The organism is Vibrio salilacus (genome assembly GCF_002811245.1).
GTDB lineage: Bacteria > Pseudomonadota > Gammaproteobacteria > Enterobacterales > Vibrionaceae > Vibrio > Vibrio salilacus.
In genome coordinates this window covers 56,128-113,798 of the sequence record NZ_NIVQ01000007.1, presented here as the reverse complement: position 1 = coordinate 113,798, position 57,671 = coordinate 56,128, and the positions used below count along the sequence as shown (strand labels likewise).

At 45.5% G+C, this 57,671-nt stretch carries 52 protein-coding genes and 2 pseudogenes (2 of these 54 only partly in view); 44 read left to right on the top strand and 10 right to left on the bottom strand.

The window, feature by feature from the left end; all coding sequences use genetic code 11:
- Together recB and recD are read left to right on the top strand one after the other, a co-directional pair.
- Positions 1-1,529, top strand: partial view of an exodeoxyribonuclease V subunit beta gene (gene recB, locus CDZ87_RS07125; RefSeq protein WP_100752862.1) — the end only. The gene continues 2,086 nt to the left of window position 1, outside the view; 1,529 of the gene's 3,615 nt are visible here — the last part of the coding sequence; the start codon falls outside the window, past its left edge; the stop codon is at positions 1,527-1,529.
- 2 nt (positions 1,530-1,531) lie between these two features.
- Complete coding sequence (gene recD / locus CDZ87_RS07120) at positions 1,532-3,637, top strand: exodeoxyribonuclease V subunit alpha (RefSeq protein WP_100752861.1); 2,106 nt, start codon at positions 1,532-1,534, stop codon at positions 3,635-3,637.
- 26 nt (positions 3,638-3,663) lie between these two features.
- Here the strand turns inward: recD and CDZ87_RS17160 are convergent, their stop codons facing one another.
- Positions 3,664-3,840, bottom strand: a complete 177-nt coding sequence (locus CDZ87_RS17160; RefSeq protein ID WP_172953559.1) for a hypothetical protein — start codon at positions 3,838-3,840, stop codon at positions 3,664-3,666.
- 199 nt (positions 3,841-4,039) lie between these two features.
- Positions 4,040-5,377, bottom strand: a complete 1,338-nt coding sequence (gene argA, locus CDZ87_RS07115) for an amino-acid N-acetyltransferase (RefSeq protein WP_100752860.1) — start codon at positions 5,375-5,377, stop codon at positions 4,040-4,042.
- A 210-nt stretch (positions 5,378-5,587) separates the two neighbouring features.
- Between argA and CDZ87_RS07110 the strand changes: the two genes are divergently transcribed.
- The 11 genes from CDZ87_RS07110 (at position 5,588) to der (ending at position 17,027) form a co-directional block, all read left to right on the top strand.
- Positions 5,588-5,992 carry a DUF2850 domain-containing protein gene (locus tag CDZ87_RS07110; protein ID WP_100752858.1) on the top strand — a complete coding sequence of 135 codons (405 nt, stop codon included), beginning with the start codon at positions 5,588-5,590 and terminating at the stop codon, positions 5,990-5,992.
- 72 nt (positions 5,993-6,064) lie between these two features.
- Positions 6,065-7,168: a murein transglycosylase A gene (mltA, locus tag CDZ87_RS07105; protein WP_100752857.1), complete on the top strand. Its 1,104-nt coding sequence runs from the start codon at positions 6,065-6,067 to the stop codon at positions 7,166-7,168.
- A gap of 77 nt (positions 7,169-7,245) precedes the next feature.
- Positions 7,246-8,052 (top strand): tRNA cyclic N6-threonylcarbamoyladenosine(37) synthase TcdA, encoded by an 807-nt coding sequence (gene tcdA / locus CDZ87_RS07100; RefSeq protein ID WP_100752855.1) that lies wholly within the window; start codon positions 7,246-7,248, stop codon positions 8,050-8,052.
- A gap of 19 nt (positions 8,053-8,071) precedes the next feature.
- Positions 8,072-8,500 carry a cysteine desulfurase sulfur acceptor subunit CsdE gene (gene csdE, locus CDZ87_RS07095; RefSeq protein ID WP_100752854.1) on the top strand — a complete coding sequence of 143 codons (429 nt, stop codon included), beginning with the start codon at positions 8,072-8,074 and terminating at the stop codon, positions 8,498-8,500.
- 170 nt (positions 8,501-8,670) lie between these two features.
- Complete coding sequence (gene rlmN, locus CDZ87_RS07090; RefSeq protein WP_100752853.1) at positions 8,671-9,798, top strand: dual-specificity RNA methyltransferase RlmN; 1,128 nt, start codon at positions 8,671-8,673, stop codon at positions 9,796-9,798.
- A 326-nt stretch (positions 9,799-10,124) separates the two neighbouring features.
- Entirely contained in the window at positions 10,125-11,087 is a 963-nt protein-coding gene (rodZ, locus tag CDZ87_RS07085; protein WP_100752852.1) for a cytoskeleton protein RodZ, read from the top strand.
- A gap of 8 nt (positions 11,088-11,095) precedes the next feature.
- Positions 11,096-12,214, top strand: a complete 1,119-nt coding sequence (gene ispG / locus CDZ87_RS07080; RefSeq protein ID WP_038174916.1) for a flavodoxin-dependent (E)-4-hydroxy-3-methylbut-2-enyl-diphosphate synthase — start codon at positions 11,096-11,098, stop codon at positions 12,212-12,214.
- Positions 12,215-12,259: 45 nt separating this feature from the next.
- Entirely contained in the window at positions 12,260-13,528 is a 1,269-nt protein-coding gene (gene hisS / locus CDZ87_RS07075; RefSeq protein ID WP_100752851.1) for a histidine--tRNA ligase, read from the top strand.
- A 60-nt stretch (positions 13,529-13,588) separates the two neighbouring features.
- On the top strand, positions 13,589-14,203 hold the full coding sequence (locus tag CDZ87_RS07070) for a YfgM family protein (RefSeq protein ID WP_100752850.1): 615 nt from the start codon (positions 13,589-13,591) through the stop codon (positions 14,201-14,203).
- 9 nt (positions 14,204-14,212) lie between these two features.
- The gene (bamB, locus tag CDZ87_RS07065; RefSeq protein WP_100752848.1) at positions 14,213-15,373 is read left to right on the top strand and encodes an outer membrane protein assembly factor BamB; all 1,161 of its coding nucleotides are present in this window, start codon (positions 14,213-14,215) and stop codon (positions 15,371-15,373) included.
- A 166-nt stretch (positions 15,374-15,539) separates the two neighbouring features.
- The gene (gene der, locus CDZ87_RS07060; RefSeq protein ID WP_100752847.1) at positions 15,540-17,027 is read left to right on the top strand and encodes a ribosome biogenesis GTPase Der; all 1,488 of its coding nucleotides are present in this window, start codon (positions 15,540-15,542) and stop codon (positions 17,025-17,027) included.
- A gap of 100 nt (positions 17,028-17,127) precedes the next feature.
- Here the strand turns inward: der and CDZ87_RS17335 are convergent.
- A pseudogene (locus CDZ87_RS17335) lies at positions 17,128-17,277 on the bottom strand (anion permease); the annotation flags it as partial.
- 37 nt (positions 17,278-17,314) lie between these two features.
- Between CDZ87_RS17335 and CDZ87_RS17330 the strand changes: the two are divergent.
- The 3 genes and pseudogenes from CDZ87_RS17330 to CDZ87_RS07040 all read left to right on the top strand — a co-directional run.
- Positions 17,315-17,419, top strand: a pseudogene (locus tag CDZ87_RS17330) (response regulator); the annotation flags it as partial.
- 411 nt (positions 17,420-17,830) lie between these two features.
- A complete protein-coding gene (locus tag CDZ87_RS07045; protein WP_245834660.1) occupies positions 17,831-18,085 on the top strand; it encodes a hypothetical protein in 255 nt (84 codons plus the stop codon).
- A gap of 177 nt (positions 18,086-18,262) precedes the next feature.
- Entirely contained in the window at positions 18,263-18,487 is a 225-nt protein-coding gene (locus CDZ87_RS07040; RefSeq protein ID WP_100752845.1) for a zinc ribbon domain-containing protein, read from the top strand.
- Here CDZ87_RS07040 and xseA read toward each other — a convergent pair.
- A complete protein-coding gene (gene xseA, locus CDZ87_RS07035) occupies positions 18,484-19,815 on the bottom strand; it encodes an exodeoxyribonuclease VII large subunit (protein ID WP_100752844.1) in 1,332 nt (443 codons plus the stop codon). The two genes, CDZ87_RS07040 and xseA, sit on opposite strands and share 4 nt — an antisense overlap.
- Positions 19,816-20,047: 232 nt before the next feature.
- On the opposite strand from xseA, the gene guaB reads away from it, so the two are divergent.
- The 3 genes from guaB (at position 20,048) to CDZ87_RS07020 (ending at position 24,685) form a co-directional block, all read left to right on the top strand.
- The gene (gene guaB / locus CDZ87_RS07030) at positions 20,048-21,511 is read left to right on the top strand and encodes an IMP dehydrogenase (protein ID WP_038174900.1); all 1,464 of its coding nucleotides are present in this window, start codon (positions 20,048-20,050) and stop codon (positions 21,509-21,511) included.
- Positions 21,512-21,636: 125 nt separating this feature from the next.
- Positions 21,637-23,190: a glutamine-hydrolyzing GMP synthase gene (gene guaA / locus CDZ87_RS07025; protein WP_100752843.1), complete on the top strand. Its 1,554-nt coding sequence runs from the start codon at positions 21,637-21,639 to the stop codon at positions 23,188-23,190.
- 307 nt (positions 23,191-23,497) lie between these two features.
- On the top strand, positions 23,498-24,685 hold the full coding sequence (locus CDZ87_RS07020) for a tyrosine-type recombinase/integrase (RefSeq protein ID WP_100752842.1): 1,188 nt from the start codon (positions 23,498-23,500) through the stop codon (positions 24,683-24,685).
- Positions 24,686-24,724: 39 nt separating this feature from the next.
- Here CDZ87_RS07020 and CDZ87_RS07015 read toward each other — a convergent pair whose 3' ends face one another.
- Both CDZ87_RS07015 and CDZ87_RS07010 read right to left on the bottom strand, forming a co-directional pair.
- The gene (locus tag CDZ87_RS07015) at positions 24,725-27,235 is read right to left on the bottom strand and encodes an N-6 DNA methylase (protein ID WP_100752840.1); all 2,511 of its coding nucleotides are present in this window, start codon (positions 27,233-27,235) and stop codon (positions 24,725-24,727) included.
- A 148-nt stretch (positions 27,236-27,383) separates the two neighbouring features.
- Entirely contained in the window at positions 27,384-28,445 is a 1,062-nt protein-coding gene (locus CDZ87_RS07010; protein WP_100752839.1) for a transcriptional regulator, read from the bottom strand.
- Between the two features lie 85 nt (positions 28,446-28,530).
- Between CDZ87_RS07010 and CDZ87_RS07005 the strand changes: the two genes are divergently transcribed.
- The 11 genes from CDZ87_RS07005 to darG all read left to right on the top strand — a co-directional run bounded on the left by CDZ87_RS07005 (position 28,531) and on the right by darG (position 38,490).
- The gene (locus tag CDZ87_RS07005; RefSeq protein ID WP_001069954.1) at positions 28,531-28,758 is read left to right on the top strand and encodes a helix-turn-helix transcriptional regulator; all 228 of its coding nucleotides are present in this window, start codon (positions 28,531-28,533) and stop codon (positions 28,756-28,758) included.
- A 12-nt stretch (positions 28,759-28,770) separates the two neighbouring features.
- A complete protein-coding gene (locus CDZ87_RS07000; RefSeq protein ID WP_100752837.1) occupies positions 28,771-29,766 on the top strand; it encodes a replication protein RepA in 996 nt (331 codons plus the stop codon).
- 715 nt (positions 29,767-30,481) lie between these two features.
- A complete protein-coding gene (traJ, locus tag CDZ87_RS06995; protein ID WP_001149534.1) occupies positions 30,482-30,952 on the top strand; it encodes a conjugal transfer transcriptional regulator TraJ in 471 nt (156 codons plus the stop codon).
- Complete coding sequence (gene traI / locus CDZ87_RS06990; RefSeq protein ID WP_000560767.1) at positions 30,949-32,709, top strand: TraI/MobA(P) family conjugative relaxase; 1,761 nt, start codon at positions 30,949-30,951, stop codon at positions 32,707-32,709. Before traJ ends, traI begins: the two co-directional genes overlap by 4 nt.
- A 236-nt stretch (positions 32,710-32,945) precedes the next feature.
- The gene (gene trbJ, locus CDZ87_RS06985; protein ID WP_100752940.1) at positions 32,946-33,719 is read left to right on the top strand and encodes a P-type conjugative transfer protein TrbJ; all 774 of its coding nucleotides are present in this window, start codon (positions 32,946-32,948) and stop codon (positions 33,717-33,719) included.
- A 2-nt stretch (positions 33,720-33,721) separates the two neighbouring features.
- Positions 33,722-33,919: a hypothetical protein gene (locus tag CDZ87_RS06980; protein WP_089071806.1), complete on the top strand. Its 198-nt coding sequence runs from the start codon at positions 33,722-33,724 to the stop codon at positions 33,917-33,919.
- A gap of 2 nt (positions 33,920-33,921) precedes the next feature.
- Positions 33,922-35,211, top strand: coding sequence for a P-type conjugative transfer protein TrbL (gene trbL, locus CDZ87_RS06975; RefSeq protein WP_100752835.1), 1,290 nt, complete (start codon positions 33,922-33,924; stop codon positions 35,209-35,211).
- Positions 35,212-35,266: 55 nt separating this feature from the next.
- A complete protein-coding gene (locus CDZ87_RS17325) occupies positions 35,267-35,464 on the top strand; it encodes a hypothetical protein (protein WP_027696796.1) in 198 nt (65 codons plus the stop codon).
- 20 nt (positions 35,465-35,484) lie between these two features.
- On the top strand, positions 35,485-35,739 hold the full coding sequence (locus tag CDZ87_RS06965; RefSeq protein ID WP_027696797.1) for a hypothetical protein: 255 nt from the start codon (positions 35,485-35,487) through the stop codon (positions 35,737-35,739).
- 265 nt (positions 35,740-36,004) lie between these two features.
- Positions 36,005-37,351 carry a DarT ssDNA thymidine ADP-ribosyltransferase family protein gene (locus CDZ87_RS06960; protein WP_069503140.1) on the top strand — a complete coding sequence of 449 codons (1,347 nt, stop codon included), beginning with the start codon at positions 36,005-36,007 and terminating at the stop codon, positions 37,349-37,351.
- Entirely contained in the window at positions 37,348-38,490 is a 1,143-nt protein-coding gene (gene darG / locus CDZ87_RS06955; RefSeq protein ID WP_069503141.1) for a type II toxin-antitoxin system antitoxin DNA ADP-ribosyl glycohydrolase DarG, read from the top strand. Before CDZ87_RS06960 ends, darG begins: the two co-directional genes overlap by 4 nt.
- Positions 38,491-38,651: 161 nt before the next feature.
- Here the strand turns inward: darG and CDZ87_RS06950 are convergent, their stop codons facing one another.
- Both CDZ87_RS06950 and CDZ87_RS06945 read right to left on the bottom strand, forming a co-directional pair.
- Positions 38,652-39,125: a hypothetical protein gene (locus CDZ87_RS06950; RefSeq protein WP_069503143.1), complete on the bottom strand. Its 474-nt coding sequence runs from the start codon at positions 39,123-39,125 to the stop codon at positions 38,652-38,654.
- 236 nt (positions 39,126-39,361) lie between these two features.
- Positions 39,362-39,907 (bottom strand): PolC-type DNA polymerase III domain-containing protein, encoded by a 546-nt coding sequence (locus tag CDZ87_RS06945; RefSeq protein ID WP_069503145.1) that lies wholly within the window; start codon positions 39,905-39,907, stop codon positions 39,362-39,364.
- A gap of 479 nt (positions 39,908-40,386) precedes the next feature.
- Here CDZ87_RS06945 and CDZ87_RS06940 point away from each other — a divergent pair, with 479 nt between their 5' ends.
- The 3 genes from CDZ87_RS06940 (at position 40,387) to CDZ87_RS06930 (ending at position 43,400) form a co-directional block, all read left to right on the top strand.
- Positions 40,387-40,572 (top strand): hypothetical protein, encoded by a 186-nt coding sequence (locus CDZ87_RS06940; RefSeq protein ID WP_069503147.1) that lies wholly within the window; start codon positions 40,387-40,389, stop codon positions 40,570-40,572.
- Positions 40,573-40,943: 371 nt separating this feature from the next.
- A complete protein-coding gene (locus tag CDZ87_RS06935; RefSeq protein WP_100752834.1) occupies positions 40,944-42,623 on the top strand; it encodes a glycoside hydrolase family 19 protein in 1,680 nt (559 codons plus the stop codon).
- A 180-nt stretch (positions 42,624-42,803) separates the two neighbouring features.
- A complete protein-coding gene (locus tag CDZ87_RS06930; protein ID WP_100752833.1) occupies positions 42,804-43,400 on the top strand; it encodes an acetate uptake transporter in 597 nt (198 codons plus the stop codon).
- Between the two features lie 147 nt (positions 43,401-43,547).
- On the opposite strand, the gene CDZ87_RS06925 is transcribed toward CDZ87_RS06930, so the two are convergent.
- On the bottom strand, positions 43,548-45,089 hold the full coding sequence (locus CDZ87_RS06925; protein ID WP_100752832.1) for an alanine/glycine:cation symporter family protein: 1,542 nt from the start codon (positions 45,087-45,089) through the stop codon (positions 43,548-43,550).
- Positions 45,090-45,412: 323 nt separating this feature from the next.
- Positions 45,413-46,663, bottom strand: a complete 1,251-nt coding sequence (locus CDZ87_RS06920) for a D-amino acid dehydrogenase (RefSeq protein WP_100752830.1) — start codon at positions 46,661-46,663, stop codon at positions 45,413-45,415.
- 104 nt (positions 46,664-46,767) lie between these two features.
- Here CDZ87_RS06920 and CDZ87_RS06915 point away from each other — a divergent pair, with 104 nt between their 5' ends.
- From CDZ87_RS06915 to CDZ87_RS06865, 11 genes are all read left to right on the top strand, one after another.
- A complete protein-coding gene (locus CDZ87_RS06915) occupies positions 46,768-47,658 on the top strand; it encodes a LysR substrate-binding domain-containing protein (RefSeq protein WP_100752829.1) in 891 nt (296 codons plus the stop codon).
- 97 nt (positions 47,659-47,755) lie between these two features.
- Positions 47,756-48,733: an ion channel gene (locus CDZ87_RS06910; protein ID WP_100752828.1), complete on the top strand. Its 978-nt coding sequence runs from the start codon at positions 47,756-47,758 to the stop codon at positions 48,731-48,733.
- 304 nt (positions 48,734-49,037) lie between these two features.
- Positions 49,038-49,703 (top strand): response regulator transcription factor, encoded by a 666-nt coding sequence (locus CDZ87_RS06905; RefSeq protein WP_100752827.1) that lies wholly within the window; start codon positions 49,038-49,040, stop codon positions 49,701-49,703.
- Positions 49,703-51,076, top strand: a complete 1,374-nt coding sequence (locus tag CDZ87_RS06900; RefSeq protein ID WP_100752826.1) for a sensor histidine kinase — start codon at positions 49,703-49,705, stop codon at positions 51,074-51,076. Before CDZ87_RS06905 ends, CDZ87_RS06900 begins: the two co-directional genes overlap by 1 nt.
- A gap of 224 nt (positions 51,077-51,300) precedes the next feature.
- On the top strand, positions 51,301-53,388 hold the full coding sequence (locus CDZ87_RS06895; protein WP_100752824.1) for a TonB-dependent siderophore receptor: 2,088 nt from the start codon (positions 51,301-51,303) through the stop codon (positions 53,386-53,388).
- Between the two features lie 74 nt (positions 53,389-53,462).
- Complete coding sequence (locus CDZ87_RS06890) at positions 53,463-54,230, top strand: DUF3450 domain-containing protein (protein WP_172953558.1); 768 nt, start codon at positions 53,463-53,465, stop codon at positions 54,228-54,230.
- Complete coding sequence (locus tag CDZ87_RS06885; RefSeq protein WP_100752823.1) at positions 54,231-55,598, top strand: MotA/TolQ/ExbB proton channel family protein; 1,368 nt, start codon at positions 54,231-54,233, stop codon at positions 55,596-55,598. It begins immediately after the preceding gene.
- Entirely contained in the window at positions 55,598-56,152 is a 555-nt protein-coding gene (locus tag CDZ87_RS06880) for a MotA/TolQ/ExbB proton channel family protein (protein ID WP_100752822.1), read from the top strand. Before CDZ87_RS06885 ends, CDZ87_RS06880 begins: the two co-directional genes overlap by 1 nt.
- Positions 56,149-56,553 (top strand): ExbD/TolR family protein, encoded by a 405-nt coding sequence (locus CDZ87_RS06875; protein WP_100752821.1) that lies wholly within the window; start codon positions 56,149-56,151, stop codon positions 56,551-56,553. The genes CDZ87_RS06880 and CDZ87_RS06875 overlap by 4 nt, the downstream gene beginning before the upstream one ends.
- A complete protein-coding gene (locus CDZ87_RS06870) occupies positions 56,553-57,173 on the top strand; it encodes an energy transducer TonB (protein ID WP_100752819.1) in 621 nt (206 codons plus the stop codon). The genes CDZ87_RS06875 and CDZ87_RS06870 overlap by 1 nt, the downstream gene beginning before the upstream one ends.
- A protein-coding gene (locus CDZ87_RS06865; RefSeq protein ID WP_100752818.1) for a tetratricopeptide repeat protein crosses the window boundary here: on the top strand, positions 57,170-57,671 show its 5' portion. The gene runs 671 nt beyond the window's last position; only the first 502 of its 1,173 coding nucleotides appear in the window; its start codon is at positions 57,170-57,172; the stop codon falls past the right edge of the window. Before CDZ87_RS06870 ends, CDZ87_RS06865 begins: the two co-directional genes overlap by 4 nt.

Genomic DNA, 57,671 nt, shown 5'->3' with positions numbered 1-57,671 from the left:
AGTTATTACAGCAAGCCAGTATTGACCTTGATAGTGACCATGGCTTATTGCGCTGGTTGGCTCAGGCGATCAGCGACGCTGAAAATGGCCTTGGTGGCAGCGATGACGAAATCCAACGTTTGGAGTCTGAGCGCAATCTGGTGCAAATCGTCACTATTCATAAATCTAAAGGGCTTGAGTATGATCTAGTCTTGCTGCCATTTGTGTTGAGTTACCGTCAAGCGAGCGAGGCGAAGTACTATGATGCAGAGCAAGACCGAACCATTCTCGATATAACCAGGCAAGATGCTGCGCTCGCGGCGGCCGACAAAGAGCGCTTGGCGGAAGATTTACGTCTTATCTACGTGGCACTCACCCGCGCCGTGTATGGCTGTTTTATTGGTGCGGCGCCGCTACGAAATGGTCGCTCAACCAAAGAGCCCACCGGAGTTCATCACAGTGCGATGGGCTATCTGTTACAAGATGGACAGCCTGGTGGCATTGACGATCTCATCCTTGCCATCGAACAACAAGTGAAGCGGCTTGAGTGCGTGCAACTGACCGCTCTCCCTGAGTCCTACGAGACGCCGCTTATTACTGAGACAGGCGAACAACAAGTGCTAAGCGCCAGTGAGTTAAGCCAAACCATTGATCGCAACTGGCGGATCACCAGTTACTCTGGACTGGTTAAACAAGGCGCTCACCACGGTGATGATTTTACCGACTTAATGCACCTTGATATTGACTCTTCGCAAGAGCATGACGAGCAACAAGAAAATGAGCCGCAAGCTTCAATTTTTACGTTTCCGCGCGGTGCTCGGCCAGGTACTTTTCTGCACAGCTTGTTTGAAGAAGTCGAGTTTACTGAGCCAGCCACCAGTGAAGAGAATACAGCCATCATTACGCGCTTGCTTGAAAGTGAACAATTAGACCTAAGTTGGCTGGCTATTTTACAGCAGTTGATTGATACCGTGCTTGATACCCCGCTCGACGGAAAGCAGCTGCGACTCAATCAGAAAAGTCCAAGCCAGCGCTTGGTCGAAATTGAATTTATGTTGCCGATTGAAGTGCTTTCTGCTGCCGCCTTAAACCGAGTTATTCAGCGGCATGATCCCTTGTCGGCAAAAGCAGGCGATCTCGGCTTTTATACGGTGCAAGGGATGTTGAAGGGGTTCATCGATTTAGTGTTTGAACATCAAGGCAAATACTATGTCCTCGATTGGAAATCCAACCATCTTGGCGATGAGGTTAGCTTTTATCACGGCGATGCACTCAAGGCGGCGATGGCCGAGCATCGCTACGATCTGCAATATCAAATTTATGCACTCGCCCTGCACCGATTCTTACGCAGTCGTTTAGCCAACTATAACTACAATACTCATTTTGGTGGGGTCTATTACCTGTTTTTACGCGGAATGGACGGCGCCAGCGAACACGGTATTTTTTCTGCTAAACCAAGTCTAGAGTTGCTCAGCGATATGGATAAATTGATTGATGGACAAGCCATCGATGTGAAACAAAACAGTGCCGGTCAGATGGAGTTATTGTAGCGATGAACACGCTTATTTCGACACTCAAACAACTGGCGAGCAAAGGTCAAGTTAGACAGCTTGATTATCAGTTCGCGCGTTTTATCGAAAGCCAATCTCAAAACAGTGAATTGGCCTTTATTGCTGGTGTGGTGAGCCATGAGTTAGCTAAGGGCCATATTTGTTTACCCCTGCTCGACGCTCAGGGACAACCAGTAGATTTAGCGGCTAAATTAGGTTTGTTTGGTGAGGAGGCCAGCGAGTTAACGCAACAACTACTCAGTATTGATTGGTTAGCACTGCTCAGCACCAGTGATTTAGTTAGCCGCAATGGTGAATCTGTACCATTAATTTTCGATGGTGAGCGATTATATCTACATCGTTACTGGCACTACGAAGTGGTGGTGGCTGAACGCTTAAACAGCTTTGGGTCACCAATGATCCTAAAGCTCGATCAGCAACAGAAATTGGCCCAGTTACTCGATCATCTTTTTGCAAGAAACTACCGCTATCTATTTGAAGACATAGAAAAATCAATCAGTGATGGCGTTAGCACAGCGGTGCTTCGTCAGCGCATGGTTTGTGATCATTTGGATGTCGTGGCAGACGATCATCTCGATTGGCCTACCATAGACCAAACGCTTCTCAAGGCCAAAAGCATTGAGCAATTAGCCCCACTTGATGAGCAGGTCCCACTGGCGGCGTGTATCAATTGGCAGAAAGTCGCGGCTGCGGTAGCACTGAGTCGCCGTTTTGCGGTGATCTCAGGTGGTCCTGGTACCGGCAAAACCACCACAGTGACTAAATTGCTCGCCGCTTTAATCGAACAAGCGCAAGCCAATGATCAACAACCGACGATTAAACTGGTCGCTCCGACCGGAAAAGCCGCGGCACGCTTAACGGAATCAATCGGCAAAGCGGTGTCTGCGCTGCCAGTCAGCCCAGAACTGAAACAATCGATACCAACCGATGCCAGTACGTTGCATCGTCTGCTTGGTGCGATTCCTAACAGTGCCGAGTTTCGGCACAATCATGATAACCCGCTTCACGTTGATATTTTGGTGGTTGATGAGGCTTCCATGGTTGATTTGCCGATGATGTATAAATTGATTGATGCGCTGCCGAAGAAGGCGCGCTTGATTTTACTCGGTGATAAAGATCAATTGGCCTCGGTTGAAGCGGGGGCGGTGCTTGGTGATATCTGTTCTTTCAATGCGCAAGGTTTTAGTCAGGCACATGCAGGGCAGATTGCGCGTTTGACTGGTTTTACGAGTCTGACTCACAGTGCCAATGCCCACCCTTCGATTGCAGATAGTTTGTGCATGCTGAAAAAGAGTTACCGTTTTGATGCGCGCTCAGGGATAGGTCAGCTGTCGCAAGCGGTTAACTCGGGAGACGGGCTCCGAGTCGACGCGGTTTGGAAGCGAGATTTTCCTGATATCGCTAAGTATCCAATTGACAGCCAAACTTACAACCAGATGATCCAGACGTTAGTCTCGGAATATCAGCATTATCTGCAGCGACTTCGTCAGCCACAGCAGCACCAAGGGCAACCTGAAAGCTTGTCACAACGAGCCAAAGCCGCCCTCGACCTGTTTGCCCAATGTCGATTGTTATGTGCGATTCGAGAAGGCGATTTTGGCGTTAAAGGGCTAAATCAGCGAATTGAACGGGCGCTGGCGTCACGTAAACTGATTAAAACTCAAGACGAACTTTGGTATCACGGCCGCCCTGTTATGGTGACGCGTAATGATCACGGGTTAGGGCTGTATAACGGCGATATTGGTCTGTGTGTACGTGATGATTCACATCAGGAATCTAAGCTTAAAGTGTTTTTTGAACTGCCTGATGGTAGCGTCAAAGCGGTTTTACCTAGTCGTGTACCAGAGCATGAAACGGCTTATGCCATGACCATTCATAAATCGCAGGGCAGCGAGTTTGAACATACCTTGATGATCCTGCCACCAGACTTTACGCCAATTTTAACCCGAGAGCTGATTTACACCGGAATTACTCGCGCCAAAAAGCATTTGACCTTGTTTGCCGATGAGCGAGGGTTGAAACGAGCGATTAAGATTCGCACTCAGCGGGCGAGTGGATTAATTCAGCGTTTGACCAGTAGCAGGTGACCTTCCTTGGCCGTCTGTGGTAATGATTAAAGCGCGGTGGAAAAAGAAACACTGCGGATGCGGTATTTCACTTGATAGTTCAAAATGAACGCTTTTAAGCCTTCTGTAACAGGGAATACGCAGTGTACGTCGAGATTTTCTAGTAGTTCGTTGTCTGCCATGTCCCAAAAACTCTGAACAGAGTTACAGATAATTGTTTTCATTGAGAGTTTGCTCTTAGTGACGTTGTTAGTAACCTCAAGCAATCCTTGCAGCTTAACTGAAACAGTTAAGTCGAGAAATAATTCCTATCTCCTCACTTTAATGAGGAGCTCGAATTTTAACCAATTTAAACTATGAAATAAAGCGACTATTTAAGAAATTTTCTGCAATGCGGTCTCATTTATGAGATAAATAATTGACCTAAAGCTCAAGTGCCAGAATTTTTGACTTACGTTGATAGTTGTAAAGGTTCTGTTTATGCGATGGAAGGAACTCAACCTCCATCTCATGAAAGCCCTGCTCTCTGAACCAGTGCAGGCTATGGGTAGTTAGAACAAATATTTGTTCAATCCCCTGTGCTTTAGACTGTAAGCGCATATGGTTGAGCAACAGCAAGCCGCGGTTGCCATCACGATATTCAGGGTGAATGGCGACACACGCCATCTCGGCCATTTTCTCATCGGGATAAGGATAAAGCGCGGCACAACCAATGATTAGGCCATCTTTTTCGATGATGGTGAACTGATGGATCTCTTGTTCAAGCTGTTCACGAGAGCGGCGCACCAATACGCCTTGTTGTTCAAGTGGCTCAATCAAATCAAGAATGCCACCAATATCATCAATTTCGGCCACTCTGACCTGCTCTGAGCTTGCTTTCACCACTTGTGTACCTATGCCATCAAGTGAGAAAAGCTCTTGAATTAAAGCCCCATCGACTTTGTAACTGATCAAGTGGCTACGTGGTACTCCCGCGTGACAGGCGGCGGTCGCGGCGCGTAAAAAGCGTAACGTGCCAGAAGAGTTTTCACAGTTGGTGGTTTTCTCGCTTTCAAGTTCCGCTTGCAGTTTTTCCGCTTCTTTAGGGAACAGTTCAGCAAAGACGTCTCCATGTTGATCAATAACCCCTTGCTCAGAACAAAAACCAATAAGTTTATCGGCTTTTAATTTGATCGCGACTTGAGTGGCAACCTCTTCAGAGAGAAGATTGAACGATTCTCCAGTGACCGAGCTGGCAATTGGGCCGAGCAGCACAATTGAGCCTTGATCGAGCATACGATTGATACCCTGAGTATCAATACGTCTAATTTTGCCACTGTGGTAATAGTCAACGCCGTCATCAATACCAAGAGGCTGTGAAATAATAAAGTTGCCACTGACGACATTCAGTTGAGTGCCTGCCATTGGTGTGTTGCTCAGGCTCATCGATAACTGCGCAGTGATGGCTAATTGTAACCGTCCTGCGGCTTGCATGACGTAACTCAGGCAGGTTTCATCGGTAACGCGGACCCCTTTGTGATAAGGGCTCGCATACTGATGCTGATCTAACAGATGATTTATCTGTGGCCGTGCGCCATGAACCAAAACAATTTTTACGCCTAAGCTATGTAATAATGCTAGATCACTGATAATATTGGCAAAATTTTCATCAGCAACCGCTTCTCCACCTAGCATTATCACCATGGTTTTATCACGGTGAGCGTTCACATAAGGCGCCGACTGCCTAAAGCCTTTAACAAGCGCGGTACTTCTGAGTTTCACATTGATTACCGTTGTTGAATTTATATGTCAATATACTGCAATTTTATTCTATTGTGAGCAAGTGTTTTTGTTATCTATAGTCTGTTGTAAGGGGGGGATTTACCTAGGGGCATTTGGTGAGATAAAATCAAACTCGCGTAATCGCTCATTTTAGTTAACAATTACTCAATAATCAGGTGAGATTCTCACGAGTTCATTGGTATCAGATACATGAGCACCTTAAGTCGCGGTAACAAGAAAATCATTGAGCGAACCATAGTGATAGTGGCGTTGTTTTTTGCTGTTGTTGTGGTTGTTCTCGCAGACAAGCTATACGATCGCTATCTGGCCAAAGTCTACCCTAAATCGGCAATCTACGGCATTTGGGTCGAGCAGAATGTTGCGGCGTATTCCACCGATAAGTTTATGCTTAGCTCTGCAGGTGTTGCGGTCGATGGTGGTGTGGTTGATACTCATTTCGACTGGAATGGGTCGTACCTTGAATACAATGTCGGCGATAAAGTTCGCCGTTATAAAGTCCTCAACGAGCAAATGACCGAAATACAGCTGGTCTCTGAGGCGCACTATCAACCTGTTTTTCGTTTGTCAAGAAAGTATCAAGATAACATCCATTAACGACTGTGTTATTGCACGATATGCTTAACTTTGTCATCCTCGTTACATCGCTTATCAGGGAACAACTAATCAGTGTTTAAAAAATATCTTCCTCTCGTGGCAGCCAGCGTTTTGTTTGGCTGTGCTCAGCCGACCGATCGCGCACAGCAATACGGTGATCAAGAATTCAACTCTATTTTGAATAAATCGTCACTTGTTGAATCAGATAAAACCCGCGATTTTACCGAGTTTCATCGTCAAGCAGAGCAGGTTGTGGTTAACTCACCTTCGATGGCCAGAATCTATCAACCTCTGTATGAGCAACTTAATGAGTGGATATTGCAAAGTGGCGAACCAACCGAGTTGGCAAACTATGGCATTCAAGCCGCGCAGTTAGGCGGGGGCGACAAACAAGGTAATGTTCTCTTTACCGGGTATTTCTCACCTGTGATGGAGCTGCGCCACGAACCAAACGAGACGTTTAAATACCCCGTTTACGCCAAGCCTGAGTGTGAAGCGGATTGCCCAACACGTGCGCAAATTTACGATGGAGCACTGGATGGCTTAGGCTTAGAGCTAGGCTTTGCTGCCAACATGATTGACCCATTTTTGATGGAAGTGCAGGGCAGTGGCTTCGTTCATTTTGAAGATGACGATACATTAGAATATTTTGCATATGGTGGTAAAAACAACAAAGCCTACGTCAGTATTGGCCGTATTTTGATTGAGCGAGACTTAGTGTCACGCGAAAAAATGTCGATGAAAGCGATTAAAGATTGGGTACTCACTAACGACGAACAAACGGTGCGTGAATTGTTAGAACAAAATCCCTCGTTTGTGTTTTTTGAACCACGTGCGGATGCCCCCGTGACGGGCTCGGCTGGTATACCTTTGTTAGCGATGGCGTCGGTCGCTGGCGATCGCTCAATTTTTCCGATGGGGACTCCGATTTTGGCCGAAGTTCCGTTATTGAATCCAGATGGCACCTGGAGTGGCACCCACCAGTTGCGCTTGTTGATCGTGTTAGATACCGGTGGTGCAGTGAAGCAAAACCACCTCGATCTCTATCATGGTATGGGGCCGCGTGCTGGCACTGAAGCCGGTCACTACAAACACTTTGGTCGGGTATGGAAATTGGGCCTTGAAGGCAGTGCAACGCAAGCACCTTGGGCGCTACCACCCGAGAAGTTACAATAGCGCTTCACAGCTAGACTTTTTAATTAAGAGTGCGTATAAATCGCACTCTTTGTTTTTGTACCAAGCGGAAAACCGATATGCGTGAATTTGATACTCCTGCTTCTGATAACTACAACCAACGTTTTGGTGGTACGCGTCGTCTCTACGGCAATGGTGAGGTAGATATTTTACGCAGGGCACACGTCTGTGTGATTGGTATTGGTGGCGTTGGATCGTGGGCAGTAGAAGCATTAGCTCGCACTGGGGTTGGTGAACTAACGTTGATTGATATGGACGATGTGTGCGTGACCAACATTAACCGTCAGATACATGCGATGTCAGGAACCGTTGGTCAAAGCAAAATCGAAGTGATGGCAGAGCGAGTCAAATTGATCAATCCAGAGTGTCAGGTCAATTTGATTGATGACTTTATTACGCCCGATAATCAACACGAATACCTAAGTAAAGAGTATGACTACGTGCTCGATGCGATTGATAGCGTTAAAGCGAAAGCATCGCTATTGGCTTATTGCCGTAGTAATAAAATTAAAGTGATCACGACTGGTGGTGCTGGTGGGCAGGTTGATCCGACGCAAATAAAAATCGCTGATTTAACCAAGACTATTCAAGACCCTCTGGCAAAGAAAATTAAAGATACTCTGCGTCGTCACCACAACTTCCCGACCAATCCTGCGCGCAAGTTTGGCATTGACTGCGTGTTCTCAACCGAGCAGCTAAAATACCCCCAACCCGATGGTAGTGTCTGTGGTGTTAAATCAACCGCAGAAGGGCCAAAACGGATGGATTGTGCCAGTGGTTTTGGCGCGGCAACGGTTGTGACCGCTACTTTCGGTTTTATCGCTGTGTCGCGCATTGTCGAAAAACTGATTCAGAAATACCGCTAATAACGATTTGGAGTTCAAGATGTTACCATTTCCTCGTTCGCCATTCGGTCATGAGATCAGCGCTGAAGAGATCACTCAAATCATGCAAGGCTTTCATGGTTGGGAAGACCGTTATCGTCAGGTTATTATGTGGGGTAAGCAGCTGCCTCAAATGCCTGAATCGTTCAAATCAGATCAAATTATCGTCGCTGGGTGTGAAAGTCAGGTTTGGTTAGTTAGTCAACTTATTGATGGTAAGTGGTTCTTTTGCGCCGACTCTGACGCTCGCATTGTGCGTGGTTTAATTGCTTTAGTGATGGCAGCATTCAATGGTAAAACCAGCCAGCAGATCCAAGATTTTGATGTCGATGATTATTTCGACAAACTTGGCCTAATCGTGCATTTAAGCCCATCACGTGGCAACGGTCTTACGGCTATTGTTAAGCAAATAAAGCACACTGCGGTTTAGTCTTATCAACCATTATTCTCGTTATTTTAGTGGTTAGATCCTTTGTTTAAAAAATAACCATTGCGATATTAACGCCTTAGAAAAGACAGGGCTTTACAACGCTTGTTGTGAATGCGCAAAGGCTGTACAATTCGCGCCCTTAATTAATGTTCCGTCGCTTGAGAGGCCACATGACCACTGAAAAAATCAATCTACTCGACTTTGATCGTCAAGGTATGCGTAAATTTTTTGCCGATGAGCTCGGCGAAAAGGCATTCCGTGCGGATCAGGTCATGAAGTGGATCTACCATTTCGGTGTTGATAACTTCGAAAACATGACCAACATTAACAAAAAGTTGCGTGAAAAACTTCTGCAGCGCTGTGAGATTAAAGCACCTACGGTAGCGCAAGCTCAGCACTCTTCAGATGGCACGATTAAGTGGGCGATGAAAGTCGGTGATCAAGACGTTGAAACCGTCTATATCCCAGAAGAGGATCGTGCGACCTTGTGTGTTTCATCGCAAGTTGGCTGTGCCCTTGAATGTAAATTTTGCTCGACAGCGCAACAAGGTTTTAACCGTAACTTAAAAGTATCTGAGATCATTGGGCAGGTATGGCGTGCCGCGCGTGAAATTGGTCTAGAGAAAGAGACGGGGCGTCGTCCTATCACCAATGTGGTCATGATGGGGATGGGTGAGCCGCTACTGAACATGAAAAACTTGATTCCAGCGCTTGAAATCATGTTGGATGACTTAGGCTTTGGTTTGTCGAAACGTCGTGTTACGGTATCGACTTCTGGTGTGGTCTCAGGTCTTGATCAGATGACAGGTAAAATCGATGTAGCTTTGGCTATCTCGCTTCATGCGCCGAACGACAAACTGCGCAGTGAAATTATGCCAATTAATGACCGCTGGGATATCGAAGATTTCTTAGCCTCTGTACGTCGTTACATCGCGTCTTCAAACGCTAACCGTGGTAAAGTAACCGTCGAGTACGTTCTACTTGACCACGTCAATGATGATATGGAGCATGCACGTGAATTGGCGGCGTTGATGAAAGGAACGCCGTGCAAGATTAACTTGATTCCCTTTAACCCGTATCCAGGTTCTCCGTATAAGAAGCCAAGTAACTCGCGTATTGATCGCTTCCAGAAAACCTTAATGCAATACGAGCATACGGTCACAGTGCGTAAAACTCGTGGTGATGACATTGATGCGGCATGTGGTCAGTTAGTCGGAGATGTGATCGATCGCACAAAACGGACAGCGGTGTTACGTGCGTCTAAAGGCGACACTATTGAAGTTAAAGCAGTTTCATAATCTTTATCTCAATTCAGTCTAAGCCAGAGCATTGCTCTGGCTTTTTTCTTACATCTTGTTGCGATCTCTTGGTCAAAATAGTGAAAAACCTTGAGCTGACTGTAAATTATGCACCTTCACTATGTTGTTTCATCTATGATATCTATTAGAATTAAGGGTTAACGCTTTAGGGAATATTCTCTGTTATTAAGTGGAGCGTGATTTTTTGCATCGTATGAGGAGTTTTTCCTCGTTTTTAAAGACCTTGGTTATCGAGCAAACTACGAAGAATACATAATTAAGCGTCAGGTAAACCAAGCTTATTCAAGAAGAGATTTATATTCATCATGACACCTGAACAACCAATTCAAGACAGCGACGAGAACGTAAAACAACTAGACGCAGAACAAGTACAAGCGGGCACTTTGCTTAAAAACCAGCGTGAAGCGCTCGGTTTAAGTCAAAAGCAAATTGCTGATCGTCTTCGTTTACGCATTTCGATTATCCAAAACATTGAAAACAACGATTTTTCTTTTGAGCAAGTCGCGACATTTACTCGTGGTTATTTACGTTCTTATGCCAAAGCGGTCAACCTTGATGAAGCATTAATATTGTCGGCACTTGGCGATTGCCAAGAAACACAACCACAACCTCAGCAGATGAAAAGCTTTTCTCGCCAAACAAAGCAGGAAAAAAACGATAGCCGTATCATGACTCTAACCTGGGGTATTTTTCTGGTTATTCTGGGGATATCGTCGGTCTGGTGGTGGCAAAACCAAGACCTAGAGATGACAGATCTCACCACCATTAGCGAACAAGAGCAGCAGCTTGAACAGCAAGCTGATCAAGAACTCAATTTCACCACGTTTGCTGAACATGAACCACAGCAGAGCGAACCGCTACAAACGACTATTGATGCTGAGCCAAGCCAGCTTGGCGCTGATCAGCAAAACGATGAGCTATTGCCACAGGAAACCGAAATCATCAATGAATCGGTTGAACCTGAACCTGTTATCGAGCCTCAACCGGTAGAGGTGGTGGAGCCATCGGTGGTCGAGCAAGCGGTTAGCGTATCTAATCAACTACAAATGACATTCAGCGATGATTGCTGGATTCAAGTTAAAGATGCCAGTGGAAAAACATTATCGACTGGCGTGAAGAAGGGCGGTCAAGCACTTAGTTTGGAAGGCGAAATGCCGTACAGCGTGATTTTAGGTGCCCCTGAAAACGTTTCAATGATTTTAGCGAGTGAACCTGTCGACCTTTCTGGGTATACTTCGGGCAAAGTCGCAAGATTTAACTTACCTTAGACATTACTATGCAACACGAATCTCCTATCAAACGTCGCCCATCGACTCGTATTTACGTGGGCGATGTGCCTATTGGTGACGGTGCACCAATAGCGGTGCAGTCAATGACAAACACCCGAACAACAGACGTTGCTGCGACTGTTGCGCAGATTAGAGCGTTGGAAAATGTCGGCGCAGACATTGTGCGTGTCTCAGTACCCACGATGGACGCGGCTGAAGCCTTTAAGCAAATTAAGCAGCAAGTCAATATTCCATTAGTGGCCGATATCCACTTTGACTACCGTATTGCATTAAAAGTGGCTGAGTACGGCGTTGACTGCCTGCGTATCAACCCTGGCAATATTGGTAATGAAGAGCGCATTCGATCGGTGGTCGATTGTGCCCGTGATAACAACATTCCTATTCGGATTGGGGTTAACGGTGGTTCTCTGGAAAAAGATATCCAGATGAAATACGGTGAGCCGACAGCAGCAGCACTCGTTGAGTCAGCAATGCGCCATGTCGATATTCTCGATCGTCTTAACTTTGATCAGTTCAAAGTTAGCGTAAAAGCATCGGATGTATTTCTTGCCGTTGACTCATACCGCCTGCTGGCGACGAAAATTGATCAACCTCTGCACCTTGGTATTACCGAGGCGGGCGGAGCGCGCGCAGGTTCGGTTAAATCTGCGGTTGGCCTTGGTATGCTGCTTGCGGAAGGTATTGGCGATACATTACGTATCTCACTGGCGGCTAATCCTGTCGAAGAGATCAAGGTGGGCTTTGATATTCTCAAATCACTGCGCATCCGCTCACGCGGGATAAACTTTATCGCGTGTCCAAGCTGTTCTCGTCAAGAGTTCGATGTAATCAGCACGGTGAATGCGCTTGAAGAGCGTTTAGAAGACATCATTACACCGATGGACGTCTCTATTATTGGCTGTGTGGTTAATGGCCCTGGTGAAGCTGAAGTTTCTCACCTCGGTTTAGCGGGAAGCAATAAAAAAAGTGCGTTTTACGAAGACGGCAAACGTCAGAAAGAGCGTTTTGATAATGACGATCTTGTGACGCAGCTAGAAGCTAGGATTCGCGCTAAAGCAGCAATGATGGACGAGCAAAACCGCATCGACATTAAAGTTCAAGATTAATCTCAACCCAGATTACGGTAAGTAATTAACATTACGGTAAATATTGTGGCAAAAACAATTCAAGCAATTCGAGGCATGAACGATTGTCTCCCAACTCAATCACCATTGTGGCAAAAGCTAGAAAACACAGTAAAAAATGTGGTGAGCGCTTACGGTTATAACGAAGTGCGCATGCCAATCGTTGAGATGACGCATCTATTTAGTCGTGCGATTGGTGAAGTCACCGATGTGGTTGAGAAAGAGATGTACACTTTCGAAGACCGTAACGGTGACAGCTTAACGCTGCGCCCAGAAGGTACGGCAGGCTGTGTGCGTTCAGGGATCGAAAACGGTCTTCTGTACAACCAAGAACAGCGTCTATGGTACATGGGACCTATGTTCCGTCACGAGCGTCCGCAAAAGGGGCGTTACCGTCAATTCCATCAATGTGGTGTTGAGGTGTTTGGCCTCAATGGGCCTGACGTTGATGCAGAACTCATTATGATGACTGCGCGCTTATGGCGTGAGCTTGGCATCGACCAACATGTTCGCTTAGAGCTGAACTCTATCGGTTCACTTGACGCACGTGCTAATTATCGTACGGCGTTGATTGAATTTTTAGAACAGCATCTCGATATTCTTGATGAAGATTGTAAGCGTCGTATGCACACCAATCCACTGCGCGTTTTGGATACCAAAAACCCTGACGTTCAAGCTGTTTTAGGTGATGCACCGCGTTTATCTGATTATCTGGACGATGACTCTAAGCAACATTTCGCCGGCTTATGTGAACTTCTTGACGCCGCAGGCATCGAATACACAGTTAACGAGCGTTTAGTGCGTGGTCTTGACTATTATAACCGTACCGTTTTCGAATGGATTACGGATAGCTTAGGGGCTCAAGGCACCGTATGTGGTGGTGGCCGCTATGATGGCTTAGTTGAGCAACTTGGTGGCAAAGCGACCCCTGCGGTAGGCTTTGCGATGGGCTTAGAACGCTTGGTTCTGATGTTAGAAACGTTAGAGCTTACCGATGTGCGTCGCAGTGTCGATGTTTACATGGTCACCGCGGGCGAAGGCACCATGATGGCGGGAATGAAACTGGCTGAATTATTGCGTGAACAAGTACCGGGGCTGCGAGTCATGAACCACTTCGGCGGTGGTAACTTTAAGAAGCAGTTTAAACGCGCAGATAAAGTCGGCGCATCGGTTGCCCTCGTGCTAGGTGAGAACGAAGTGGCTGATGGCACTATTGTACTTAAAGACCTTATCGGTGGTAGTCAAGACACACTCAGTCAAAGTGACGTTATTGCTAAGCTCTCAGAGCTCGTTTAATTAATTATCAAATATCTCAGTGGTGATGAAGATCACCACTTTGGCTTAAGAGGACAGGAAGTGGAACTCTACGATACTGAAGAACAACAAGTAGAAGCGATCAAAGATTGGTGGAAAGAGAACGGCAAAGCAGTGATCTTTGGTGCCGTTATCGGTTTAGGTGGCCTATTTGGCTGGCGTTACTACCAAGATTCAGTGGTAGCGGCTCAAGAAGCAGCCTCTGAAAGCTACACGAAAGTCGTTCAAACGCTCGCAGAGCAAGGTGTTGATGCTCAAGCTGATATGCAAACCTTTATCGACAGCAACAAAAAAACAGAATACGCGACTCTAGCGGCACTTCAGCTGGCTAAAGTACAAGCGGAAACTGGTAATCTGGATGAAGCGATTGCTCAGTTAGAGTGGGCGATAAGCTCGACTCAAGATGCTGCGCTCTCTGCGGTGATCAATTACCGTCTTGCACGTGTGAAAGCTGAACAAGGCGAGTTCGATGCTGCTGTTGCGCAACTTGCGAGCATTGATGAGCAAAGTTGGGCTAGCCGTGTGGCTGAGCTTAAGGGGGATATTCTGCTTCGTAAAGGCGACGCTGAAGGCGCTTATGCAGCTTATACTGAAGCGCAGCAATCTGGTGATGCAAGCCAAACCCTTCAACTGAAGTTGGATGATCTAGCCAAGTAAGGGCATTGCATGAAGAATATGCTGAAAAAAGCGCTTGCGACGGCGTTATGTGTTGGTGCTCTCGCTGGCTGTGCAAGTGAAGAAGACATCATCATTATGTCACCGGTTCCACAGGTGAATAACGAGTTCACGCCATCAACTCTATGGAGTGCCTCTATTGGTGATGGTGCTAAACAATATTACTCAAAGCTCTCGGCTGAATACGCTTACGACAAAGTCTTTGTTGCTAGCCGTGATGGCTTAGTCAAAGCGCTTGATCCTGACAATGGCAAGACGCTATGGGAAGTTGACGTAGAAGGTGATGTTTCTGCACGTTTATCGGGGGGCATTACTGCCGGCTACGGGCAAATATTCATCGGTAGCGAAAATGGCCAAGTGTTCGCTTTTGATCAAGAAACTGGCGAACTCAACTGGCGTGTTGATGTTGATGGTGAAGTACTGGCTGCGCCAGCAACCGACAGCAACTTTGTTATCGTGCATACCAATAAAGGTATTTTATTGGCGCTTGATCAAGTTACCGGTGAGTCAAAGTGGACCATCAGTAGCGAAGTACCGAACCTGACTTTACGTGGTAATAGTGCGCCAGTGACAGCCTCTGGTGGTGTTTTCTGGGGAACGGGCAATGGCCGCTTGGCCGCCGCGATCGTGGAACGTGGTCAATTGATTTGGCAACAGCCCATTGGTAAACCGCAAGGCGCGACAGAAATCGATCGCTTAGTTGATGTCGATGCATCACCGCTTATCTTGGGCGGCTCGCTGTATATCATCGGTTATAACGGTCAACTGACCTCGATTGATTTACGCTCTGGTAAACCGGCTTGGAAGCGTAACTATTCATCGGCTTCTGATTTAGCCAGTGATGCCAGTCGGTTATATTTGGTGACCGAAAAGGATCACCTGGTCGCGGTTGATGCTCGTAGTGGCACTGAACTGTGGAGCAATGAACAGCTCGAATATCGCTTGGTCACTGCTCCAGTGATCATCGATTCTTATATCGTTGTCGGTGACAGTCAAGGCTACTTATATTGGATTGATCGCGATAGCGGTGATTTTGTTTCTATGCAGCATGTTAATTCAAGTGGCTTTGCGGTTGGACCTACGGCGCTTGAAGACGGTTACGTGATTGTGACTCGTAATGGCGCTGTAAAGAAACTAACGCTCAACGACTAATCGTGTGATACAATTCACATTCGGCTCCTCGCTGGTAACAGTTGGGAGCCGTTTGTTTGTTTTAGATACCCAAAGTTTGATGTGGTTATAGGTAAAGTGCTCATGACAGTGGATTGTGCTGAGTTATTACCTATAACTACATAAAGAAAATATTGTAGAGGTTATTATGGTACCTGTTGTTGCTCTTGTAGGGCGTCCAAACGTTGGTAAGTCAACGTTGTTTAACCGATTGACTCGAACGCGTGACGCATTGGTTGCGGATTTCCCTGGCTTAACTCGCGACCGAAAATACGGTCAGGCGAAGCTTGGTGAGCACGAGTTTATCGTGATCGATACGGGTGGTATTGATGGCACTGAAGAAGGTGTTGAAACCAAAATGGCTCAGCAGTCGCTTGCCGCGATTGATGAAGCCGATGTCGTGCTATTTATGGTCGATGGCCGCGCTGGTCTTACGCCAGCAGATATCGCGATTGCTAACCACTTACGTAAGCTTGAAAAGCCGTCGATGCTAGTGGTCAACAAGGTTGACGGTATTGATGCCGATGCGGCATCAGCTGATTTTTGGCAACTTGGTGTTGAGCAGATGTACCAAATCGCGGCAGCACATGGCCGTGGTGTTGGCGCTCTTATTGATCGCGCGCTTAATCCATTTGCTGAGCAAATGATTGAAGAAGCAAAAGGTGAGATCGAAGACCTGACTGGCTTTGAAGATCAAGAAGAAGAGAAGCTTGATTACACAGAAGAAGAAGCAGAAGCGGAATTTCAGCGTCTGCAAGACCAGCCGATCAAGCTGGCGATTATCGGCCGTCCAAACGTCGGTAAATCAACACTAACCAACCGTATTTTGGGTGAAGAGCGTGTGGTAGTTTACGATATGCCAGGCACCACGCGTGACTCGATCTATATTCCAATGGAACGTGATGGTCGTGAATATGTGCTGATTGATACCGCAGGTGTTCGTCGCCGCAAGCGTATTAACGAAACAGTTGAAAAGTTCTCTGTAGTCAAGACACTAAAAGCCGTAGAAGACGCTAACGTAGTGCTATTGGTTATCGATGCACGCGAAAACATCTCTGATCAAGACTTAAGCTTACTTGGTTTTGCGTTGAACGCAGGTCGTTCTATCGTAATTGCGGTAAACAAGTGGGATGGTCTTGATATGGACGTCAAAGAGCACGTGAAGAAAGAGCTTGATCGCCGTCTTGGTTTTGTTGACTTTGCGCGTATCCACTTTATTTCAGCGCTACACGGTACTGGTGTTGGCCACTTGTTTGAGTCTGTGCAAGAAGCTTACAAATCCGCCACAACGCGTGTTGGTACGTCAGTATTAACGCGTATCATGAAGATGGCGACCGAAGATCACCAGCCACCATTGGTTCGTGGTCGTCGTGTTAAGTTGAAGTATGCGCACGCGGGGGGCTATAACCCACCGATCGTGGTTATCCATGGTAACCAGGTTAACGAGTTGCCAGACTCATACAAGCGCTTCTTGATGAACTACTTCCGCAAGTCTTTGGAAATTATGGGGACGCCAATTCGCATCCAGTTCCAGAGCAGCGAAAACCCGTTTGAAGGTAAATCAAACAAAATGACATTGTCTCAAGAGCGTAAACGTAAACGCTTGATGAGTATGATGAATAGTCGTAAGAAGTAAGCTAACTCTGCGATTAGAATAACCACAAAAAGCGCCGACTTCACCTCGGCGCTTTTTTAGCATTAAACCATCTCAATTGCCACATCCACAATATCTTCCATCAAGTGCCGCCAATAAAGAAAAATACCGGAATAACGATCAGCGAGAAAACAAAACCAATCTTCCATCAACTTTGCAGGTTGAGGAAACCAGTAGCGAATAAAATCGGCGCGGGACCCAAAGAGTAGTGAGTGATCGACATATCAAGGTTTCATAAGATCCCAGGCAGAGCCATAGTTCGTTTTGCTATCAGTAAAAGTACCGCTAGACGTTATTTAGATCAGTCTGTCGATAACAACACTCTTAAAGCATTCTTGGCTCACGGCAAGGTGGGGAGACCGACAAGAATTTAGCGTCGACCGAGTCATAATCATCATTGCTAGTTGATTAGACAGAGCCCTAGCGAGCAATAAATTGGAAAAACACATCAATGTAATCGCAAGCTTGATGAAGTTGATCTTTTTATTAAATGCTGAATTATTGTTTTTATTTAATCAATATCAAAACTTTATGCTTCTTTAAATTCAAATGCAGCACATGTAACTTATGCTTTCGGTGTGTGGTTATATAAATGTTCTTTAAAGGGTAGATCGCTGATCAAGTTGGATTTAGCCGACGATCTGAGTTTGATCACTTCTCTCTCGATTTGATGAATACATTGCCATCTTTATCAATGATTACGTAACTGAGGTAATGATCAGCGTATGAAATGATGTCATATGCTACCGTGTATGGTAATGATAAAAAAAATTGAGTCAGTCATAATGAGTTACCTCAAGCTTCTCACCGCTCACAGAGAAGTCAATAAATTGCTCACAAAACTAGCATTAGGAATGGGCAAGGAAGAGCTCAATCGGCGGGTTGTCGATCTTTCTGAAAACTGGTTTGGTGAGCGTAGCGCGTCGATTCTTCGCCTTGATAGGCAAAGTGAACAGCTCTATGTCGAATACGCGCCGAGTTTACCCGATTTTTATAATCAAGCGGTGGAAGGTATCGTAATCGGACCCACTGTTGGATAATGTGGCGCGGGCCGCCTATTCAAAGACAATTGTGGTGGTTGAAGATATCAATCAACACCCTAACTGGAACTTTTTTAGCGCTATTACACACCAATAAATGTGAGCCAGATCAATACACTGATCGCGTTAGCCGTTAAATTAAGAGACAATAGAACGATTAATTGAGGGCTACTTACTATGAACGAAAACGACTGCCCAAGTTGCAATCAGGCGCTTGAATGGACAGGGCAATATCATTGTACTGCTTGTCAACGTGATTATAAGAAAGTCGGCTTTTGTCCCGATTGCCATGCTGAGTTAGAAAAGCTTCAAGCCTGTGGCGCTGCCAACTATTTTTGCAGTAGTTGTAATGAACTTAAATCTAAATCTCGGCTGAAGTTTGAGTTCCAGCCTTTAGACTAATTAACCGTCGAGTGGATTTCGCCATCAGATAAGCGGGTGACCAAAGTGTCGCCCGTTTTGGTTTGTGACACATGGCTAATGACTTGACCGGATTGGTTTTGCGTAATCGAATAACCACGCTTTAATGTTGCAAGTGGGCTAACGGTATCAAGTTTCTCAGCCGCCAATGCCAGTTGATGACGTGTGTTGAGCAATTTTCTATCCATGGCATCCAGCAGTTTTTGCTCTAGTCTTTGCAAACTCGCTTGTTGGGCCGCTAAACGTTTTACCGGAGAATAAAGGGCCATTTTGTGCTGTTGGCGCTCAATTTTGTGTTGATGAGAACGCAATAACTGAGTTATTGCACGTTGTAAACGCGCGTTTAATTCATCTAACTGTTGGCTCTGACGTTGCAGTTGATTATTCGGATGTTGACGATCCAAGCGATGCAGTAACGAGGTGGCTTGCTGCTTTTGTTCACTCAGATAGTGACGCATCGCACTGATGAGTTTATGTTGGCGAGCGTTGAACGCTTGATCTTTATGACTGTTGTCACGACTGACTAACTCGGCGGCGGCAGAGGGTGTAGGCGCGCGCATATCAGCAACGAAGTCAGCGATGGTTACATCTACTTCATGGCCCACGGCACTAATAATCGGGATCTGGCTGGCTGCAATGGTCCGAGCTAACACTTCATTGTTAAAGCACCACAAGTCTTCTAACGAACCACCACCGCGACCCACAATTAATACATCACACTCATTACGACTATTGGCTCGGCCAATTGCTTGGGCTATTTGGATTGCCGCCTCTTCGCCTTGAACCATGGTTGGATAAATCACCACCGGCAGCGATGGATCGCGACGTTTCAATACATCAAGAATATCAAACAGTGCCGCGCCAGTTTTTGAAGTAATGATACCGACGGTTTGAGGATGTTCTGGTAGTGGTCGCTTATTCGTTTGAGCAAACAGCCCTTCAGCGGCCAGTTTCATCTTGAGTTCTTCAAACTGCTGTTGCAGTCGACCGTCTCCTTCAGGCTGCATACTGTCAATGATCAACTGATAGTCACCACGAGGCTCATACAATGAAAGGCGGGCTTTAACTAGCACTTGATTGCCGTTTTGAGGCTTGAAGGTGACACGACGATTGTTGCCACGGAACATGGCACATTTGACTTGAGCACGTGAGTCTTTCAGCGTCAGATACCAGTGTCCTGAAACGGGTGCTGAGAAGTTTGAGATCTCGCCCACTAACCAAACAATCCCCATTTCGTTTTCAAGGAGTAAACGCACTTCGGCATTGAGACGAGAAACAGTGAAGATATTTTGATTGGTCAGAGAAGACACAGCTAATCTCTTGGGCGTGAGTATGGAAATTAGCGGTAATATAATACATAGCAAGGGGGTAAATGCAAATTAAAAATATAAAAATGTGTAGCCAAGCGATTGCTCAGGCCGTATAATCCGTCCGCAATATCTAATCCAAATGCAGCTGAGTTTCCCAAGCTTACTGCCCTCATTATGCGAAACGATGAGACCGGATTATTCTTTTTACTCCTCTAATTGTGAGATATTGCAAATGCTAAGAATTGCCAAAGAAGCGCTGACATTCGACGACGTACTGCTTGTGCCAGCACACTCCACCGTTCTCCCAAACACAGCTGATCTTCGCACTCAGTTGACGAAAAATATCACTTTAAATATTCCAATGGTTTCTGCATCTATGGATACCGTGACGGAAGCTCGTCTCGCTATCGCTCTTGCGCAGGAAGGCGGCATTGGTTTTATTCATAAAAACATGTCTATTGAGCAGCAGGCTCAAATGGTTCACCAAGTTAAGATTTATGAAGCGGGTGTGGTTTCTCACCCAGTAACCATAAATCCTGATGCCACTATCGCAGATGTTATCGCTCTAACTGAAAAGCACGGTTTTGCCGGTTTCCCTGTCGTCACTGATACTAACGAGCTGGTTGGTATTATCACCGGCCGTGATGTTCGCTTTGTCACTGACCTTTCTAAGAAAGTTGATGTTGTGATGACGCCAAAAGAGCGCCTTGCCGCAGTGAAAGAAGGGGCTACTCGTGAAGAAGTCCAAGAGAAAATGCACAAAGCGCGCGTAGAGAAAGTATTGGTAGTGAACGATGAGTTCCAACTGACCGGTATGATCACAGCGAAAGACTTCCACAAAGCAGAAAGTAAACCAAACGCTTGTAAAGATGAGCGTGGCAGCTTGCGCGTCGGTGCCGCCGTTGGTGCAGGTGCCGGAAACGAAGAGCGTGTTGCGGCTTTGGTTGAAGCGGGTGTTGACGTACTGCTGATTGACTCTTCACATGGTCATTCTGAAGGGGTACTAAACCGCATTCGTGAAACTCGTGCCGCTTACCCAGATCTCGACATCATCGGTGGTAACGTTGCAACTGGCGCAGGCGCTAAAGCGCTTATCGATGCTGGTGTTAGCGCAGTCAAAGTGGGTATCGGCCCTGGTTCTATTTGTACTACTCGTATTGTAACTGGTGTTGGCGTTCCTCAAGTTACGGCTATTGCCGATGCGGCTGAAGTGGCCAATCAACACGGCATCCCAGTGATTGCTGATGGTGGTATCCGTTTCTCAGGTGATATCTGTAAAGCGATTGTCGCTGGCGCATCATGCGTTATGGTCGGTTCGATGTTTGCCGGTACTGAAGAAGCGCCGGGCGAAGTCATTCTATATAACGGTCGTTCATACAAGTCTTACCGTGGTATGGGCTCACTAGGTGCAATGTCTCAAGGTTCATCTGATCGTTACTTCCAGTCTGACAATGCTGCAGACAAACTTGTTCCTGAAGGCATCGAAGGCCGTATCGCTTACAAAGGTCGCCTAAAAGAGATCGTGCATCAACAAATGGGCGGTCTTCGTTCAAGTATGGGCCTAACAGGTTCACCAACGATCGAAGAAATGCGCACTAAAGCTGAATTTGTCCGCATCTCTGGTGCTGGTATGAAAGAGTCTCACGTACACGATGTCCAAATCACCAAGGAAGCGCCAAACTACCGTTTGGGTTAACCAGCGTTGACGAGTTTTTGCTATGCAAGAACTTTACGTAAACGTTTGCTTTTCCTTGAAGCATTAAGAAGAGGTGAGTAAACTCGCCTCCGTTTTAATCACTTAGCCTAAAAAGACTGCTCAAAATGACTAAAAATATTCATGACCAACGTATTCTGATTTTGGACTTCGGTTCTCAGTACACTCAATTAGTAGCGCGCCGCGTACGTGAAATCGGCGTTTACTGTGAACTTTGGAGCTGGGATGTTGAAGAAGCGGATATTCGTGAATTCAACCCTGATGGCATCATCCTTTCTGGTGGCCCTGAAAGCGTAACAGAACACAACTCTCCACGTGCACCTCAATATGTTTTTGATTCAGGTGTTCCTGTACTGGGTGTGTGTTACGGCATGCAAACCATGGCAGAGCAGCTCGGTGGTAAAGTTGCGGGCTCTAACGAACGTGAGTTCGGCTACGCTCAAGTGAAAGTGTCAGGTGAATCTGCATTATTTAAAGATCTTGAAGCGACTCAAGATGTTTGGATGAGCCACGGCGATAAAGTGGTCGAAATTCCAGCCGATTTCGTCAAAGTAGCCCAGACAGACACCTGTCCTTACGCTGCAATGGCCAATGAAGAGAAGAAATACTACGGCGTACAGTTCCACCCAGAAGTCACTCATACTAAGCAAGGCCTGCAAATGCTAGAGAACTTTGTTCTTGGTGTGTGTGGCTGTGAGCGCCTATGGACTTCTGAATCAATCATCGAAGATGCGGTTGCTCGTATTAAAGAGCAAGTCGGTGATGATGAAGTTATACTAGGCCTGTCTGGTGGTGTTGACTCATCTGTCGTTGCAATGCTCGTTCACCGTGCTATCGGCGATAAGCTGACTTGTGTCTTTGTTGATAACGGCTTACTTCGTCTCAACGAAGGTGAGCAAGTTATGGATATGTTTGGTGACCAGTTTGGCTTGAAGATTATTAAAATTGATGCCGAAGATCGTTTTCTTGATGCGCTAGAAGGCCAATCGGATCCAGAACAGAAACGTAAGACTATCGGTCATGTTTTTGTTGATGTCTTCGATGAAGAATCGAAGAAACTAAAGAATGCGAAATGGCTAGCTCAGGGAACCATCTACCCAGACGTTATTGAATCTGCTGCCTCTAAAACAGGTAAAGCGCACGTGATCAAATCACACCATAATGTCGGCGGTCTGCCTGATGACATGGATATGGGACTGGTTGAGCCGCTGCGTGAGCTGTTCAAAGATGAAGTGCGTAAGATTGGTCTCGAGCTTGGCTTGCCATACAACATGCTTTATCGCCATCCGTTCCCAGGTCCAGGTCTTGGTGTGCGTGTTCTGGGTGAGGTGAAGAAAGAGTACTGTGACTTGTTACGTCGCGCTGATGCTATTTTTATAGAAGAGCTACACGCTGCAGACCTATACAACAAAGTCTCTCAAGCGTTCACGGTATTCCTACCCGTTCGCTCTGTAGGTGTGATGGGCGATGGCCGTAAGTACGATTGGGTTGTATCACTGCGTGCAGTTGAAACCATCGACTTTATGACCGCACATTGGGCACACCTGCCATATGACTTCCTAGGTAAGGTGTCTAACCGCATTATCAACGAAGTTGAAGGTATTTCCCGTGTCGTTTACGACATTTCCGGTAAGCCGCCAGCGACGATCGAGTGGGAATAATCCTCCTTTAAGAAAGGTCTGGCATTAACAGGCACTAAATCATACTTAAGTCCGCGTAATTGCGGACTTTTTTTGTTTTTGGCTTAGTCATTTTTGGCAATGTCTGGCAACACCAAGCACGGTTTGACCGTGGTATTTTGATGGGTATGATTCATCGGTAATGCCATGGATTACGCCCGATACCATGCTGAGTGTTTTTGATGGGGCATGGTATTAAATTTATATATCTATCTGTTTTGTAAAGATTAATCTCTAGTTTTTTAGAGGTTTTTCAGCATGGTATCAAACAATAATAATAGGTCGAAACATGCTCACTGATACCAAGCTACGCAATCTCAAACCCAAAGATAAGCTTTACAAAGTCAATGACCGTGATGGCCTCTATGTTGCTGTGACCACTGCGGGCTCTATTTCTTTTCGCTACAACTACTCGATCAATGGAAGACAAGAAACCATTACCTTTGGTCGCTATGGAGTAGGAGGCATCACGTTAGCAGAAGCGCGTGAGCGTCTCAATGAAGCGAAGAGAATGGTTACTGATGGAAAGTCGCCGGCCAAAGAGAAAGCACGTGCGAAGGCGAGAACGAAAGATGCTGAAACATTTGGTGCCTGGGCTCAGAAATGGTTGCGTGGTTATCAGATGGCCGATTCTACCCGGGATATGCGTCGCTCAGTCTATGCCCGAGAGTTAGAGGGCAAATTTGGCAATCAGAAGCTGACCGAAATCACCCATGAAGATCTACGAGCACTAACTGACACGATAGTAGAGCGTGGAGCGCCGGCAACGGCTGTACACACACGTGATATTGTACTCCAGGTGTATCGATGGGCGATTGAGAGAGGGCAGAAAGTTGAGAACCCGGCAGACCTGGTGAGGCCCGCAAGTATCGCGCGGTTTGAGCCAAGAGACCGAACGTTAACACCGGCTGAGATTGGTTTGATGTACCGCTATATGGAAAAGGTAGGAACCACGCCTTCGATTCGTGCTGCGGTAAAGTTGCTATTGCTGACTATGGTACGTAAAAGCGAATTAACCAATGCAACCTGGAGCGAAATTAACTTTAGCGAAGCGTTGTGGACGATACCTAAAGAGAGGATGAAACGGCGTAACCCTCACCTAGTATTTTTATCACGCCAGGCGATGGACATTCTGATCGCCTTGAAGACATTTGCCGGTGGTTCTGATTACATTCTTCCTTCCCGTTATGACTCAGATGCCCCAATGAGTAGTGCAACGATGAATCGAGTATTGGCATTGACGTATAAAGCTGCTCAGAAAGATGGTCAGTCCTTAAGTAAGTTTGGGCCGCATGACCTGCGTCGAACTGCGAGCACTTTGCTGCATGAGGCTGGATACAACACGGATTGGATAGAAAAATGCCTGGCGCACGAACAGAAAGGGGTAAGGGCGGTTTACAACAAAGCTGAGTATCGAGAGCAACGTGCATCAATGCTACAGGACTGGGCCGACATGATTGATGAGTGGATTTTATAGTTGATATTCAGGGGGAAGCTATTCCCCCTGAATTCTGATTTATATATCCATCAGTACATTACCCGCTTGTTCTTTTATAAGATCTGCGCCCTGTAATGTATTTAAGTACTTTTTCTCTAATTGTCTAACTTGCTTTGATAATGCTCTTTGTTCTTTAATATTTTCTCTCAAATCTATAACAATAGCATCAACTTGGTCTGTTGTTAGTTCAATCATTCCTGTAGAGCCTGTGTAAAACCTTTCAACTTGAATTGCTCCGAAACCTGCTCTCAAGTAATCACACAGATAGTAAGGGTCAATTTTCTTTTTGTCCACACGGATTATAGTTACATGCCCATCAGCTATTGCTGGTATATCTAAATCAAATACGGCAGCTTTTCCGAGTGTTCCATCGCCTGTTGATGACAGTAACACATCCCCTTTTTTAATTAGATTCCGATTTTCGCCTGCGGTTGCGGCTTGATCTAGAAAATCGTCATACACCGACTTTTCTATCCAGTCAGCGCCGTCAAGAATGATTGTTCCTTGCTTACTAATATTACTTCCTGACTTTATAACAACCGCATAACCTTCCTCTTCATCAACATAATTATCGGCTGACGGGCTTTTGCCTCTTGAGGTTATAATAGTATTTATGTCTGAGACTTTAGTTTTATGTTCTTTATAAATTTCTTCGATTTTATTCCGTGTTTCAGTATTCCAGTATTTAAAATCAAATCTACATGTTGAATCATTAACGATGTCTTTTGAATCAATATCAAATGCTTCCCAACAATAACCATTTCTATGACTGGACTTATCGTGGTTAAATACTTCTTTAGCTAATTGTTCTAAAAATTCGTTTAGTTTGAAGCCTCTTATTTTATCTCCCGAACCTTGATAGCCTAGTGAATCAACTTTGCATACAGTAACTTTATAATTGTCTTCAAAGTCAGTGTCTGGTTGAGCTCTACGTTCAAAATATAGCAAGCTTGATTTGACATTTATTTTATTAGGCTTAAAAGTTTCATTTGGAAGATTAAAAACACCAATAAGGCGGCATTGTTGCATTAACCACTTTCTTAATGGTGCCGAGTTTTCATTATTTAATACACCTTCATCAATTACAGTACAAAACTCTCCTGAGCCGGGTTTTAAAGATAAAACCATTTTCTGTAAGAAAAGATGCTGGCCTTTCCCACTTCTAATATCGAATTGTTCCCAATCCTCATTGGTTAGAGAGTCTGTTTCCGAAGTACCAAATGGTGGATTAGTTAGGATTAAATCACAGTCAGCTTTGTCCACACTCCAGTTTTTTGCATTTCTGCTAAGGCTATCTTCATGTTGAATATTTGTGTGGCCATCGCCTGCAATTATCATATTCATTTTAGCCGATGCAGCAACACCATCATTTGCATCTGAGCCGAAAAATATCTCTTCTTTAATCGCTTTTCGAGAGCGCTGGAAAGTAGTGGCATTTATTTCTCTAGAATTATACATTTCTGTGACTTTCTGTAAGGTATCTTGCATTAAAAATACTAAGAAACCTCCTGTACCACAGGCTGGATCTAGAATTTTTATTCCGGTTCCAGAAATAACAGCATTAACAATTTTTTTCTGACCAACGATAGCCAGCATCGCTTGTACTAACTCTCGTGGTGTAAAGTACTGACCTAGTTTCTTCCCTTTCAATGTTGCTCGAACAAAATATTCAAATGAAGCCCCTTTTGAATCAAGACTACAGTCACAAAAAGAAACAGAAGAAAGCTCTTTTACGATATATTGAAATGTTTTAGGGTTTTTAAGTTTTATTTTATCTTGTAAAACTTCACCGTATGCTCTTTCATCAACGATTTGTTTTATCATGCTAAGGATAGAATCTTTTACTTGATCTGCTTCACTAGCTGGTTTTAATGCTAATTCATGAAATCTATATGAATAAGGGAGTTTAAAATCTTCTTCTAGATCTTCTTTCTCTTCTAATAATTTTAAAAATAATAACTTCGAGAAGTCTGAAAACGCATTCTCTTCATTTTTTTCAATCTTTCGAATTGCACTATGACATTTGTAAAACATTGAATTAAGCTGGCGCAGTGCAAGCCCTGGACGAAATGGCAAACTCACATCATTAGATATTTTTATAATAGTTTCATGAGGATTTGCTTTAAGAGTAGTAACTACCTTTTTGAGTTGCTCCTTTGTTGGGATTTTATCTTGTACATTTCCATCCCATAATATTCTATTTTTGTTAGCTGAGTTGAAACATTGAATATCAATACCATTCGTTACAACAACGAATGGGACATTTACTTCTTTTGATGTTGCATATGCAATAGCCTGATCTCTATCTTTAGCTGTTAACTTTTTAGATATTTTTTTTGCTTCTATTAGAAATACAGGCTTCTTTTTACCACAAGTAACAAGTATGTCTATGTATCCTTTGGTATAGCGATCAGTAACAGAAACACCCGTTTCGAAATCCAGATCATCAACAAGGTCATAACCTCTTCGTTTTAGGTAAGGAAGTATTTTTTTAACAACAGTTTCGGTTTCAGTATTTATTTTGGTCATTTTTTGTTCGTTTAATCTATTTTAATTAGCTAGATAGTATCATGTGCTTAATCTGATAAGAATGGAGAAATTTACCGTTTCATAAGCATGTGGTTCTTTATGAACAGGTAACGTGAGAAGATAATTCCTCAACTTTTGATTTCGAATATTAATCAATTTCATTTAGCATGACATAACGAAACTCTTTGCGTACCGTGCTTAAAGCTTTAGAAACAGCTTGATTTGACAACGGCTTACCAGTGATTTCACCCAGCAATATACCAATTTGTTTATTAGAGCGGTTCTGTTTACGAAGAACCAGCATGCGTTTTTTATTGTCCGTTAGCCGAGAATCTACCATCTTTCGGGCTAAGTTGCGCAGTTCGGGCACATTAGTTGGGTCCAGTGAAGAGTCCAGCATGAAGTGGTAAAAGTACTCATCAATTAATCTATCTCCGGACTTAGCGTTATGTCGGTCTGGATGCGCGATTTGGCGTCGTAATCTCAAGACTTCTTGCTCAAATTGTTCTGCAGAGCGTCTGGCTTGCTTATACAGAGAATTCCAAGAACCATCATGAAGCTTGGGACGATGGTTTAGACAGTAATTCGTACTCAGATCCGGTCGCTTTTTCTTTCCGTCTTTTTCATCATTGTCACGATCATTGTTTTCTCTCTCAATATATCCGTGTTTCGTCCATGTATGCATGAACTGTGAAAACGCTGTTGGGCTTCCACACAAGGCACACAGTCGTGTTTTTTTATCCGACTTTAAACTGATATCAGGCGCTAGTTTTGATCTATTAGGTTTCTTTCCTTCACAAATCATAAACAATGATTTGAGCATATCTTGAGTCGATATGAACAGTATGTCTTGCTCTGTATGGGAACTCTTGCCAACAAAGTCGCGTAAATAAAAATGAATTTGGTCGGCTGTATAACGAAAACCTCTCAACTTGATGAGGTCACTATAGTTACACTTTTCTCTTGAGATGGGGCAAAAGGACAAATACTGGTTTGGAAGGCTACTCAAGTATTCCGATACCACGGGATCAATCACCTGTTTAATCAAGTTTATGATGTTGTGGCTTCTAGACTCTTCCGAGTATGAATGCCATTTCTCCCTAAAAATTCGAATGGCATTTGCCACAGAGTTGTCAGAATTCTCCCATACAGGAATATAAAACGGACCTAGTCGTTCTGACGCATCGATCTCAGTTTCAAATATTTTCATATCCAACTTTTTTGTCCAATGATTAGCCTAATCTACAGGCAGCTCCTGGCATTATCAACCCAAGAATGTTGAAAAGGAGAGGGGTATGAATCCATCAATGACAAACAAAACGCTGATAAATCGCAAAACCTTACTCAGCATGATCCCTTTGTCTGATCGAACCATCTATAACCTGGAACAGCGTGGTGAGTTTCCTCGTCGTATTGTTCTGACCAGCCGAAGTGTTGCTTGGGACCTAGCTGAAGTGGAGAACTGGATAGAAGAAAAGCGCAGGTCTGCGTTAAAAGCCGCAAGACCTGGTTTTATTTGGTAAGTCTGAGTTCACATGACGCTTAAAGATGTAACGGATGTTCAGGCTAGGGGAACTACTCGGCAAAAAAGTGCCTCGGGTGCCAGCGGTAAACTAGATCTAAGCACGAAATATATAGACAACATCATAGCAATCCAGGAGTGCAGTGCTCAGGAGGCTAATGAACTCGGTTTTATTGCTCGGCTTCTGATTCAAGCAACCATACCGCACAGTAAGCCAGAATCGAATGAGTGGAGTCGGAAGAATGGTAATTTCACAATGCACATGATGGCCCCCTCATCTGTAGGTTTGCCTTACGGTTGCTATGCACGTTTGCTTCTGGTTTGGATGACCACTCAAGCAGTAAGAAACAAGTCCAGATTGGATAAGGGTTATATCGGTGAGACAGAGGCGCGTAGGCTTGAATTAGGGAATTCTCAGAGAAGCTTTATGGCCGAACTAGGGTTATCGGGAACTGGGGGGAAAGATGGTTCTATTTCGCGTTTGCGTGAGCAGATGAGCAAACTTTTTAAAACCACCATTAGCGTTATGTTTACGGAACATAATGAAGGTGATGAATATATTTCTGAGGATGAGATTGGTGCCAGAGTAGCGGATGTTTCACATATATGGTGGAGCACAAAGCATCCAGATCAAAATTCATTATGGGGCTCTTGGGTAGATCTGTCGCCAAAGTTTTTTCAACTGATAACAGATAAACCAGTTCCTCTAGATATGAGGGTATTACGGTTGATTAAGCGTTCTCCTATGGCTCTCGATATATATTGCTGGGCAACATACCGAGTCAGCTATTTAAAACGTTCAACAGTCATTCCTTGGGAAGGGCTAATGGACCAAATAGGAGCCAATTATCCTAATACTTCTCAGGGGCATCGAGATTTCAGAAAACGGTTTCTCGACGGGCTTAAAAAGGTTCAATATGCATGGCCAGAGCTAGATGCTACTTCAACCGAAAAAGGATTGCTTTTGAAACCAAGTGCTCCGCAAGTACCTCGACGGACAAAGAGGTAGAGTGAGCGGCATGAAACATTATGTACGCACCATTCTTGATGTTATTAAGCCTGGGTATTTAGAAAGTTATCCACGCATGTTCTGTCCCGCTTTAAAGGGGGTATTTTGCGCATGTTCTGTCCCGGCTTACGCATGTTCTGTCCCGGAGTGCGCATGTTCTGTCCCGCGAAGTGCTAAAAATCTTTTTAATAACAGGTGGTTGTAGAACCCCCTATAGTACTTTCCTGTAGGTATACCTATATAAAAATTAACCTGTAGTTAAGCAAACAGATATTGTGGATAAGATTGATAAAAATAAATGGCTTAAAACTGTCAATGAAATCATTTTTTTGGAAGTTATTTATTTTTAACTTAATGAAAATAAAGCATTTTTTATTTTTCTCCTTGGCGTCTAAACATTCATTGACACTTGAGGGGCAGTTAAACACGAAGGCTTTGAATTTAGCCTAGAGCGGAAAGTGTAGGAAAGCTGTGTTTTTCTGTGTCGTGATATTGAGTAAAGCCAATACAGATAAATCACTATAAGACCGCTATTTTAGCGCTATTAAATCACTATAAGTGCGGTGTCATACCGTGATAAGTGGCGGACTTATCGGTTAAACAGGTTTACACAGGAATAAACAGTTAAATACAGAGAAATGCACAAGGGCATGCATAACTTTCCGTGATAAAACCAAAGTTGAAATGCGGGCAGGATGTGTGAAGTAGGCCCTCCATGCAAGCATGGCGAAGCCTCTTCACTTATGACTTATTCGCACCTTCGGCACTCAACGTTGATCCTGCCCTGCGGGGCCTGAGAGAGGATACACAGATGGAGAACAACACAAATAAGACGACGAGAAAGAATAGTCCTCCGATTAAGGTCTATTGCCTACCGGAAGAGCGTGCGCTGATCGAATCCATGTCAGCACAGGCTGGGCTCAGTGCTTCGACCTATTTGCGCGAAGTCGGCCAAGGCTATCGTATCCAGGGAATTACCGAAGCAGAGCATGTACGCGAGTTAGTGCGGGTTAATGGTGACTTAGGACGTCTGGGTGGATTGCTGAAGTTATGGCTTAGTAATGATGCCAAGGTGGCACATGTTGGGGCCAATACGATCTTGGCAGTGCTTAATCGTATCGAGGCGACGCAAGATCAAATGAGTTCACTTATGGAGTCTATTCTTCGCCCGAGGGCGGACCAATGATCGCCAAGCATGTACCGATGCGTTCTCAGGGGAAATCTGACTTTGCAGGCTTGGTGAATTACATCACCGATCACCAGAGCAAAGAACATCGACTTGGTAGCGTTCGTTTAAATAACTGTGAAGCGGAAACCGTGCGCGATGCGATCAGTGAGGTGTTGGCGACTCAGTTTGCGAACACCCGAGCAAAGAGTGATAAAACCTACCACCTCATAGTGAGCTTTCCTAATGGTGAACAGTTAGAAGCGCATACTTTATCCGCGATAGAAGAGCGCCTTTGCCAAGGCTTGGGCTATGGCGAGCATCAGCGTGTCAGTGCTGTGCACAACGATACGGACAATCAACATATCCATATCGCGATCAATAAAATTCATCCTACGCGTAACACAATCCATGAGCCTTATTACCCACATAAAAAGCTAGCGGAAATGTGCGAGGCCATCGAGCAGGATTTTGGTTTGCAGCAGGATAATCACATACCGCGCAAGCGCGGGGCCGAATCGCGTGCCATGGATATGGAGCGGCATTCGGGTATTGAAAGCTTAGTGGGTTGGGTGAAGCGCGAATGCATGGACGAGATTAAATCAGCCAATAGCTGGCAGGCGTTGCACCAGGTCATGCAGGACAATGGTTTGCAGTTAAGAACCAGAGGAAATGGTCTAGTGATCGTTGCCGACGGTGAAGCGATCATCAAAGCAAGCACCTTAGGACGTGAGTTTTCTAAACCCAAACTCGAAGCGCGCCTTGGTCCCTTTGAAGCGACTGCATCGGATTCTGTTAAGCCGAGCCGCCAATATACACACCGACCTGTTCGCTTGAAGGTGAATACCACCGAGCTATATGCCCGTTATCAAGCAGAGCAGAAACATGCCGCAGAGAGTAAAACGCAAGCCCTTGAACAGGCTCGTCGTGATAAAGATCGACAGATTGATAACGCCAAGAGGAAAGGGCGTGGCCGTCGCGCAGCGATTAAGTTGACCGGTAGCAATAAGCTTACTAAGAAGCTTTTGTACAAACAGGCCAGCGATGCATTGAAAAGCGAGCTTGAGCGTATTCACAAGCGTTACCAAGAGCAACGGCAAACGATATATCAAAGCAATAAACGCCAAGCCTGGGCGGATTGGTTAAAAAGCCAAGCATTGCAGGGAGATAGCGAAGCCCTCAAAGCGCTACGTAGCCGAGAGTCTGCACAAAAGCTTAAAGGCAACACACTGAACGGGGATGCAGTTCAGGCAGAGCTCAAAGCAACGGTCGATACGATTACGAAAAAAGGCACCATTATTTATCGAGCAGGTAACAGTGCTGTGCGTGATGATGGTGAGCGTCTACAAGTGTCGACGGCTTCCAACCAAACCAGTGTTTTAGCTGCGCTAAAGGTAGCAATGGAGCGTTACGGTGATCGTATTACCGTGAATGGCTCGCCTGAGTTCAAGGCGCGAGTGATCAAGGCGGCAGTAGATGGCAACCTGTCTATAAAGTTTGCCGACCCAGGGCTAGAGCGTCGCCGTCAGGCATTAATAGCCCAGAGCAAAAAGGCCAAACGGTCAGATAAGCCTGGTGTGTTACCGATTGGCAAAGTGCCACCTTCACGCCGTGGCCGGTTGCAGAATCTATCTCAGTTAGAGGTTTTAGCTATTCAGTCAGCCCCTGTAACTGAAAAAGCGGTGGTCATGCCAGCATTAGAGCAGCGTAAAGCCAAGCTGCAAGCTGAGCAGGCAGCTAAAAAAGCGAAACGACAACATAAGAGCCGATCACGTTGATGTGATGGCAAAGGAATCGACGGAAGCCCTAACCGCTTCGGTTGGTAATGACACCGATGTTTAACCCTATTTGACCGCGCGTTTAACGGTGTCGCGCTGGTCGGGCGCCGAGATAGTAAGTGGCGAGCTAGCTCTGTACAGGCCCACATTCACCGCTGGTAACGGCAGGAGTAGGGAGCGAGCCCTACAGGTTGGTGAATGCAACTTTTAGTCATAACAACTAAGAGTAAATGATCATGCTAAAACGAAAAATTTTAGCGGCTAAAATTCCCGTGCTTGCCATCTCCTTGGCGTTAAACCTTTCTAATCCTGTATATGCGGGGATTCCGGTTGCTGATGGTACGAATCTAGTTCAGAACATCATGTCGGCAATGGAAGCTGTTACACAGACTGCTAAACAAATTCAGCAGTATCAAACCCAGTTGCAGCAGTACGAAAATATGCTGCAAAACTCGATGGCCCCGGCTTCTTATATTTGGGACCAGGCGCAGCGCACCATCAACGATCTGAACCAGGCGACCAACACACTCGCCTATTACCAAAACCAGCTTGGTAGCCTCGATGCTTACCTAGGCAAGTTCCAGGACGTGGCCTATTACCGCAGCTCGCCTTGTTTCTCGTCGGCGGGATGCAGCGATGCCGAACGGGTCGCTATGGCCGAGAACCGCCGCTTGGCATCTGAATCGCAGAAGAAGGCCAACGACGCGCTGTTTAAGGGCCTGGAGCAGCAGCAAGACAACTTGCAGGCCGACGCTCGACAGCTCCAGCGTCTGCAATCTGCCGCCCAAGGCGCGGACGGCCAACTGGCCGCCATTGGTTACGCTAACCAGCTCGCTAGCAACCAGGCCAACCAGCTCCTGCAAATCCGAAGCCTGTTGATTGCCCAGCAGAATGCCGTTGGCACTCGAATGCAGGCGGATGCTGACCGCGAAGCTCAATATCAAGCGTCTCGTGAAAGGTTGTTCGATATGGGCGAGCCAACCGACCGTTCAGAAAACAGGGGGTTTTAATCATGAAGAAAATCACCCGACTTTTTATCGTTAGCGCGTTGGCCTCTTTTGTTCTGGTGGGGTGCGGTGAAGATGACGGGCCAAACCCTGCAACGATCAACTGTGACAACCCGAACCTGACGAAAGAGCAGAGGGAGGAAGGGAACTGTCTTTGGGATATGGGCGAACCCACGGATCGCTCCAAGAACAAGGGGTTCTAATCATGAGCAAGATATTCATTCGACTTGTGATGCTCCTAGCAGTTGTACTGACTTCGCAAACTGCGTCAGCGGCCATTGAGCCTAATGGTGTCTTGGATGAAGTGGCCGTGCGTTTCATGACGGCCAGTGCTACTTGGGGCACGGTAATTACAAACTATGCCGCCTGGCTGTTCTGGACGCTGGGTACTATATCCCTTGTTTGGACTGGCGGGACCTTAATCCTTAAACAAGCGGATATAAGGGAGTTCTTTGCCGAGTTCGTGCGCTTCATCCTGACGTTTGGTTTCTTTCTCTGGTTGCTCAGAAACGGCCCAGACTTTGCGACGTCAATCATCGACTCGTTGAGAATGATCGGTGCTCAAGCCGGTGGCCTTCCGAGAGACCTAACCCCGTCAGAGCCTATTAGTATTGCGTTCGACATTATTGTGAAAGCTGGTGAGTCCTACAGCATCACAAGCCCGATAGATAACTTGTCTATCTTCTTAATCACGCTGGCAATTTTAGCATGTATGGCGGTAGTGGCGGCCAATGTGTTGTTGGCCTTGGTGACGGCTTGGATATTGATCTATGCCGGTGTCTTCGTGCTGGGTTTTGGTGGTTCGCGCTGGACTTCAGATATAGCAATCAACTACTTCAAAAGCGTATTGGGCGTTGCTTTGAAGTTGATGACAATGACGTTGCTCATTGGCATTGCCATGTCGATCATGGACGGTTTCTATGCCGATCTATCCAATGATGCCCCTATGCGTGAACTGCTGGTGATCTTTGTAGTTTCACTGGTTCTCGTGATGCTTATTCACTCGGCTCCCAATGTGGTCGCCAGCCTGGTTCCTGGAGGCGGCGCGGGGGCAGGTGCAGGCAGTATCAGTGCCGGAGCGATGGCCGGAGCGATGGCCGGAGCGGCTGTTGCCACTGGTGGTATGGCTACCGGTGCAGCAATGGCTACCGCCGGCGGTGCGTCTGCTATTCAGGCTGCATTTGCAAAAGCAGGTGAGAACGTAGCGAACAATACTGACGTTATGTCGAGCCTGGGCGGAGCATTTAGCGGTGGCGGCGATTCTGACGAAGCTGGCTCCTTCTCTCAAGCTTCCGGTCAATCTTCTGGCGGCGGCTTTAAAGGTAGCGCTGTAAAAGCGGGGCGTATTGCAGCGGATACCGGTGCGAATTTGATGAAGGGAATGGGTGATATGGCCGGGGATAGAATCAGCGGCACTACCGGAGGTCGTCTAGCCAGTTCGATCCGAAACAGTACGAAATATAACGGGAATGATGACGATAAGGAGGGCGACTGACGACGCTTCCCCTGCATTTGACAACGATAGCTTAGGCGGTGGCGGCACTGGCTGGATGAATCAAACCGGCGGCTTTGATGACCTATCCAGTGAGGACCAGGAAGAAGCCCGTCAAGCACACGCAGAATGGCAAGAGCGCGATCCGGAAAAGCACACCTTCGATGTTGAGGACTACGTTTCATATGCCCAGGAACGTCAACAGGAACGAAATAGTGAGATTGCCAGCTTTGTTAAAAAAGGCCGCATGGCCTAACTAGATAAGGATTACTGATTATGGAGTTTAACTTTCCACCCCAAAACCTTGCGGAGGTATTTGGTTTCTTCGCAGTGATGTTCATTGTGATGCTGGCCTTCTATTTTTTGGGGCAGTGGCTGCACAACACCGGACACGGCCCGAAGATGAAAGCCATTGCCGACAAAATGGAGGTATTCCAAAACAGGTTGGCCGGGCGTGCTTACAAGGACATGACGAGATCGGTCGATCAAATCGACAAAATGAGACGCTGGCCGTTTGGCCGACGCAAATAGTTAGAAAGCACACGGGCCGGTGATGGTACTCAGGCCCACATTTTCACATACTACTTGTCAGAGAGGTTATATATGATAACTGGCATAGTATCGGGATACTTTTCAAGTTGAAGGTAATTATTTCCTTGTTCCATGAGAATCAGAGAATTAATGATCCAATGAAAATGGTATTGCTGTTTAAATTGTGAACCAGTGGCTTGTGTTCAAAACTTTTTAACCATAGAGTTAGTAAGCTTTTATTGATAACTTGCCAAGGGAGAGGCGAATGGCAGTTCTTCAACATCATAGACATCGTAATGCGTATCACTTTACGTCGATAGAAAATCTTGAATCAATAATAGATAACGGGATTTTTTCGACTAATCAGAAAATTGCCCGTGGCATAGAACATGTAAATGTTGCCGAAGAAGGTATACAGAGGCGTCGGGCTCAAATGCAAATACCCGGTGTAGTGGGCCGTTGTGTTCATGACTATGTACCATTTTACTTCGCCAAGAAGACGCCGATGCAACTGGCAGTTCTTCACAAAAAGAATGTTGATCAACAATTTATTATCTACCTTTCGGTATCTATTTTATCACTGGAGACAAGGCCCGGTGCATACTTCACAAACGCATCAGCAAACACAGTAATACCTCCAACTTTCTTTTCCGGAAACAACCAATCTGATCAACTTGATTTACTAGATTGGCAAACGATAGATAACAATGGGTGGAGTTATACCGACGACGAGCATAGACATCGAAAGATGGCTGAGCTTTTACTGCCTGATCACGTTCCCCTTTGTGAGATTAATCAGATTATTACATGGAATCGTAGTATTTCGGATTGTGTGAGACAGATTTTTCAGGATAAAGGAATTGCTGCTCCAAATGTGCGTGAGGCCGGAGGGGAACATTATTACTGTGAGCCAGGGAACTGGACTCAATCTTTAGTTACGGGACCTTACTTTCTAAAGCGCAATTTTGATGATGCTGTTTCTTATGTGGTCTCATTTCAACGCCAAAACCTACCCAAGTTCCAGACTATAAGTGATGCATTAACAGCTATCCGAGCTAGTTTCGTCGCAATCAAAGAGCTTGAAGAAATCGATGGACTAGGTGCGAATTACGGACCTCATTGTGAAGATGTTGGTTCTCATAGCCGACGAGTAGCAGGCCTTGTAGTTAACTCGCCTGAATACATACAGTTAGACGAGACTCATCGTGAAATCTTAGAGATTAGTGCCTACCTACACGATATAGGCAAAGGGCCGATGACTCGTTGGAACAATAATTTTATGGATAAGGCTGATGGTGAGCACCCCGTAAGATCCTTGCCTATGTTAAAACGAATTTTGACAGAGGATTTACCAGTTTTAACTGCTGATCTTGTTCGAAAAGTTATAATGCTCGTTACATATGATGATTTATTGGGCGAAATCGTGGCGAAAGGGAGGAACAAAAGTCAGTTGTTCGATATAGTGACCTCTCCTGAAGACATCAATATGTTAGTGGCTCTCAGTAAGGCTGATATTGCTTCTTTAAATCAAACTTGGTTGGAACAGGTTTCTGATGGAATTGATGACTTAAGAAATGAGGTACTCCAAAGATTGCAAGGTAATATTTTATGATAGAGTTCGTTTCTGGAGATTTTTTTGAGTTTGATGCAGATATTATGGTGAACACCGTGAACTGCGTTGGTGTGATGGGAGCTGGTGTCGCACTCGCTTTTAAGAAAAGATATCCTGAAATGTTTGATGACTATGTCGAGAAGTGTCGTTCAGGCAGTATTCGACCAGGTGCTCCTTCCGTCTGGATTCAAAGAGATATGATCTCTAAAGAAATAGAGATTATTAACTTCCCCACTAAAGATCATTGGAGAAAACCATCGGAATATCAATATATTGATGATGGACTAAAATGGCTTTCAACGTACCTTGAAGATAAACCTGGAAAGATTGTCACTCTTCCCGCGTTAGGCTGTGGGCATGGCCAATTGGATTGGGCTAAAGTTAGTTCGATGATCAGTTTACGGCTTCAGGATTCACCTGCTCACATATACGTATTTGAGCCTGCTGATTCATTGAATGTTGCTCAAAAAAAGTATAAGTTTGACGACTGTGAACCTCTTCTTCGCAGTGTTGGAATTAAAGTTATAAAAACTACCTCATTCGAATATCCATTAAACTTAAAAAAATACACCAGTAAAGATCTGTTTTTTTATCCAATAGAGAAAGAGAGTGTTCAGTACGACTACTCATTAATTTGTAGTAGCAAACCTACAGATGAAGAAATACTATCGATAAGAAAGTTTATTGAGTCTTGCCTGCAAGGTAAGCGTAGTGTTTTGTTTGGGGCAACGGCGTTTGAAAAAAAACTAGCGTTTGAGTTTGCTGAACAAGGTCTTGTTTGTGGTTGTGGCTTACCCTCAGGAATTTATGAATCAGCTAAAAAGCTGTCACGTACTCGAATGGATTTGAAACCTAACTTGGTTTCAATTGGTAATCCAACTGTAGAATTTGATAAAAAAGAGTTCATGCCATCTGTCATGATGCGAACTTATCTTGCAGACAAAATTATCTTTTTTGCAAGTAAACTGACTTGGTTGTCTAAATACAAAAAACACTTTTCAAAAATGCCTATTGAAAGCTACTACGTTATCTCTCCAGATAGTTCCTCGGAAGATATTGAGGCAGTTGCTAATATAGGAGCAGAGAAAGTCGACATGAGAACTCAATTATGGAAGGATAAATTAGAGTTAAAAGGTTAGTATTGAATTAGGTGTAGTAATTCATCTTAGGTTTGATAATTCTAATATTTTCATTGTAATCTGAGTAGAAATTTAATGGGCCGGTGATGGAGTACTAGCCCGAATTTACAAATGTTATCATCTATCAGAAAGGAGATTAATACAGTATTCCTAAATCATGGCTACTTATTATCTTCTTGTTTTGATGCAATATCTAGTATCGCTTTAAACTCTTCTAAGCTATTTTTTGTTGTACTACCAAACAAGCGCTCATAGCCAAGAAAAAGAGCTGTGAGAACAACAGATGAACTAAAAAGGATGTCATTCCCCAAGACTTTTATAGAAGCAGCGAACAAGACACCAACAATAATTAGGAAAAAGTCTCGCTCTTTATGTTTGGATATATGGGTATCTATGAGCAACTTTGCTTCTGCTATATCATCTTCTTTCAATTTATACCTAACAATGGCATGCCTTAAATTTTTCAGCCACTTAGAGTTAAAATCTTTCTCGATACTTAACAGGTTTTCAAGTTCTTGATACTTAGTGGATTCTTTAGAACGAGCAAACCAACTTTTTGCTGTAAACCAACGTTCTTTGAATAGTTTATCTCGTTGCTTAGTGTAATCTTTAAGGTACTCTTCTATCCAAGCCAACTAGTTTCTCCTTTGATTTAAAAATAACGAGGTACACACTCATTAGTTAGTTGTATATATATTAAATAGTAGACATTAGTCCGGCCAGCGTTCACAAGGCATAGCTCTCTTCGTTGTATTACTTTGAGCTAGTGATGGATGTAGATTGAGAGGTAGACATAAATACGTTGAAGATTCTGTCTCGTCTGAAATCAATCCTGTGCTTGAAAAGCTGATTTCGTCCTGAATAGTCTACGTTATGCCTCCATTTCTCTTTCTTCGAGGCATTTATAGCATTCAAAACACATCATCAAGTCATCAATAATGTCTCCTTTTCCATAGTCATAACCCGTTAGGTTTCTGTATAGCTCTTGAAGATGCGGGTACTTTTTGACTTTCTTTCCACCTCGATACACATGGGTTTTCGAGTAAGGAACCCCATTCAGCATAGTGCAATATGTTTTGATATCTGAAGTAATCTCCATACCTAAGCGAGTTGCCATTCCCTGTATGAGCTTGATATCTGTTTCAGCGTTATGTGCAACAATTATACAGGATGACTCTGTATACTTGTTAAAGGTGGTGATGAATTCCCTCATAGGTTCTGCGCTGTCTTGGATATCAAAGTAGGTTACATTCGATTGTTGAGGCTCGCTTTTGGAACTCTCGATGTAACTCATAATGCACTCTAGTATTTGTATATCTCTGATATTTCCATCGTCATCAAACGATTTTGGAATACGGCTAGTTCCTATATCAATAAAGAGGCTGGGATAGGTAACTTTGCTTAATTGCTCAATCATTTTGTCCTCCTGCCCAACAGTGACTTGTTGTATAGTAAAGGCATTAGAAAATTGAGGTCAATTGCAATTTGCTCAATTGACTGAGTACATGTTATTCACTGGTTTTGAGGAAAGGCGTGTTATGGGTTTTAGCAACAAGAGTCAGAACGACAAACTCTGACTCGACATTGAGGTAGCGTTACTTGTTCGAGGACTTACTCGGCTTTAGTCCCGGAGTGTTTCCTGGAGTTTTTTTGTTGTCACGTCGACGTTGATCTGGTTTACCAGTCGACTTGGCTATTGGTTTTGGTCCTGGTTTCAAACCCATGATTTGATCCTTTTATTTAACGAGGTTATTCCTCGTTGTATAATCTTTGGGCAGTATTGATGGCTTTCAAGATGTGTATGAAAAATAATCTAAAAATATCACCAAGGTTTCTTGCTGGTAACTCATGTTTTGATGCGTTTTAAAATGTATTGCGACAAGTTGGAGGTACACGATGGATAGAATTACCTCGGGTCCGCGACGGCTTAGTGTTGAAGAGATACAAGAGCTTCGTCGTGATATGCAAGAATCCTCAGCTTGGGCCAAAGCAGAACTCAAACGCCGACGAGACGCAAAAAATCAAAAAAATTCTGCGCATGGTATAGATGATGGTATCGGGAAAGGTGGTGTTTCTAAATAGCTGTTATTTCGATGTATTTTGTTCCCGTTGATATTCGAGTGGGAATAACCACTCTCGATTGACCATGAAACGTTAACAAAAACTAGCTCTCGGGCTAGTTTTTTCGTTTTGTTGTCGCCGAGTTTAACTGTATTACGGTACGGTAATGACTCTGTGAGCTGACAATCCATAGGCAGTGACAACGTTTGTTTGAATTGATTTTTTGAATCGATTAGACAGTTTTAGTTAACGCAGAGTGACGGCTTTTGTTGTAATTGAACACTGCCTCGCAACTTGACTTTGGTGACAGAGACTTCACGTGCAGCAAGGCTCGGACTTTTCTAATCTTGAGTGAGCTATTCACGCAAGTTATTCACACAAGGATGGGTTCGATGAACAAAACACGTTACCTCACGGCATTGGCTATTTTGGCCACGACTCCCACTTGGGCTGCAATGAACATTCAGCCAGACCCAGATAATCCAACCGGTTATGTTGTTGCACGCAGCGATATCGAGGCCGCAGAGCTGCAGAAAACGGCTGATCCGATGTACCAAATTTGGTCTCAGGCGCTGCGCACTGCGCCTAACACTGTGGTTGAAGCCATTGATGCTGGGCTTATGTCTAACCCTGACAACGTCAAACGTGCTGAGCGTGTTTTTCCTCAAGCTGAATGGGATTTTCTGACCCATATGGCGGCGCCAGAATACACGTATACACGATTTTTACGTGCTATCGGTAAATTTCCGGCCTTCTGTGCTGAATACACAGATGGACGAGATTCAGATGCTATTTGTAAACGTTCTATCGTGACGGCATTTGCTCACTTCGCTCAAGAGACAGGGGGGCATATCGCGATAGATAACACGTCCGATAACCCACTCGGACTAGAAGAGTGGCAACAAGCATTAGTTCACGTGCGTGAAATGGGTTGGTCAGAAGGACAAGAAGGCTATACCACAGGGTGTGGTCAGAATGATTGGCAAAATAAAAAGTGGCCGTGTGCCGTCGGACAAGGCTATTTTGGCCGCGGTGCCAAACAACTTTCTTACCATTTTAACTACGGCGCATTCTCAGAAGTCATGTTTGACGGTGACGCATCAGTGTTACTCAACAATCCAGGGCTGGTGGCTGACTCTTGGTTGAATCTGGCCTCCGCGATTTGGTTTTTTCTCACCCCGCAAGCCCCTAAACCAGCCATGCTGCATGTGATCGATAAAACTTGGACTCCCTCTCAACGAGAGATTGATGCAGGTATCGGTTATGGGTTTGGTACCACCATTAATATCATTAACGGTGGCATTGAGTGTGGTGAACAAAACAAAGATAAAGGTCAGCCAGTTAACCGCATTCGTTATTGGCAAGGCTTATCTAATCACTATCAAATCCCGCTTGAAACAGACGAAAAGAGCACGTGTTGGCAGCAAACGCCTTACGGAAGTTTGAACTTAAATGGCGCAACAGACGTGCTGTACACCAATTGGGATGGTAACTGGAAGTACTATGCTGATCGCCCAGGGGGGTACTCATTTGAGTGTGAACTGGTTGGTTTTCAAACGGCTTACTCAGCCTTGATGGCAGGTGATTACGAAAAATGTGTGACTAACCTTTATGGTTCACACTCAAGCTGGCCTGAAGTACGAGTGGTTGAGCAGCTTGACCCTGTAGACCCAGGAACCGATCCCGGTGGGAATGGTTGGGATATCAATAAAGTGTATAACTCGGGTGAGCAAGTGACGCATAATGGCGCAACCTATCAGGCAAAATGGTGGACACAAGGTGATGATCCTTCACAAGGTGGACCATGGGAGCTTGTATCGGGGACTCCAACGACTCCAGAGCCAACGCCGACCCCAGATCCAGAGCCTGACCCTGACCCTGACCCAACTCCGACCCCAGATCCAACGCCCGTACCCGATACTTTTATCCAGTGGCAGCCAGGAACGTCCCAAGTGGCCAATGGCGATAAAGTCACTTATCAAGGCAAGTGTTTTGTGGCCAAAAACGGCCCAGGTGTGTGGGAGTCTCCAATCCAGTCAAACTGGTTTTGGGATGAAATATCATGCCAATAGAGGACCAATTCACCATAATCTAAGCGACCAAGTAACACAGCGGCGAGTCAATGAACTCGCCGCTGTGGTTTGTGACTTATTTGCGCAATCTTAGATTGCACTGTTTTCCTCTGGCTTTTTTATTGAACGGGATTAAAATTCGCGCGTAATTTTTATTAACTTTTTTTAAAGGTGTGCAAAATGTCAACAAAACTGGCAAACCCAGCTCCACTTGGCCTGATGGGTTTCGGTATGACAACCATCCTGCTTAACATCCATAATGCAGGTTTTTTCCCCATTGATTCTATGATCCTAGCAATGGGTATTTTCTATGGTGGTCTAAGCCAAGTGTTGGTTGGCATGATGTGCTTTAAGCGTGGTGATACGTTTGGTACCACGGCGTTTACTTCGTACGGTCTGTTTTGGCTGACACTTGTGGGTCTAATTGTTATGCCATACATGGGGTTGCCAGCAAGTCCGGCAAGCTTTATGGGTTGGTACCTATTGCTTTGGGGTGTATTCACGGGCTTTATGTTTATTGGATCTCTTTGCTACCCTGTGGCGAAACAAGTGGTGTTTGGCTCACTGACCATCTTATTCTTCCTACTCGCTGCACGTGATTTTACCGGTAGTGAGTTGATTGGCACGATTGCCGGTTTTGAAGGTATCTTCTGTGGTGCGAGCGCGATCTATTTTGCGATGGCTCAAGTACTAAATAACGAATACGGCCGCACCATTTTGCCGATTGGTGAGAAGAAATCGGCTGAACAGGTTGGACTAGAACAAGTCGCGGCGTAAAGACAATATTTGGTATTGGTATTGGTATTGGTATTGGTATTTGCCTGAAATACCAATACAGAACGATGGGAAACAGGAATGATAAAGGGGTTAGCCACTGGCTAACCCCTTTTTTTACCACTGCTTTCTCAAGCGAGATTATTTAGATTAAGTTGACGGTTGTTCAACAGGTTTGGTGTCTACCGCTTCTGCTTGCGGCTCTTTTCCTGTCTTACGACGATATTTGTCTTCCCAGTAGTCAGCGCCTTTGATGCCCAGTTTGACCGGGTTAAAGGTATATTCTGTGACGCCTTGTTTCTGTTGTTCTTCATAGTCTCTTAACGCTTTCAACGCAGGTTTAGACATAAAGAAGATAATCAAAATACCGACGATGTTGAGCCAAGCCATCAGGCCAACACCTACATCACCTAATGCCCACGCAAGATTAGCCGTTTTAACGGTACCGTAGAAGACGACAGCAATCAGCGCGATCTTTAGTAGGAACATTACACCATTCACTTTCACAGTACGACGAATGTAGGCCACGTTAGTTTCTGCAATGTAGTAGTAAGCTAAGATGGTAGTGAAAGCGAAGAAGAACAGCGCAATTGCGATAAATGGCTTACCAATGCCAGGCAACGTACTTTCAATCGCCATTTGGGTAAATACTGGGCCGTTTGCAGCAATGTCAGTGGCAATGTTTTGCACTAGGAACCCTTCAGCGCCATGGACGTTGTACGCTCCCGTGATGATGATCATAAACGCGGTTGCAGAACAAACTAGCAGCGTATCAATGTAGATTGAAAACGACTGAACTAAGCCTTGCTGCGCTGGGTGATCGACGTTCGCGGCCGCGGCGGCGTGAGGCCCCGTACCTTGACCAGCTTCGTTTGAGTAAACACCACGTTTCACACCCCAACCGATTGCTGCACCAACACCTGCCATCGGGGTAAATGCATCACCTAAAATCATGGCAAATACGCGTGGTACTTCACCGATGTTAAGTAAAATGATAACGAAAGCGGTGATGATATAAGCCAATGCCATGAAAGGAACAACGATCTGTGTGAAGTTTGCGATACGTTTGACACCACCAAAGATGATGAACGCCAGAATCACAGAAATAATCGTACCGGTTAGGATTTTAGCAAAGCTGAACGTGCCGATGGCTGTTTCGACCATTGCACCAGAACCAAACGCCGCTTCAACGGCATTACCAATACTATTTGACTGAACGCCAGGGAGTAGGAAACCACACGCGAAGATTGTCGCAATGGCGAAGATCCATGCGTACCATTTCTGACCCATCGCTTTTTCGATGTAGTAAGCAGGGCCACCACGGAACTCTCCGTTGTCTTCTTCTTTATAGATTTGTGCCAGTGTTGACTCGGCGTAGGCTGTTGCAGCGCCAAAGAAGGCGACCACCCACATCCAGAATACTGCCCCCGGACCACCGAAGCCGATCGCAGCAGCGACACCCGCGATGTTACCAGTACCGACACGCCCTGAAAGTGATACGGCTAACGCTTGGAACGATGAGATGCCTTTAGAAGAACTTTTGCCTGAAAGAAGTAAGCGCCACATTTCGCTAAAGTGACGGATTTGAACGAAACGAGTCATGACCGAATAAAACAAACCGGCGCCTAGGCACAAATAAATCAGTACCGGGCTCCAGATGATTCCATTCAAAAAATCAACGAATGACTGCATAAGTATTTCCCTGTTTTTAGTTTGTAATGGTTGTTTTCTGAACAGGATATTACCCTTTCTGTAACGCAAATGTTAATTTATTTATCTATCAATGTTAATTAGCGTGATGTCGAACACAAAGTGCTTAAAAAGTGTTAAATCATCGCGAGAGGTTGAGCTTACTTAATGAAAATTATCATCTATATAGATGTCGTGGATATTGCTTTTGGTAGGGGGGATATTTAAAACATTGCCAAACTGCGCTGTCGATTATTTTATCAATTTGGCGCAGCCTAGCTTTTTATATGGTGAAAGCTGCTTGTGTGATGAAGCGTTGACAGGCCCTAGCCATAACGGGCAACACTCAACTCGGGCTGAGTCTGTTTACCTTGTGCGGCGATGATCTCGGTTAAGATGTCGGCCGAGCCACAGGCCATCGTCCAACCCAAGGTCCCGTGACCAGTATTGGTATAGAGGTTTGCTAGTGATGTTTGGCCAATAATTGGCGTGCCATCAGGCGTCATCGGACGAAAGCCGCTCCAGTACTCGGCCTGACTAAAGTCGACCCCATGTGGGAACAAGTGACTAACCACATGATTGAGTGTCGCTAAGCGTTTGTCCGGTAATGCAGTATCAAATCCGGCTAGCTCAGCAGTGCCTGCAACGCGAATTCGTTCACTAAAGCGTGTGACCGCGACTTTGTAGGTCTCGTCCATAATGGTCGAATTTGGTGCATGTTGCTCATCAATCACGGGTAAGGTTAGCGAGTATCCCTTGACTGGATAAACCGGCAAATCGATGCCAAATGGCGCCAAGAGGTGTTTGGAATAACTGCCCATCGCGACAACATAGTGATCACCGCTGATGGTGCCCTGATTGGTGGTGATGCCGACAACGCGGTTTTTCTCAGTGAGTAATGCATCGATATGGGTGTTAAACAGAAACTTAACGCCTGCTTGCTGCGCCATTTGCTGTAACTGTTGGCAAAAGAGGTAACAGTCACCGGTCTGATCATCGGGTAAATATAACCCGCCGACGAGCTCTCCTTGCATGTGATGTAATCCGGGCTCTTGAGCCAGACACTGCTTGCTATCCATTAACTCAAAGCGCGTACCACTCTCTTCGAGCAATTTGATGTCTTTTTCGACCGCAGTGAGTTGAGCGGCGGTGCGAAAAATCTGCAAGGTACCCTGACTACGACCTTGATAGTCGAGCTGATATTGCTGATTTAACTTGGCTAAACAGTCTCGACTGCGATTGGCAACGGTTAACATACGCGCCTTGTTAATGCGGTATTTATCGAGTTGACAGTTAAGCAGCATTTTTCCCGCCCACTGCATCAGCTCTGAGCTCATCGATGGTTTGATTTTTAGTGGCGCGTGTTGTTCAAACAACCACTTAATCGCTTTGGCTGGAATACCAGGTGCAGCCCAAGGTGAGGAGTAACCATAGGATATTTGACCCGCGTTGGCGAAGCTTGTCTCTTTGGCTGCACGCGCTTGTCTATCAATCACTGTCACGCTAAAACCGGCTTGTGATAAATACCAGGCGCTGGTTAAACCCACTACGCCACTTCCTAATACAACGACTTCCACGTCTTCTTCTCACACGATTGAATTTTGCCAAGAATCGACTGTTTACATTGATTTAACAATCGATAAGAATTGATAGTAGGGTTTAGAAAAACTAAAGGCTAAAAATGAAATCGGCGTTGTTACATGGGGTAAATTTGATCTGCACCGTTGCCCGCCATCAAAGCTTAACCAGTGCTGCTAAAGACCTCAACTTGACAGTAGGTGCAATTAGTCAGCAGTTGCAACAGATTGAACAGCGGTTAGGTTTTAGTGTATTTGAACGTCACGCGCGTGGTGTGCGCTTGACTGAGCAAGGTACCAAGTTGGTTGAGGCGACCAGTCATCACATTGTGGCGATCGAAGACAATATTTTTCAATTAACCCAAGTGTCGGAGCGCAAACAAATACGCTTGAAACTAACGCCCTCATTTGCGTTTAAGTGGCTGGTGCCGAGATTAGAGAGATTTCACCGTCAATATCCAGAGGTACAAATTCATACCATTGCAGAAGGTGCATTGGTTGACAGTGATAAGCGTAACTTTGATCTTGCAATTGATTATGGTCCGCTGCCTTACAAGTACCCCGACGCTGAACTATTGATAGAGGAGTCCCTGCTGCCGGTCATGAGCCAAGAGTACTTGAGCCAGCATCAGCACATTTTACACGGCAGTGAAGCGTGGCATCAGGTCACCTTGCTGCATGACATGATGCCGTGGCAGGGCGCACAGAAAGATCAAGAGTGGCGCTTTTGGTCTGCGGCGCAGCGGTTCAACTTTCCAACCCATCAAGGCCACTTTTTTAATCGTACCGATATGGCGATGTCGGCGGCGGAAGCAGGGGTTGGTATCGCTTTAGCACGAGTGGCTTTGCTAGGGAGTGAAATTGAGCAGCAGCGTTTAGTTGCGCCGTTTGAGCCAATAAGCGCCAATGCAGGTTACTTTGTCATCACTCATACTGAAGATCCATACACGCGACTGTTCAAGCAGTGGCTTAAGCAAGAAGTTGATAGTGATTGATGTATAAATAGCGTGGCGCGTCGACTATCAGCCACTACACTTATCAGTAGTTCTGCCCAATATCATCGTTAGGCAGGAACGGTAAGGGGCAGCGCATATGGAATCTCAACTAGGCCGATGCAGCTATCAAAACCCTGATGGCTGGTGCTGCGATCAACCAAGTGGTGAGTCAGGACTGTGTTACTGGCATGATCCCAACGTCGACAAAAGCAATGACAAGATTAAAGACGAGGTTGAGCAATGGGCCGCAGCAGGTAAACCTTTAGACGGATTTCAGTTGGCGAGAACCGAGCTTGAAGATATCGATTTGGTCAACCGTGGCTGTAAAGCAGGATACCAGTGTCGAGGCGCCGATTTCTATCGTGCCAATCTTAAAGACGCACACTTTTTTGGCTTAGACTTACGTGGCTCTTCAATGATGAAAGCTCGCCTGATAGGGGCTAATCTTCATTGTGCCAAGTTAGACGGATGTAACTTATTAGGCGCTGACTTAGCTCGGGCTAAATTGGAGAACATTGAGTGGGGAATTCATCTTAAACAAGAGTTAGAGGTTAAGCAGGCGCTACGTAAACGTGATAAGAAACACTCGTTACAGTTATGCCAAGAAGCCGAAGAGGTATGTCGTAATATTCGTAAGCAGTGTGAAAAACAAGGGCTGTTTGAAATGGCGGGCGATTTTTTTAAGCGTGAAATGCGCTATCGTCGCTATCAAATGCCACGCTTTAGTAACAAACGAATCATTTCTAAGCTCGTTGACCTATTTTGTGGCTACGGGGAAGATCCGTTGCGTGTGGTCGGCTTTTCCATTTTCCTGATTGTGGTTTGCGCCTTGGCGTATTTCTTTCTCGATACCACAGGGGCACATCCTATCTATGAAGGCGTGACAGGTTGGCAATTTTATCTACTCGAGTTTTTGAACTCGCTCTATTTTAGTGTCGTGACCTTTACCACTCTGGGCTATGGTGATATTTCTCCTGTTGGGGTGGCGCGGTTTATCGCCGCTTGTGAGGCATTTCTCGGTAGTTTTACTATGGCATTGTTTGTGGTGGTTTTTGTAAAGAAAATGACCCGTTAATGGCTAGGTGGTCTGATTTCTACACCGTTGTGTTTTTATTCCGCTGTTGTATAGCTACTTGCCAACCAGTCACAGAGAATGATCTGATCGTCGTTGTACTGATCGGCAATAGAGGCTAACCAATAACTCTATTGAATACCAGTATACACAGACACGCCAAGCGTAAACTTTGAGCTGAGATCGCCCGTCGCATCAACTCATGCAGGAAAAATAACCGTATTGAGCTGGATATCGATAACACTGTTGTCTAAATTATCGATCAAGATTAGAATGCGAATCGTTTTTATTTTTATGGTAGTAAATAATGTCACGAGTGCTGGTCGTCGATGATGACACTCTGTTATGTCAATTGTTAGAAACGGTATTGCAAGAAGAGGGGTATACCGTCACTTGTGTTCATTGTGGCGAAAGTGCATTGCACACCATGGAAAAAACATCCGTTGATCTGGTATTGCTTGACGTGATGCTACCAAACTTAAATGGTATGCAAGTCGCTCGGCGTATCTGTCAGCGTTTTGCCACGCCGATTTTGATGTTAACGGCGCTTAATGATGACAACTCAATGCTAGAAGGTTATCAAGCAGGGGCAGACCAGTATATCGGCAAACCGTTTAATGTTGCTGAACTTCTGATGCGGATTAAAGCGATTTTGCGCCGCGTGGGTCTAGAGCGCCATAGACAAACCATGTGCAGCACGGTGCAAAATATCAGTGACCAACTCGAGAGTTTACCCTTAACGGGGACGGAAGCAGAGCTGCTGTGCTACTTAGTCAAAAGCCCAGGTATGGTGATCTCGAAGGCAGAGTTGCAAACAGAAGTGCTTAAAAAAGAGCTCAGCCCTTATGATCGCAACCTCGATATGCATATTAGCAACATTCGTCGTAAGCTGGTTGAAGCGGGTTTATCGAAACAACATATCAAAACGTTTCGTGGCAAAGGGTACAGTTACCAAGAGGCATTTGCAGGCTAATGAAATTGGTCTGCCCACCCTATATTGCTAAGCGCAAAGATAGCCTCGCTTTTCAGCTTTTTAGCTACATGACCGCCATTGTTATCAGTATTTTGTTGGTTCAGGTATTGGTCGAGCAAGCTTTGATCAAGGCGATGCTTAAAGTGCCAGAGAGTATCAAGGTAGAAATGCTCGATTTGGCCGATCAAGCCAATCAGTTGATAGAATATGGTGACATGGATGAGTTAGCTGATTGGGCCAACGCCCAGCGTTTTTACTTATTTGTTTTAGACCAAAAGCAAAAACCGCTAACCCACCGAATGATGCATCCGCACTTTGAATTCAAACTCAAATTCAAACGAGACTTAGATCAGCCGTTAGAGGGAAGAGTCAGCCGACCGATCATTAGTATTCCTTTAGAGCAGAATAACAACTTAGTGATCCAACTTCCTCATCAATTGCACCCGGCGCATGACTTTATCTATTACTTCTCGATATTAAAGGTGGTGATCGCGGTTGTTATTTTGGCGCTCTTTTCCTGGTTGCTAGCAAGGCGGCTCCAACAGCCACTGGACCGATTACGAGAGGCGAGTAAAAAATTATCTAACGGTGACTTTAATGTCAGTGTGGTCAATGAACTCAAATCCAATACGCGTGAGTTTAATGAACTAGCGCAAGATTTTGATCATATGACCATCGAGATTCATTCGTTGGCGAAAAAACAGCGTCGGCTGATTCGTGACGTTTCTCATGAGCTACGTACACCACTGGCGCGGCAAAACTTAGTATTGCATCTGCTGCGCAAGCGAGTGAGTGACAGCGAACAACGCCTAGTGACGCAAATGGAGCAGCAAGCGAATGAGCTCAATCATTTAATTGATGAGATTTTGCAGTTTAGTCGTTTAGAGAACGCTCGCTATGACAGCGAGCTGAAATGGCGTGATTTAGCTGAGCTTCTCGCGCCCCCAATTGAGCGTTGTAAGTTCGATTTAAAAGCGAACCAGAGCTTAACATTTGACTCGCGTGCAAGCCAAACCAAAGCACAATGTGATGACACCTTAGTGCTGCGCTGTTTGAATAACCTAGTCACTAACGCAATTAAATACGCCGGAGAGGCAGCCACAATTGAGGTCTCGCTGACCAACAAATTGACCGACAAACACCGTTATTTAGCCCTGACGATTGCCGACAACGGCGCGGGGATTCACCCAGATAAGCTACAGGATATTTTTGATCCCTTTACTCGATTAGATGTTTCTCGAGATAAAAAACGCGCTGGATACGGCCTTGGGCTGGCGATTGTCAAAGAATCGATGCGCATGATGGGAGGCCAAGCGATTGCATCCAATCGCTCCAATGGTGGCTTAGCCGTGACCTTGTTGTTCAAGCAGTAGCCAATCGCGCCTCCTCCCCTTTGATGGCTGACGGCCTCTTTTATTAATAGCGGGTCTTTTGGATGAGAAATGTCACATTAGAGAATATTTACATAGCCAAACAAATGCAAAGAATGTAAATTAAATGCAAATGGTAATGGTTATCACTTATATTCACCTCCGAAATAATTAAGTGGCATCACAGAGTAACGATGTGTGTCCGAACATAATCGGAGTTAGACAATATGTTTACTAAGAGCCAGTTGGCGTTAGTGATCGGTGCGGTGTTAGCAACACCTGCAGTGGCGGAAGTTCAAACAGACGAACATGTAGTTGTAGAAGGTCGCGAGTTCGGCTACAAGGCGGATACAAACAGTACAGCAATGCGCATGGAAATGACGCAATTGGAAACGCCGGGACAAGTAGCGGTTATCGATGAAACGGTAATTGATGAACAACGTGCAAGTACACTTGGTGAAGTACTACAAAACGACGCCAGTGTCAGCGCAGGCGGTACAAGCCGTAACCGTGAACGTTTCTCACTGCGTGGTTTTGAGCTGAGTAGCTCTGATGGCTTCTTGCGCGATGGTCATCAGCACTGGTCACACTACCGTCAGCCTATTGAGCTGTTAGAGCGTGTTGAAGTGCTTAAAGGCCCATCAGGTCTGCTATATGGTAAATCTGAACCTGGCGGCTTAGTGAATATGGTGTCTAAGAAGCCAACAACAGAAACTCAAATCGGCCTGAGCCAAGATATTGGTTCAAACGATTATTCGCGAACTGTGCTTGACGTCAGTGGCGCATTGAATGAAGAACAGACGTTTCGTGCTCGTGCGATAGTGTCGAAGCAAAGTGACAGCTCATGGCGCAAGTACGCAGATGGGACTTCGCCGCAAACCGAACGTGCATTGGGTGGTTTGGTTGTCGAATACGACCTGACTGACGCGATCATGCTGTCTGCGCACTATGACCGTACTCAAGATAATGGCAGCGTCGATTCTGGTGCCTATATTGTCGATGGTTCTGCAGCCCGAGGTGACCAGACTATCTGGGATGCGCAGTGGTCGAACATTGACAACGATGTCGAGAACTACGGCATCAACATTAATGCTCAAGTGACCGATAAGGTAAACGTAAAAGCGGGCTACAATCGCCAAGACTTTAAGCGCTTTGATGTTGAATCTTACCCGAAATTCGATAAGTACGATCAAAATGGTACCATTAAGCACAAAGGTAACGAGCGTTCGGATCATTGGGTATTTGATACCGCCTACGTTGACGTGACCACGGATTTCTCTTTGTTTGGAACCGATAATACTTTGTTAGTCGGCGCAAACTACCTAGATTACAGTTACGATCGTTTTATGGCCTTCCATGATGGTGAGTATGTACCCGCGGGTGAGACGGTGACAAAGCCTCAACCGACTAGCTCGAAAAGGTGGCCAACAAGTCAATATGATACGTTGGGCTTTTATGCGCAAAATATGATGACCATTAATGATTACTGGCAAGTATTAGCGGGTGTTCGTTATGATGAAAAACGCAGTGATGAACTGACAGAAAGTCAGGTGTCACCAAAGCTTGGTGTTATTTTTCATCCGGCAAGCAATGGCTCAATTTACCTTCAGTACTCTGAAAGCTTTATGCCTCAGGGAACGGTAAGCGGCACTGACTATACCAATGATGGTGAAGAACTTGATGCAGAGCGCGGCGTTTCTTATGAAATGGGCACTAAGTGGGAGCTGTTTGATCAGCGTTTGTACCTGACTGGCGCACTGTTTGATATCACGCTAGAAAACATCTCGCTAGATGTTGAAGATGGTGTCAACGCTAGTAACGATATCATGTACAAAAAGACACAAGATGGCGAGCAAGTACACCGTGGTGCGGAAATTTTGGCTCAAGGCTTTGTGACTGATGATTTTTCACTAACAGCCTCAGCGATGTATCTTGATGCAGAAATTAGCCAAAGTGCAGAGTATAAGGGCAACCGTCCGGCTGATGTGCCAGAGTTTTCTGCCAGTGTTTGGTCGAGCTATCAGGCTTACCATAACACCAACGTCAACTTAGGTTTGATTTACCAAGGTGCTCGTTACGGCGACGCTGCGAACACCTTTAAGAAAGATGGCTATGCACGCGTTGATATGGGCGTAGCTTATACACATAAGTACGATGAGAACTTAGATATTGTCGCTCGCTTCAATGTTGAAAACGTGTTCGATACCGATTACCTCGCTGGTGGCGGTAGTACCAACAGTCAACAACAGGGAGCAAGTAATGTGGTGATTGGCGAAGGCCGAAACTACATGGCAACCGTTCAGTTCAAGTACTGATAACAATCGGATTGGCAAGGGGAGGCGACGTCTTCCCCTTTAGTCGTTTTTGGAAAACAGAAAATATAACTCGTATGAATCTAATCAAATCAAGTCTCGCTCTGTTGCTGTCATCGACCCTGATTCCCGTTCACGCGGACGATCTTAACGATGCACAAGCGCTGCTGAGTAAAACTAACCAAGCATCGGCACAAAGCCAAAAACGCGTTGATGTCAGTGCAGAAAAAGCGCTGACTTTAGAGGCAGAAATCGAACAGCTGCAAGAAGAAGTCAGTAACTTGAAGATTTATCGCGATCATCTTGTCAGCCTTGTTGCAAGTCAAGATCAAGAGCTATCAAGCCTTAATCAACAGATTGACCAGATTGCTCAAACACGTCAAGGTGTGGTGCCTTTGATGTATCACATGCTTGAAGGCTTAAAAGTGCTCGTCGCTAACGACAAACCGATCCGCAAAGCGCAACGTGAGGAGCGAATTGCAAAGCTCGACTCCATGATGACGCGGGCAGACGTTGCGGATGCAGAGAAGTTTCGTCGTATTTTAGAAGCGTACCAAATCGAAATCGATTACGGCACCAAGCTTGGTGTTTACCAAGGCAAGATTAACCTGGGTGGCAATGAAGCTGTGGAGGCGGATATTCTCTATTTAGGGCGTTTGTCTTTGGTAGCGCGTAGCTTCTCTGGTGATACATTCTGGAGCTGGTCACAGCAACAACAAGCATGGCAACAAGTGGGTTCTGAGCAAAAATCAGAGCTAGATAAAGCGTTCGCTATGGCGAATAAACAGATCGCGCCGAGCATGTTAACTCTGCCAGTGTCGTTAACCGCTGCGGAGGGCAAATAAATGATGAAAAAATGGTTATCGGTTGCACTCATTTCGACAGCCGCATTAATGCCTCATACAACGTTTGCTAGTGAAGCGTTGTTGCACAAGGCGCAGCAAGAAAATCGTCAACAGCAATCGCACAATGTTGCGCGTGAATCAGGTTTTAAGCAAACAGAGCAAGAGCTACAGGCTATAAAGAATAAATTGGCGGCACAGCGAGCTGCTCTTCAAGCAGAAGCGGATTCATTAAGTGTTACTTTCGGTGAAAACGAAGCGGAATTGGCGCAGCTAGAAGAAAAGCTACGTTTAGAAACCGGGAGCTTAGGTGAGCTATTTGGCGTCGTTCGCCAGAACGCAAAAGAGCTAGAGTCAGAGCTCAAGAGCTCAGTAACGGGTGTCGATGCCAACTCATATCAGAAAGAAATCGATGCTATTGTTGCGGCTAAATCACTGCCAACGTTGACCCAACTTCAGGCGATGTGGCACAGCATGGAAGAACAAATCAAAGCAAGTGGTGAGATGGCAAACGTCTCTTTCACACTGCTAAATGGCGAAGGTCGTGAACAAACGCTTAATGGTGTTCGTCTTGGTTCTATGGCGCTGCTGGATGAGACTGGCTACGTTAAGTGGAATGGTCAACGCGGAGATGCGGTAAACTATCTACGTCAGCCTAACAATGGCCCAACGGCAAGTACTCTTTCCTCTGGTGACATTGAGGCGCTTGTTATTGATCCGTCACGCGGCATTCTTCTTGAACAGCTCGCAAACTCACCGACGTTGGCTGATCGCCTTAATGCAGGCGGCGTTGTCGGCAAAATCATCCTTGGTTTATTGGCTATCGGCCTATTGATTGCACTTGTACGTGGTACATCGCTGATGATTTCGCGCCAGAAAATCATCCAGCAATTGAAAACCCCAGCGCAGCCAGGAGACAACCCTTTGGGTCGTGTGCTTGCGGTGTACCATAAAGACAAGCATCGCAGCGTAGAAGCGTTAGAGCTACGTCTTTTGGAAGCTGTTGTTGATGAGCAAACCCACCTAGAAAAAGGGTTGTCGATGCTGAAGCTTCTTGCTGCTCTAGCTCCTATGCTTGGCTTACTAGGCACGGTAACGGGTATGATCGAAACCTTCCAAGTGATCACTCAGTTTGGTAACGGTGACCCGAAAGTGATGGCGGGCGGTATCTCGATGGCGTTAGTGACAACCGTGCTTGGCCTGATCGCAGCAATGCCACTGCTTTTGGCGCATACCATCTTGAATTCTCAAGCAGAAAATGTGCGTAATATTCTTGAAAAACAAGGTATTGGTCTGGTGGCAGAGCAAGCTGAACGCGAATCGTCGCACAGTAAAGATAGCCCTAACTACACAGCCGAGAGCGCAGCATAATGGAGCAGGTCCTACTCAATACACTGGGTTTGATCAGTGAAGATTGGGCCTCGACTTTGGTTAGTTTTATGCATCAAGGCGGCCCTATTTTACGGTGGCTGGCTGCGGCCGTTGTCGTGTGTTGGCTGCTGATTATCGAGCGAGTGCTGTATATCACCATTGAGTTTCCTAAAGTGAAGGCTCAATTGGGTGCTCAGTGGCAAGCAAGGGTCGATCATCACTCTTGGTATGCGCATCAAATTCGCCAAGGATGGCTAGCTCAAGCCGATACGCAACTGCACAAAAATCTTTCGATGATCAAAGTGTTGGTGGCCATTTTCCCTATGCTTGGTTTGCTTGGCACTGTGACGGGGATGATCACTGTGTTTGATGTGATGGCAACACAGGGCAGTAGCAATCCGAAATTAATGGCATCCGGCATTTCTTTAGCCACGTTGCCTACCATGGCCGGTATGGTCGCCGCGCTTGCGGGGATGTTTATTCATGCTCGCTTAAGCAAAATGTGCGAGCGAAAAGCCATCCAGTTAGAACAATCTTTAAGGAGTCAAAAGTGAGACTCGGACGTAGACCCCATCGTCAAGATGAAGCGCAGATCGATTTAACCTCGATGCTCGATATCGTGTTCATCATGTTGATTTTTTTTATTGTCACAAGCTCGTTTGTACGCGAGTCAGGGGTGGAAGTGAATCGCCCTCAAGCATCGAACGTTGTCAGTCAAAAAGAGGCGGGAATATTTATTGCGGTGACTGCCGCGAATGATGTCTATATCGATAAGCGTGCAGTTGATATCGAACGTGTTGAGGCAACCATTGAGCACTTGCTGCTTGATCAGCCAGATGCGTCATTAGTAATTCAAGCCGATGAACATGCTTACAACGGTACTGTGGTGAAAGTGATGGATGCAGCAAAAGGTGCGGGTGTGACGCGCATAGCTTTGGCCGCGGAGAAGCCTTAATGGGGCGATTACTGCTTGCACTTCCGGCCGCGTTGATGGTTGCGGTAAGTTTATTTAGCTTCATGGCCTGGATGGTTGATAATGGTAATCAACGCGCGCAAAAACCATCACAGGCGGTGCGTTTTAATATGGTAATGATAGAAAATGATAGCGATGTTCAACGTCGTCAACGTTCTGTACCAGAGCCGCCAACGCCACCGAGCGCTCCTGAGCCTATCGATGTGTCACAGGCGCAAACGCAAGTGACGCCGATGAGCCCTATGACACCAACCAGTGCCTTAGGGTTGAATACCGTGTTAGATGGCATTGCGATCCAAGCGCCAAAATTGCAGGGGACGATGGGCAACCAACAAGCGCTACCTCTTTATCGTGTGGAACCGCGCTACCCAAGAAAAGCGATAAAACGCAAAGTTGAAGGGTATGTGGTGATGCGCTTTACCATTGATGCCACAGGTCGGCCAACAGACATCCAAGTGGTCGAGGCAAAACCCAAACGCATGTTTGAAAAAGAAGCCATTAGTGCGTTGAAAAAGTGGAAGTATCAACCCAAAATTGACCAAGGTGTGTCAGTCGAACAGGTCGGACAAACCGCCAGAGTGGAGTTTAAATTAGCCCAATGATCAAAAACTGCCTAATCGGTTTGCTGCTTAGCTTGAGTGCTGGTGTCGCCGTTGCTAATCAACTTGGTCAATACACCGCGACACGTGTACAGCATGCACACAACTTGGCGCAACAAGATAAGCTTGAACAGGCGATTTCGACCCTAGAAGCGCTTGATCTTGCTCGCGGCTATGACCAAGCGTTTGTCGCGCGTATGTTGGGTATTTTGTACTGGCAGAATGATCAAGTGACGCCAGCGATTCAACAGTTGGATCTCGCAGTCACCAGCGGTTTATTGCAAGATGAGCAAGCTTGGCAAACTCGAAAAATGTTAGCCGACATGTTGCTCAACGAACAACAGTACAGCCAAGCCTTGCCACATTACTACAATCTGAGCGAGTCGGCGTCTGATCGGCAAACCGTGCCTGAAATATGGCTTCGTATCGCTCAATCGCATTACCAGTTGCAGCAGTGGAGTAAAGTACTGACGGCGATAGCACGCTATGAACACTATCCAC

What these genes read in the sequence shown, in the direction of transcription:
- recD (WP_100752861.1), top strand. Translation starts at nt 1,532, where the DNA reads ATGAACACGCTTATTTCGACACTCAAACAACTGGCGAGCAAAGGTCAA.
- CDZ87_RS17160 (WP_172953559.1), bottom strand. Translation starts at nt 3,840, where the DNA reads ATGAAAACAATTATCTGTAACTCTGTTCAGAGTTTTTGGGACATGGCA.
- CDZ87_RS07110 (WP_100752858.1), top strand. Translation starts at nt 5,588, where the DNA reads ATGAGCACCTTAAGTCGCGGTAACAAGAAAATCATTGAGCGAACCATA.
- tcdA (WP_100752855.1), top strand. Translation starts at nt 7,246, where the DNA reads ATGCGTGAATTTGATACTCCTGCTTCTGATAACTACAACCAACGTTTT.
- csdE (WP_100752854.1), top strand. Translation starts at nt 8,072, where the DNA reads ATGTTACCATTTCCTCGTTCGCCATTCGGTCATGAGATCAGCGCTGAA.
- rlmN (WP_100752853.1), top strand. Translation starts at nt 8,671, where the DNA reads ATGACCACTGAAAAAATCAATCTACTCGACTTTGATCGTCAAGGTATG.
- rodZ (WP_100752852.1), top strand. Translation starts at nt 10,125, where the DNA reads ATGACACCTGAACAACCAATTCAAGACAGCGACGAGAACGTAAAACAA.
- ispG (WP_038174916.1), top strand. Translation starts at nt 11,096, where the DNA reads ATGCAACACGAATCTCCTATCAAACGTCGCCCATCGACTCGTATTTAC.
- bamB (WP_100752848.1), top strand. Translation starts at nt 14,213, where the DNA reads ATGAAGAATATGCTGAAAAAAGCGCTTGCGACGGCGTTATGTGTTGGT.
- der (WP_100752847.1), top strand. Translation starts at nt 15,540, where the DNA reads ATGGTACCTGTTGTTGCTCTTGTAGGGCGTCCAAACGTTGGTAAGTCA.
- CDZ87_RS07045 (WP_245834660.1), top strand. Translation starts at nt 17,831, where the DNA reads ATGAGTTACCTCAAGCTTCTCACCGCTCACAGAGAAGTCAATAAATTG.
- CDZ87_RS07040 (WP_100752845.1), top strand. Translation starts at nt 18,263, where the DNA reads ATGAACGAAAACGACTGCCCAAGTTGCAATCAGGCGCTTGAATGGACA.
- guaB (WP_038174900.1), top strand. Translation starts at nt 20,048, where the DNA reads ATGCTAAGAATTGCCAAAGAAGCGCTGACATTCGACGACGTACTGCTT.
- guaA (WP_100752843.1), top strand. Translation starts at nt 21,637, where the DNA reads ATGACTAAAAATATTCATGACCAACGTATTCTGATTTTGGACTTCGGT.
- CDZ87_RS07020 (WP_100752842.1), top strand. Translation starts at nt 23,498, where the DNA reads ATGCTCACTGATACCAAGCTACGCAATCTCAAACCCAAAGATAAGCTT.
- CDZ87_RS07015 (WP_100752840.1), bottom strand. Translation starts at nt 27,235, where the DNA reads ATGACCAAAATAAATACTGAAACCGAAACTGTTGTTAAAAAAATACTT.
- CDZ87_RS07010 (WP_100752839.1), bottom strand. Translation starts at nt 28,445, where the DNA reads ATGAAAATATTTGAAACTGAGATCGATGCGTCAGAACGACTAGGTCCG.
- CDZ87_RS07005 (WP_001069954.1), top strand. Translation starts at nt 28,531, where the DNA reads ATGAATCCATCAATGACAAACAAAACGCTGATAAATCGCAAAACCTTA.
- CDZ87_RS07000 (WP_100752837.1), top strand. Translation starts at nt 28,771, where the DNA reads ATGACGCTTAAAGATGTAACGGATGTTCAGGCTAGGGGAACTACTCGG.
- traJ (WP_001149534.1), top strand. Translation starts at nt 30,482, where the DNA reads ATGCAAGCATGGCGAAGCCTCTTCACTTATGACTTATTCGCACCTTCG.
- traI (WP_000560767.1), top strand. Translation starts at nt 30,949, where the DNA reads ATGATCGCCAAGCATGTACCGATGCGTTCTCAGGGGAAATCTGACTTT.
- trbJ (WP_100752940.1), top strand. Translation starts at nt 32,946, where the DNA reads ATGCTAAAACGAAAAATTTTAGCGGCTAAAATTCCCGTGCTTGCCATC.
- CDZ87_RS06980 (WP_089071806.1), top strand. Translation starts at nt 33,722, where the DNA reads ATGAAGAAAATCACCCGACTTTTTATCGTTAGCGCGTTGGCCTCTTTT.
- trbL (WP_100752835.1), top strand. Translation starts at nt 33,922, where the DNA reads ATGAGCAAGATATTCATTCGACTTGTGATGCTCCTAGCAGTTGTACTG.
- CDZ87_RS17325 (WP_027696796.1), top strand. Translation starts at nt 35,267, where the DNA reads ATGAATCAAACCGGCGGCTTTGATGACCTATCCAGTGAGGACCAGGAA.
- CDZ87_RS06965 (WP_027696797.1), top strand. Translation starts at nt 35,485, where the DNA reads ATGGAGTTTAACTTTCCACCCCAAAACCTTGCGGAGGTATTTGGTTTC.
- CDZ87_RS06960 (WP_069503140.1), top strand. Translation starts at nt 36,005, where the DNA reads ATGGCAGTTCTTCAACATCATAGACATCGTAATGCGTATCACTTTACG.
- darG (WP_069503141.1), top strand. Translation starts at nt 37,348, where the DNA reads ATGATAGAGTTCGTTTCTGGAGATTTTTTTGAGTTTGATGCAGATATT.
- CDZ87_RS06945 (WP_069503145.1), bottom strand. Translation starts at nt 39,907, where the DNA reads ATGATTGAGCAATTAAGCAAAGTTACCTATCCCAGCCTCTTTATTGAT.
- CDZ87_RS06940 (WP_069503147.1), top strand. Translation starts at nt 40,387, where the DNA reads ATGGATAGAATTACCTCGGGTCCGCGACGGCTTAGTGTTGAAGAGATA.
- CDZ87_RS06935 (WP_100752834.1), top strand. Translation starts at nt 40,944, where the DNA reads ATGAACAAAACACGTTACCTCACGGCATTGGCTATTTTGGCCACGACT.
- CDZ87_RS06930 (WP_100752833.1), top strand. Translation starts at nt 42,804, where the DNA reads ATGTCAACAAAACTGGCAAACCCAGCTCCACTTGGCCTGATGGGTTTC.
- CDZ87_RS06925 (WP_100752832.1), bottom strand. Translation starts at nt 45,089, where the DNA reads ATGCAGTCATTCGTTGATTTTTTGAATGGAATCATCTGGAGCCCGGTA.
- CDZ87_RS06915 (WP_100752829.1), top strand. Translation starts at nt 46,768, where the DNA reads ATGAAATCGGCGTTGTTACATGGGGTAAATTTGATCTGCACCGTTGCC.
- CDZ87_RS06910 (WP_100752828.1), top strand. Translation starts at nt 47,756, where the DNA reads ATGGAATCTCAACTAGGCCGATGCAGCTATCAAAACCCTGATGGCTGG.
- CDZ87_RS06905 (WP_100752827.1), top strand. Translation starts at nt 49,038, where the DNA reads ATGTCACGAGTGCTGGTCGTCGATGATGACACTCTGTTATGTCAATTG.
- CDZ87_RS06900 (WP_100752826.1), top strand. Translation starts at nt 49,703, where the DNA reads ATGAAATTGGTCTGCCCACCCTATATTGCTAAGCGCAAAGATAGCCTC.
- CDZ87_RS06895 (WP_100752824.1), top strand. Translation starts at nt 51,301, where the DNA reads ATGTTTACTAAGAGCCAGTTGGCGTTAGTGATCGGTGCGGTGTTAGCA.
- CDZ87_RS06890 (WP_172953558.1), top strand. Translation starts at nt 53,463, where the DNA reads ATGAATCTAATCAAATCAAGTCTCGCTCTGTTGCTGTCATCGACCCTG.
- CDZ87_RS06885 (WP_100752823.1), top strand. Translation starts at nt 54,231, where the DNA reads ATGATGAAAAAATGGTTATCGGTTGCACTCATTTCGACAGCCGCATTA.
- CDZ87_RS06880 (WP_100752822.1), top strand. Translation starts at nt 55,598, where the DNA reads ATGGAGCAGGTCCTACTCAATACACTGGGTTTGATCAGTGAAGATTGG.
- CDZ87_RS06870 (WP_100752819.1), top strand. Translation starts at nt 56,553, where the DNA reads ATGGGGCGATTACTGCTTGCACTTCCGGCCGCGTTGATGGTTGCGGTA.